Annotated in this window: 55 protein-coding genes and 1 tRNA gene (2 of these 56 only partly in view); 20 read left to right on the top strand and 36 right to left on the bottom strand. The window is 66.0% G+C overall.

Going from position 1 to position 55,507, the window contains the following annotated elements; translation table 11 throughout:
- Window positions 1-523 carry the final stretch of a PhoX family protein gene (locus DF286_RS01920; protein ID WP_109269901.1) on the top strand. It extends 1,925 nt beyond the left edge of the window, so 523 of the gene's 2,448 nt are visible here — the last part of the coding sequence; its start codon lies beyond the left edge, outside the window; its stop codon occupies window positions 521-523.
- 75 nt (window positions 524-598) lie between these two features.
- On the top strand, window positions 599-997 hold the full coding sequence (locus tag DF286_RS01915) for a GFA family protein (RefSeq protein ID WP_109269900.1): 399 nt from the start codon (window positions 599-601) through the stop codon (window positions 995-997).
- A gap of 5 nt (window positions 998-1,002) precedes the next feature.
- Here DF286_RS01915 and DF286_RS01910 read toward each other — a convergent pair whose 3' ends face one another.
- Window positions 1,003-2,334 carry a DEAD/DEAH box helicase gene (locus DF286_RS01910; RefSeq protein WP_109269899.1) on the bottom strand — a complete coding sequence of 444 codons (1,332 nt, stop codon included), beginning with the start codon at window positions 2,332-2,334 and terminating at the stop codon, window positions 1,003-1,005.
- A gap of 81 nt (window positions 2,335-2,415) precedes the next feature.
- On the bottom strand, window positions 2,416-2,862 hold the full coding sequence (locus tag DF286_RS01905) for a hypothetical protein (RefSeq protein WP_109269898.1): 447 nt from the start codon (window positions 2,860-2,862) through the stop codon (window positions 2,416-2,418).
- Between the two features lie 101 nt (window positions 2,863-2,963).
- On the opposite strand from DF286_RS01905, the gene DF286_RS01900 reads away from it, so the two are divergent.
- Together DF286_RS01900 and DF286_RS01895 are read left to right on the top strand one after the other, a co-directional pair.
- Entirely contained in the window at window positions 2,964-4,436 is a 1,473-nt protein-coding gene (locus tag DF286_RS01900; protein ID WP_109269897.1) for an FAD-binding oxidoreductase, read from the top strand.
- 61 nt (window positions 4,437-4,497) lie between these two features.
- Entirely contained in the window at window positions 4,498-5,298 is an 801-nt protein-coding gene (locus DF286_RS01895; protein WP_109269896.1) for a SapC family protein, read from the top strand.
- 209 nt (window positions 5,299-5,507) lie between these two features.
- Here the strand turns inward: DF286_RS01895 and DF286_RS01890 are convergent, their stop codons facing one another.
- Complete coding sequence (locus tag DF286_RS01890) at window positions 5,508-6,368, bottom strand: N-formylglutamate amidohydrolase (RefSeq protein ID WP_109269895.1); 861 nt, start codon at window positions 6,366-6,368, stop codon at window positions 5,508-5,510.
- Between the two features lie 155 nt (window positions 6,369-6,523).
- Between DF286_RS01890 and cpdR the strand changes: the two genes are divergently transcribed.
- Window positions 6,524-6,901, top strand: a complete 378-nt coding sequence (cpdR, locus tag DF286_RS01885) for a cell cycle two-component system response regulator CpdR (protein WP_109269894.1) — start codon at window positions 6,524-6,526, stop codon at window positions 6,899-6,901.
- A gap of 74 nt (window positions 6,902-6,975) precedes the next feature.
- Here the strand turns inward: cpdR and DF286_RS15035 are convergent, their stop codons facing one another.
- Both DF286_RS15035 and katG read right to left on the bottom strand, forming a co-directional pair.
- Window positions 6,976-7,146 carry a hypothetical protein gene (locus DF286_RS15035; RefSeq protein ID WP_158274594.1) on the bottom strand — a complete coding sequence of 57 codons (171 nt, stop codon included), beginning with the start codon at window positions 7,144-7,146 and terminating at the stop codon, window positions 6,976-6,978.
- Window positions 7,147-7,327: 181 nt separating this feature from the next.
- Window positions 7,328-9,583 carry a catalase/peroxidase HPI gene (gene katG, locus DF286_RS01875; protein ID WP_109269892.1) on the bottom strand — a complete coding sequence of 752 codons (2,256 nt, stop codon included), beginning with the start codon at window positions 9,581-9,583 and terminating at the stop codon, window positions 7,328-7,330.
- A 258-nt stretch (window positions 9,584-9,841) separates the two neighbouring features.
- Here katG and DF286_RS01870 point away from each other — a divergent pair.
- Window positions 9,842-9,916 (top strand) — tRNA-Val (locus tag DF286_RS01870).
- 242 nt (window positions 9,917-10,158) lie between these two features.
- Here the strand turns inward: DF286_RS01870 and DF286_RS15535 are convergent.
- Window positions 10,159-11,142, bottom strand: coding sequence for an MBL fold metallo-hydrolase RNA specificity domain-containing protein (locus DF286_RS15535; protein ID WP_341533225.1), 984 nt, complete (start codon window positions 11,140-11,142; stop codon window positions 10,159-10,161).
- The gene (locus DF286_RS15530; protein ID WP_341533224.1) at window positions 11,052-11,768 is read right to left on the bottom strand and encodes an MBL fold metallo-hydrolase; all 717 of its coding nucleotides are present in this window, start codon (window positions 11,766-11,768) and stop codon (window positions 11,052-11,054) included. The genes DF286_RS15535 and DF286_RS15530 overlap by 91 nt, the downstream gene beginning before the upstream one ends.
- Window positions 11,769-11,887: 119 nt before the next feature.
- Between DF286_RS15530 and DF286_RS01860 the strand changes: the two genes are divergently transcribed.
- A complete protein-coding gene (locus tag DF286_RS01860; RefSeq protein WP_341533223.1) occupies window positions 11,888-12,856 on the top strand; it encodes a L,D-transpeptidase in 969 nt (322 codons plus the stop codon).
- 45 nt (window positions 12,857-12,901) lie between these two features.
- On the opposite strand, the gene DF286_RS01855 is transcribed toward DF286_RS01860, so the two are convergent.
- Both DF286_RS01855 and DF286_RS01850 read right to left on the bottom strand, forming a co-directional pair.
- Complete coding sequence (locus DF286_RS01855) at window positions 12,902-13,837, bottom strand: universal stress protein (protein WP_158274593.1); 936 nt, start codon at window positions 13,835-13,837, stop codon at window positions 12,902-12,904.
- Between the two features lie 65 nt (window positions 13,838-13,902).
- Window positions 13,903-16,119 (bottom strand): adenosylcobalamin-dependent ribonucleoside-diphosphate reductase, encoded by a 2,217-nt coding sequence (locus tag DF286_RS01850; protein ID WP_109269890.1) that lies wholly within the window; start codon window positions 16,117-16,119, stop codon window positions 13,903-13,905.
- Window positions 16,120-16,311: 192 nt separating this feature from the next.
- Here DF286_RS01850 and DF286_RS01845 point away from each other — a divergent pair, with 192 nt between their 5' ends.
- Entirely contained in the window at window positions 16,312-16,764 is a 453-nt protein-coding gene (locus DF286_RS01845) for a pseudoazurin (RefSeq protein WP_109269889.1), read from the top strand.
- Between the two features lie 447 nt (window positions 16,765-17,211).
- On the opposite strand, the gene nirK is transcribed toward DF286_RS01845, so the two are convergent.
- Window positions 17,212-18,243: a copper-containing nitrite reductase gene (gene nirK / locus DF286_RS01840; protein ID WP_109269888.1), complete on the bottom strand. Its 1,032-nt coding sequence runs from the start codon at window positions 18,241-18,243 to the stop codon at window positions 17,212-17,214.
- An 87-nt stretch (window positions 18,244-18,330) separates the two neighbouring features.
- A complete protein-coding gene (locus DF286_RS01835; RefSeq protein WP_109269887.1) occupies window positions 18,331-19,056 on the bottom strand; it encodes a cyclic nucleotide-binding domain-containing protein in 726 nt (241 codons plus the stop codon).
- Window positions 19,057-19,071: 15 nt separating this feature from the next.
- Here DF286_RS01835 and DF286_RS01830 point away from each other — a divergent pair, with 15 nt between their 5' ends.
- From DF286_RS01830 to DF286_RS01815, 4 genes are read left to right on the top strand one after another with little or no spacing between them, the layout of a single operon-like run.
- Window positions 19,072-19,692: a hypothetical protein gene (locus DF286_RS01830; protein WP_146193545.1), complete on the top strand. Its 621-nt coding sequence runs from the start codon at window positions 19,072-19,074 to the stop codon at window positions 19,690-19,692.
- An 8-nt stretch (window positions 19,693-19,700) separates the two neighbouring features.
- Window positions 19,701-20,939: a 5-aminolevulinate synthase gene (gene hemA / locus DF286_RS01825; RefSeq protein WP_109269885.1), complete on the top strand. Its 1,239-nt coding sequence runs from the start codon at window positions 19,701-19,703 to the stop codon at window positions 20,937-20,939.
- A gap of 19 nt (window positions 20,940-20,958) precedes the next feature.
- Window positions 20,959-21,636, top strand: coding sequence for an NnrU family protein (locus DF286_RS01820; RefSeq protein WP_109269884.1), 678 nt, complete (start codon window positions 20,959-20,961; stop codon window positions 21,634-21,636).
- A 43-nt stretch (window positions 21,637-21,679) separates the two neighbouring features.
- Window positions 21,680-22,018, top strand: a complete 339-nt coding sequence (locus DF286_RS01815; RefSeq protein ID WP_109269883.1) for a cupin domain-containing protein — start codon at window positions 21,680-21,682, stop codon at window positions 22,016-22,018.
- 10 nt (window positions 22,019-22,028) lie between these two features.
- Here DF286_RS01815 and DF286_RS01810 read toward each other — a convergent pair whose 3' ends face one another.
- Both DF286_RS01810 and DF286_RS01805 read right to left on the bottom strand, forming a co-directional pair.
- On the bottom strand, window positions 22,029-23,234 hold the full coding sequence (locus DF286_RS01810) for an NnrS family protein (protein ID WP_207789987.1): 1,206 nt from the start codon (window positions 23,232-23,234) through the stop codon (window positions 22,029-22,031).
- A gap of 75 nt (window positions 23,235-23,309) precedes the next feature.
- Window positions 23,310-25,583, bottom strand: coding sequence for a nitric-oxide reductase large subunit (locus DF286_RS01805; protein ID WP_109269882.1), 2,274 nt, complete (start codon window positions 25,581-25,583; stop codon window positions 23,310-23,312).
- A gap of 518 nt (window positions 25,584-26,101) precedes the next feature.
- Between DF286_RS01805 and DF286_RS01800 the strand changes: the two genes are divergently transcribed.
- Genes DF286_RS01800 through DF286_RS01780 form a run of 5 tightly spaced genes read left to right on the top strand, consistent with a single transcriptional unit; the run spans window position 26,102 to window position 29,074 of the window.
- Window positions 26,102-26,413 (top strand): MoaD/ThiS family protein, encoded by a 312-nt coding sequence (locus DF286_RS01800; protein ID WP_109269881.1) that lies wholly within the window; start codon window positions 26,102-26,104, stop codon window positions 26,411-26,413.
- Window position 26,414: 1 nt separating this feature from the next.
- The gene (locus tag DF286_RS01795) at window positions 26,415-26,888 is read left to right on the top strand and encodes a molybdenum cofactor biosynthesis protein MoaE (protein WP_109269880.1); all 474 of its coding nucleotides are present in this window, start codon (window positions 26,415-26,417) and stop codon (window positions 26,886-26,888) included.
- Window positions 26,872-27,408, top strand: coding sequence for a molybdenum cofactor biosynthesis protein B (gene moaB, locus DF286_RS01790; protein WP_109269879.1), 537 nt, complete (start codon window positions 26,872-26,874; stop codon window positions 27,406-27,408). Before DF286_RS01795 ends, moaB begins: the two co-directional genes overlap by 17 nt.
- Entirely contained in the window at window positions 27,405-27,893 is a 489-nt protein-coding gene (moaC, locus tag DF286_RS01785; protein WP_109269878.1) for a cyclic pyranopterin monophosphate synthase MoaC, read from the top strand. Before moaB ends, moaC begins: the two co-directional genes overlap by 4 nt.
- Window positions 27,890-29,074 carry a molybdopterin molybdotransferase MoeA gene (locus tag DF286_RS01780; protein WP_109269877.1) on the top strand — a complete coding sequence of 395 codons (1,185 nt, stop codon included), beginning with the start codon at window positions 27,890-27,892 and terminating at the stop codon, window positions 29,072-29,074. The genes moaC and DF286_RS01780 overlap by 4 nt, the downstream gene beginning before the upstream one ends.
- On the opposite strand, the gene mobA is transcribed toward DF286_RS01780, so the two are convergent.
- From mobA to DF286_RS01765, 3 genes are read right to left on the bottom strand one after another with little or no spacing between them, the layout of a single operon-like run.
- Window positions 29,061-29,648, bottom strand: a complete 588-nt coding sequence (gene mobA, locus DF286_RS01775; protein WP_109269876.1) for a molybdenum cofactor guanylyltransferase — start codon at window positions 29,646-29,648, stop codon at window positions 29,061-29,063. The genes DF286_RS01780 and mobA overlap by 14 nt on opposite strands.
- Window positions 29,645-30,385, bottom strand: coding sequence for a sulfite exporter TauE/SafE family protein (locus DF286_RS01770; RefSeq protein ID WP_109269875.1), 741 nt, complete (start codon window positions 30,383-30,385; stop codon window positions 29,645-29,647). The genes mobA and DF286_RS01770 overlap by 4 nt, the downstream gene beginning before the upstream one ends.
- A 7-nt stretch (window positions 30,386-30,392) precedes the next feature.
- Window positions 30,393-31,583: an NnrS family protein gene (locus tag DF286_RS01765; protein ID WP_109269874.1), complete on the bottom strand. Its 1,191-nt coding sequence runs from the start codon at window positions 31,581-31,583 to the stop codon at window positions 30,393-30,395.
- A 146-nt stretch (window positions 31,584-31,729) separates the two neighbouring features.
- Here DF286_RS01765 and moaA point away from each other — a divergent pair, with 146 nt between their 5' ends.
- Window positions 31,730-32,728, top strand: a complete 999-nt coding sequence (gene moaA / locus DF286_RS01760; protein ID WP_170303916.1) for a GTP 3',8-cyclase MoaA — start codon at window positions 31,730-31,732, stop codon at window positions 32,726-32,728.
- Between the two features lie 9 nt (window positions 32,729-32,737).
- Here moaA and DF286_RS01755 read toward each other — a convergent pair whose 3' ends face one another.
- From DF286_RS01755 to DF286_RS01715, 10 genes are all read right to left on the bottom strand, one after another.
- The gene (locus tag DF286_RS01755; protein WP_109269872.1) at window positions 32,738-32,944 is read right to left on the bottom strand and encodes a hypothetical protein; all 207 of its coding nucleotides are present in this window, start codon (window positions 32,942-32,944) and stop codon (window positions 32,738-32,740) included.
- Entirely contained in the window at window positions 32,922-33,278 is a 357-nt protein-coding gene (locus DF286_RS14920) for a hypothetical protein (protein ID WP_146193544.1), read from the bottom strand. The genes DF286_RS01755 and DF286_RS14920 overlap by 23 nt, the downstream gene beginning before the upstream one ends.
- Window positions 33,278-34,192: a peptidylprolyl isomerase gene (locus DF286_RS01750; RefSeq protein WP_109269871.1), complete on the bottom strand. Its 915-nt coding sequence runs from the start codon at window positions 34,190-34,192 to the stop codon at window positions 33,278-33,280. Before DF286_RS01750 ends, DF286_RS14920 begins: the two co-directional genes overlap by 1 nt.
- Window positions 34,189-34,983 carry a respiratory nitrate reductase subunit gamma gene (gene narI, locus DF286_RS01745; RefSeq protein WP_109269870.1) on the bottom strand — a complete coding sequence of 265 codons (795 nt, stop codon included), beginning with the start codon at window positions 34,981-34,983 and terminating at the stop codon, window positions 34,189-34,191. Before narI ends, DF286_RS01750 begins: the two co-directional genes overlap by 4 nt.
- The gene (narJ, locus tag DF286_RS01740; RefSeq protein WP_109269869.1) at window positions 34,980-35,678 is read right to left on the bottom strand and encodes a nitrate reductase molybdenum cofactor assembly chaperone; all 699 of its coding nucleotides are present in this window, start codon (window positions 35,676-35,678) and stop codon (window positions 34,980-34,982) included. Before narJ ends, narI begins: the two co-directional genes overlap by 4 nt.
- Window positions 35,675-37,204, bottom strand: a complete 1,530-nt coding sequence (narH, locus tag DF286_RS01735) for a nitrate reductase subunit beta (protein ID WP_109269868.1) — start codon at window positions 37,202-37,204, stop codon at window positions 35,675-35,677. Before narH ends, narJ begins: the two co-directional genes overlap by 4 nt.
- Entirely contained in the window at window positions 37,201-40,995 is a 3,795-nt protein-coding gene (locus DF286_RS01730) for a nitrate reductase subunit alpha (RefSeq protein WP_109269867.1), read from the bottom strand. Before DF286_RS01730 ends, narH begins: the two co-directional genes overlap by 4 nt.
- Window positions 40,992-43,742 carry a nitrate/nitrite transporter gene (locus DF286_RS01725; RefSeq protein ID WP_109269866.1) on the bottom strand — a complete coding sequence of 917 codons (2,751 nt, stop codon included), beginning with the start codon at window positions 43,740-43,742 and terminating at the stop codon, window positions 40,992-40,994. Before DF286_RS01725 ends, DF286_RS01730 begins: the two co-directional genes overlap by 4 nt.
- Window positions 43,743-43,908: 166 nt before the next feature.
- Window positions 43,909-44,307: a response regulator transcription factor gene (locus DF286_RS01720; protein ID WP_109269865.1), complete on the bottom strand. Its 399-nt coding sequence runs from the start codon at window positions 44,305-44,307 to the stop codon at window positions 43,909-43,911.
- Window positions 44,308-44,362: 55 nt separating this feature from the next.
- Window positions 44,363-45,052: an alternative oxidase gene (locus DF286_RS01715; RefSeq protein ID WP_109269864.1), complete on the bottom strand. Its 690-nt coding sequence runs from the start codon at window positions 45,050-45,052 to the stop codon at window positions 44,363-44,365.
- A gap of 154 nt (window positions 45,053-45,206) precedes the next feature.
- Here DF286_RS01715 and DF286_RS01710 point away from each other — a divergent pair, with 154 nt between their 5' ends.
- Window positions 45,207-46,709, top strand: coding sequence for a sensor histidine kinase (locus tag DF286_RS01710; protein WP_341533222.1), 1,503 nt, complete (start codon window positions 45,207-45,209; stop codon window positions 46,707-46,709).
- Entirely contained in the window at window positions 46,699-47,313 is a 615-nt protein-coding gene (gene fixJ, locus DF286_RS01705) for a response regulator FixJ (RefSeq protein WP_109269862.1), read from the top strand. Before DF286_RS01710 ends, fixJ begins: the two co-directional genes overlap by 11 nt.
- Window positions 47,314-47,317: 4 nt before the next feature.
- Here the strand turns inward: fixJ and DF286_RS01700 are convergent, their stop codons facing one another.
- The 10 genes from DF286_RS01700 to ccoN all read right to left on the bottom strand — a co-directional run.
- Window positions 47,318-47,953, bottom strand: a complete 636-nt coding sequence (locus tag DF286_RS01700; RefSeq protein WP_109269861.1) for a NifU family protein — start codon at window positions 47,951-47,953, stop codon at window positions 47,318-47,320.
- A gap of 19 nt (window positions 47,954-47,972) precedes the next feature.
- A complete protein-coding gene (locus tag DF286_RS01695) occupies window positions 47,973-48,461 on the bottom strand; it encodes a hypothetical protein (protein ID WP_109269860.1) in 489 nt (162 codons plus the stop codon).
- Window positions 48,462-48,559: 98 nt separating this feature from the next.
- The gene (gene ccoS / locus DF286_RS01690; protein WP_109269859.1) at window positions 48,560-48,757 is read right to left on the bottom strand and encodes a cbb3-type cytochrome oxidase assembly protein CcoS; all 198 of its coding nucleotides are present in this window, start codon (window positions 48,755-48,757) and stop codon (window positions 48,560-48,562) included.
- The gene (locus tag DF286_RS01685) at window positions 48,754-50,868 is read right to left on the bottom strand and encodes a heavy metal translocating P-type ATPase (RefSeq protein ID WP_109269858.1); all 2,115 of its coding nucleotides are present in this window, start codon (window positions 50,866-50,868) and stop codon (window positions 48,754-48,756) included. Before DF286_RS01685 ends, ccoS begins: the two co-directional genes overlap by 4 nt.
- A complete protein-coding gene (locus tag DF286_RS01680; protein ID WP_109269857.1) occupies window positions 50,865-51,320 on the bottom strand; it encodes a FixH family protein in 456 nt (151 codons plus the stop codon). Before DF286_RS01680 ends, DF286_RS01685 begins: the two co-directional genes overlap by 4 nt.
- Window positions 51,317-52,780, bottom strand: coding sequence for a cytochrome c oxidase accessory protein CcoG (gene ccoG / locus DF286_RS01675; RefSeq protein WP_109269856.1), 1,464 nt, complete (start codon window positions 52,778-52,780; stop codon window positions 51,317-51,319). The genes DF286_RS01680 and ccoG overlap by 4 nt, the downstream gene beginning before the upstream one ends.
- Entirely contained in the window at window positions 52,767-53,687 is a 921-nt protein-coding gene (ccoP, locus tag DF286_RS01670; protein ID WP_109269855.1) for a cytochrome-c oxidase, cbb3-type subunit III, read from the bottom strand. Before ccoP ends, ccoG begins: the two co-directional genes overlap by 14 nt.
- Entirely contained in the window at window positions 53,680-53,841 is a 162-nt protein-coding gene (locus tag DF286_RS01665; protein ID WP_109269854.1) for a cbb3-type cytochrome c oxidase subunit 3, read from the bottom strand. The genes ccoP and DF286_RS01665 overlap by 8 nt, the downstream gene beginning before the upstream one ends.
- Window positions 53,838-54,572, bottom strand: a complete 735-nt coding sequence (gene ccoO / locus DF286_RS01660; RefSeq protein WP_109269853.1) for a cytochrome-c oxidase, cbb3-type subunit II — start codon at window positions 54,570-54,572, stop codon at window positions 53,838-53,840. The genes DF286_RS01665 and ccoO overlap by 4 nt, the downstream gene beginning before the upstream one ends.
- A gap of 10 nt (window positions 54,573-54,582) precedes the next feature.
- Window positions 54,583-55,507, bottom strand: the 3' portion of a protein-coding gene (gene ccoN, locus DF286_RS01655; protein ID WP_109269852.1) for a cytochrome-c oxidase, cbb3-type subunit I. The gene runs 788 nt beyond the window's last position; only the last 925 of its 1,713 coding nucleotides appear in the window; its start codon lies off the right edge, out of view — the gene reads right to left on this strand; its stop codon occupies window positions 54,583-54,585.

Below are 55,507 nucleotides of genomic sequence, written 5' to 3'. Positions count from 1 at the left end.
CTACGCCTTCGGCGCGGGGGCCGATCTCGACTCCGGCAACGTCAACCTTTCGGCGCTGGACGCCAGCAACGACTTCTCCAGCCCGGACGGCCTCTGGTTCTCGCGCGCGACCAACGCCGCGGGAAAGGTCAATCCGCTGCTGTGGATCCAGACCGACGACGGCGCCTATACCGACGTCTCCAACTGCATGATGCTGGCCGCCCAGCCGGGCAGGCTAGGCGATGGCGGGCCGGTCACCATCACCAATGTCGGCGCCGACGGGGCCATGGCCGCGCAGTCGACGATCGTCGGCGCGGCGCCCGGGACCAATCTGCGCCGCTTCCTGGTCGGGCCGAAAGGCTGTGAGATCACCGGCATCGATTCGACGCCCGACGGCCGCGCGCTGTTCGTCAACATCCAGCATCCGGGCGACGACGGAAACGGCCACTGGCCGGCCACCCAGACCGACAGCGGTGCCACCTCTCGCCCGCGCTCGGCGACGATCGTCATTACCAAGGACGACGACGGAGTCGTCGGCCTGTAGCTATGCTCCGCCTCCACTTTCGTCCGCGTCCGAATCCTGCTTAGATCGGCGCCCGGCGGAAGTGGAGGCGAGACGATGACGACCCGAGTAGCACGATGCGCCTGCGGCGCCCTGAGCGCGACCTGCACCGGAGAGCCGGTTCGCCGCTCGGTCTGCCATTGCCTGGATTGCCAGCGGCGGACCGGCGCTCCCTTCGCCTTCAACGCGACGTTCCGCGAGGATCAGGTTCGTATCGACGGGGAGAGCGCCGTCTTCACCCGCACCTCCGAGGAAGGTTTTTGGGGGCGGTTTCATTTCTGCCCGCGGTGCGGCTCCAACGTCCATTATGAGATCGAGCGGCGGCCAGGCATGGTGAGCATTCCGGTTGGCGCCTTCGCCGATCCGTCCTTTCCCGAGCCGACGGTGTCAGTCTACGACGAGCGGCGGCATCCGTGGCTGCGGATCGAGACCGATCCGCCGATCCGGCAGGAATAGGGCGTTCAGCCTCCGAGGCCCTGGGCGAGGAAGCTCGGCACCGGGCCATTCCAGCCCTCGTCGGCCGGTTCCGGTTCCTTGTCGCGCCGGGCCGTGTCGCGAGCTTCGGACTCGCGCTTCGGCTTGCGCTCTTCGGGCCGACCCCTGGGCTCGGCCGCTTTCTTGGCGCGCGGCTTGCGGGCGGGCTTATCTTCGGCCGGTTCGGTCGCCTCGGCCGGTTCACGCGCGCCCTCAATCGGGGGAATGGGCGCGCCGATCAGCTTCTCGATCGAGGCGATCGCGTCGCCATCTTCCTTGGTGGCGAGGGTGATGGCCACCCCAGTCTTGCCGGCGCGGCCGGTGCGGCCGATGCGGTGGACATAATCGTCGGGCTGCCACGGCACGTCGAAGTTGAAGACGTGGCTGACGTCCTTGATGTCGAGCCCGCGCGCGGCGACGTCGGACGCGACGAGGATGTTGATCTCGCCCGCCTTGAACCGGTCGAGCTCCTTGATCCGCTCCGCCTGCTCCATGTCGCCGTGGATTGGTCCGGCGGCGAAGCGCCGGCGCTTGAGGCTGGTGGTGAGCTCGCGCACCATCGACTTGCGATTGCAGAAGATGATCGCGGTCTTGACGTCCTCGCCGCGGAGCAGCTCGACCAGCGCCTCCTTCTTCCTGCGGGGATCGACGCGCACCAGCCGCTGGTCGATCGAGGCATTGGCCGTGGCCGGGCGGGCGACCTCGATGGTCTTCGGGTGGGTGAGGAACTTGTCGGCCAGCTTCTTGATCGGCGCCGGCATGGTCGCCGAGAAGAGCAGGGTCTGCCGCTTGGCGGGCAGCTTGGTGCAGATATCCTCGATGTCGGGAATGAAACCCATGTCGAGCATGCGGTCCGCCTCGTCGATGACGAGGAGGTCGCAGCCGGTCAAAAGGATGTTGCCGCGCTGGAACAGGTCCATGAGCCGCCCCGGCGTCGCGATCAGCACGTCGACGCCCTTTTCCAGCGCTTTCACCTGGTCGCCCATGGAGACCCCACCGATCAGGAGCGCCATCGAAAGCTTGTGGTGCTTGCCGTACTTTTCGAAATTCTCGGCGACCTGGGCGGCGAGCTCGCGGGTCGGCTCCAGGATCAGCGAGCGCGGCATGCGCGCGCGGCTGCGGCCCTGGGCCAGGATGTCGATCATCGGCAGGACGAAGCTCGCCGTCTTGCCCGTGCCGGTCTGAGCGATGCCGATGATGTCTTTCCCCATCAGCACGGACGGGATGGCGCCGCGCTGGATCGGAGTCGGCTCGTCATAGCCCGCTTCGCTGACGGCGCGTAGCAATTCGTCTGAAAGGCCGAGATCGGCGAAAGTCATGCGGGTTCCGGAAATGGCGCTTAGTTGGAAGCTGCGTAGGGTGCGGCTTGTGCGAAGCGGCGGGCAAATGTCAAGCGAACGTCAGTCCCGCGGCGCCGGACGGAGTCGCTTGAAGCTCTCGATCTCGCACTGGCCGCCCATGCGCGACCGGATCACGTCACGGTCGGCGCAGATCCGACCGTCGGGATGGGGGTTGATGTAAAAGCCGTAATAATAGTCCAGCGCCGGGCAGGCGTTTTCAAGCTTCGCCCGGACCCGGCTGCTGTCGCGCAACAGCAGGTCGACGCTGCTCTGGCCGAGCAGCGCGGCGCCGGCGATGGACTTGGCGGACACGCAGTCGGGACCGCGGCTTTCATGCCACTCCACGTCGGGCGGATCCGGGGCTTCGTCTCGGACGCGCACGGGGACGCGGACGATGATCTGCCGGCGGATGGACAGCTGGGCAAAGCGAATCGGTTCCTGCGCGCCGGCGGCATGGCCGCCGGCCACGTGCAGCAGCAGCAGCGCCGCGGTGCCGAGGTCGATCACTGCAGGGGCTCCATTGCTGCCGGCCATCCCCTCCTGCGCTTGAACATGCGATTAATTCTGCTCGCCCCCCCAAAGCTCCTTCACTATCGTGGCGGACCGTCATGTCCAATCCTCCCTCGCAATCGCTGCTGACAGAATTGAAGGATCGACTGGGGCTGAAGGGCTTTACCGCCGATCCTTCCGACCTCGCCCCTTGGCTGCAGGATTGGCGCGGCCGCTATCAGGGCGCGGCCGCCGCCATGCTCTCGCCGGCCACGACACAGCAAGTGTCCGACATCGTCCGCCTCTGCGCGGCCGAGGGCGTCCCGCTTGTCCCGCAGGGCGGCAATACGTCGATGGCGGGCGGCGCGACGCCGAGCGAGGCCGGCGATGCCCTGCTTCTTTCGACCCGGCGGATGAACCGGCTGAGGTCCATCTCCGCCGAGGCCAATGTGGCGGTCGCCGAAGCCGGCGTCATACTCGCGGACCTGCACGAGGCGGCGGCGGCGGTCGGGCGCCGTTTTCCCTTGTCGCTCGGCGCCAAGGGCTCGGCCACTATCGGAGGGCTTGTTTCGACGAATGCCGGCGGCACGCAGGTGCTGCGCTTCGGCACTATGCGCGCGCTCGTCGAGGGCATAGAGGCGGTGTTGCCGGACGGCTCGATCTTCGACAGCCTCGCGCCGCTCAAGAAGGACAATCGGGGCTACGACCTTCGCCAGCTGCTGATCGGCGCCGAAGGAACACTCGGAATCGTCACCGCCGCCAGCCTGAAGCTGGTGCCGGCGGTGGGCTCGCGTTCCGTCGCCTGGTGCGGGCTGGAATCGCCCGACAAGGCGCTGGCGCTGCTCCGCCTGCTCGACAATGCGGTGGGCGATGCCGTCGAAAGCTTCGAGCTGGTGCCGCGGCAGGCCCTCGATCTGGTCCTCCGCCATGTTGCCGGAACGCGTGCTCCGCTGGGAGGCAGCCATGGCTGGCATGTGCTGATCGAAGCGGTGGCACCGATGGTCGCTCCAAGTCCCGAGAAGGAGCTCGGACGGGCGCTCGGCGCGGCGCTGGAGATCGGCGTGATCGAGGATGCGATTATCGCTCAAAACGAAGCCCAGGCGGAGGCCCTGTGGCGCATTCGCGACAGCATCTCGGAAGCGGAGAAGAAGGACGGCCCGGCCGCCAAGCACGACGTTTCGGTCGAGGTTTCGGCCATGCCCGCCTTCATGATCGAGGCAACGGCGGCGGTGGAGCAACGCTTTCCCGGTACCCGGGTCATCGCCTTCGGGCACCTCGGTGACGGCAACGTCCATTTCAACGTGCGTGCGCCTGAAGGCGCCGACCAGGCCTGGGCTGTCGGCGAGGGTTCGGCGGTCACGGCGTTCGTCCACGATCTGGTCACCGCCGCCGGCGGCTCGATCTCCGCCGAGCATGGCATTGGCCAGATGCGCCTGGCCGAGCTCGCGCGGCTCGGAGACCCGACCCGGCTCGCCGCCATGCGCGCGATCAAGAAGGCGCTTGATCCCAAGGGCATAATGAATCCCGGAAAGCTCGTCCCGCCCATTGCGCGGGCTCAAGCAAGCCTTGCGCAATCGCCCCATCGCCAATAGACGGTGGCGGACACTGGCGGCCTGAAGCGGCTGCTTTCATCATCTCTCTCGGAGACCCGCTATGGCGAGCGCCGCGCCGACGAACCAATTGCCGCTCTTCTACAAGCAGCTCGAGCCGCTTTCGAGCAACCTGCATGCGACATTCAAGACCCACACCGCCGACAGCGCGCCGTTCCTCGCCAACGCGCACGCCATCCCGATCACCGTCGACGAGTTCGTGGCCTGCCAGCGCTATTATCCGATCGTCTTCTCCACGGGCGAGAATCCGGTGCCCCTGGCGCTGATGGGATTGAACGAAGGGGTTAATGTGTTCGTCGACGAGCAGGGCAAGCTGCTCAACGATGTCTATGTGCCGGCCTATATCCGCCGCTACCCGTTCATGCTGGCCCGCACTCGCCCGGATTCGGACGAGCTGTCGCTCTGCTTCGACGGCGAGAGCGGTCTCGTCCGCGAAGCCGAGGAGGGCAACGCGCTGTTCGAGGACGGCAAGCCGACCGCGACGACCAATGCGATCCTCAAATTCTGCGAGGATTTCGAGACCTCGGCGCATCGCACCAATGCCTTCGTCGCCGACATCAAGAAGGAAGGCCTGCTGATCGACGGCGAGGTTTCGATCTCGTCGAGCACCGGCCAAGCGACGCCCTTCATCTACCGGGGCTTCCAAATGGTCTCGGAGGAGAAGGTCCGCGACCTGCGCGGCGACGAGCTGCGCCGGATGAATCAGAGCGGGCTGCTGCCCCTCGTCATGGCCCATCTTTTCTCGCTGCCTCTCCTGCGCGAAATCTTCGCGCGGCAGGTTCAGCAGGGCAAGGGCCCGCAGGTCCCCGAAGGCACACTCGCGCCTGCACCGGCGAACGCCTGATCCTTTCAGGCGGATCGCGGGGCGTTCGCCACCGCATCAGAGCGTCCGTTCGTCGCGCGGCGACGGACGCTCTTGAAAGCTGCTAACCCCTTCCTATCTCTGGAAAGATGCGTCGCGGTATCCCCCCTTTGCCGCGGCGTGTTAGCGCCCAATCTGGGCGTTCCTCCCTGAACCTTGGCCACCTCGCCTCCCCCGGCGAGGTGGCTTTTTTATTCGGCAGCGATGCTTTGCGGCGCCTCTTGCGCCCGCGCCGAAAGCGCGGCGGCGACGGCCGCGATCATCCGCGCCGTCCGCTCGAAACCGGGGCCTGGGGAGCGTAGATCGGCCCCCAAATAGGTCGACCGGTCGATTTCCAGCTGCAGAGCATGGATGCCCCGGTCCGGCCGGCCATGACGGGCAGTGATGTATCCGCCCGCATAAGGGGCGTTGCGGACCGCGCTGAACCCTTCCGCTTCGGCCGCGGCGATCGCCGCCTCGAGCAAATCGAGCGCGATGCTGGCGCCGTGTCGGTCGCCGAACACCAGCTCGGCACTGCCTCTCGTGCGGTCCCGCGGCGGCATCGAATGGCAATCGAGCAGGATGGCGACGCCGAAGCGGTCGCGGGCATCCTCCAGAAGCTGCGCGAGCGCCTCATGATAGGGGCGGTGCACCGTGTCGATGCGCCGCGTCAGCTCGGCTCCGGTCATGCGCCCCAGCCAGATCGCGCCCGCCCCGCTGATCCGCGACGGGACAAGGCCAAGGCCGCCCCGCGTCCGTGCGGTGGCGAGAAGGGCACGCGGCGGCGGCGACACCATCGCGGCGTCCACTTCCCGTTCGTCGCGATTGAGGTCGATCTCGGCGCGCGGTACCTGCGCGACCAGCGCCGTCGAACCCTCGGCCACCGCCCGCCAGATCAGGCGGTCGACCAGCCGGTCCTCGAGCGTCTCCAATCTGTCGACGGGAAGGCGGGAGGCGCGGATTAGGTCCGGGGAATAGGCCCGCCCGGCATGGGGCACCGAAAGCACCACCGGTGAGGCAAGGATGCCGGGGCCGACGCGCAGGAACGGTGGCTCGTTGGGGGACTCGGCCATGACAACCGCTCATGGTAGCAGTGTCCCGGCGCGGCGCAATCGCCGAACGTCGGCAGGATAGACCCTCGCGATGGCTGGAAAATCTTAAGGCCTTCGGGCATAATCGAAAGATGCGGCGGCAATGGCGCGCGCCGCCAGCGAGCTGCGGAACACGGATGATCAGGATTCTTCTGGCCGAAGACGACGAGTCGATGCGCCTCTATCTGGCGCGGGCGCTCGAGAAGGTCGGCTATGAGGTCAAGGCGGTCGACCGTGGCACTGCCGCGCTGCCGCTGCTGGAGGCGGAAAGCTTCGACCTGCTTCTCACCGACATCGTCATGCCCGAGATGGACGGCATCGAGCTCGCCCAGCGCGCCGCGATCATCGCCCCCGACATGCGTGTCATGTTCATCACCGGCTTCGCCGCCGTGGCCCTGAAGGCCGGCAGCACGGCGCCGACGGCCAAGGTCCTCTCCAAGCCCTTCCACCTCAAGGATCTCGTCGCCGAGGTGGACCGCCTGTTCCAGACAGAAGACCAGCACGGGCGGCTGTAGCGTCTCGCCTCCGTTCGACGCCATTCCATAGACAGTTCAACCGCAGCCCGCCTTCGCGCGGCCCGCGCACGCATTCAGTCCAGGCCCAGGAGCCACCGGTCGAGGGCGACCGCCTGGATCCTGGCCCCGGGCAGCGTCCGGTTGAGGTTCGGGCGGTGGAGCATGATCCAATTGAGGCAGCTCAGCCGGCTGTCAAAAGGGCTGAACTCGTCACGGCTGACCCGTAGGGATTTGGTATCCACCATGAAGCGCGCGCCTCTCCGGCAGCCCGGGGCACCCGCCCAGTTGGGGGCAGGGGAAACGACCGCCGGCACCCAGTAGGTCCGGGTCGGATCCAGTCGATCGACTTCGCACCGGCGCATCGGTCATTCCTCTCCCGCGACGCGATCGGGCGTCGCGGCGCCGAAGCGGCGCGACGGGCGCATATTAGCTCATGGCGGGTTGCCGCGCCATCGGAGCCAGGTCGAAGCGGTCGGCGTTCATGACCTTGCACCAGGCCTTGATGAAGTCGTCCACGAACGTCTCCTCCGCGTCTTCGGCCGCATAGACTTCCGAAAGCGCCCTCAGCTGCGAATTGGAGCCGAAGACGAGATCGGTGCGCGTCGCCGTCCATTTCGGCTCGTCCGTCCGCCGGCAGGTGCCGACGAAGACCTCGTCGCCGCTCTCGTCCACATTCTTCCAGGCCGTTCCCATATCGAGCAGGTTCACGAAGAAGTCCCGGGTGAGCTGGCCCGGCCGGTCGGTGAGGACGCCATGCTCTGAGCCGCCATGATTGGCGCCGAGAACCCTGAGGCCGCCGACGAGCACGGTCATCTCCGGCGCGCTGAGGCCGAGAAGCTGGGCACGATCCACTATCAGTTCCTCGGTCGGGACGGTGAACCGGACCTGGAGATAGTTGCGGAAGCCGTCCACCTTCGGTTCCAGTGGCTTGAAACTCTCTGCATCGGTCTGCTCGGCCGTGGCATCCGTGCGTCCCGGTGCGAAAGGCACCTCGACGTCGCGCCCCGCTGCCCGGGCGGCCTTTTCGATCGCCGCCGAGCCGCCGAGCACGATGAGGTCGGCGAGGCTCACCATCTTGCCGCCATCGGCCGATCGGTCGAAGTCCGCCTTGATGCCTTCCAAGACGCCGATAACGCGGGCGAGCTGCTCGGGCTGGTTGACGTCCCAGTCCTTCTGCGGGGCGAGACGGATGCGCGCGCCGTTGGCGCCGCCTCTCTTGTCCGAGCCGCGGAAGGTCGCGGCCGAGGCCCAGGCCGTCTGCACCAGTTCGGAAACCGTCAGGCCCGAGTCCAATATCCTCCGCTTGAGCTCGGCGATGTCCGCTTGCTCGACGAGCGGGTGATCGACGGGCGGGACCGGGTCCTGCCAGATGAGGTCCTCGTCCGGCACTTCCGGGCCGAGGTAGCGGACCTTCGGCCCCATGTCGCGGTGGGTGAGCTTGAACCAGGCGCGGGCGAAGGCATCGGCGAACGCTTCCGGGTTGTCGCGGAAGCGCTCCGCGATCTTCCGGTATTCCGGGTCCATCTTGAACGCCATGTCGGCGGTCGTCATCATCGTCGGCACGCGCCGGTCTGGGCTGTGCGCCCCCGGCGCCAAGTCATCCGGGGCGGCGTCCCTGGGCTGCCATTGCCAGGCGCCGGCCGGGCTCTTCACCAACTCATAGTCATAATCGAGGAGCATGTGGAAAAAGCTCATGTCCCAGCGGGTGGGCGTGGGCGTCCAGGCACCTTCGAGGCCGCTGGTGATCGTGTCGTCGGCCATGCCGCAGCCGTGGGTGCAGGTCCAGCCGAGGCCCTGCTGGGCGATGTCGGCCCCCTCCGGTTCGGCGCCGACCTTGTTGGCGTCACCCGCACCGTGGCACTTGCCGAAGGTGTGGCCGCCGGCCGTCAGGGCGAGCGTCTCCTCGTCGTTCATAGCCATCCGAGCGAAGGTCTCGCGGATGTCGCGGGCCGACTGCAGCGGATCGGGATTGCCGCCCGGCCCCTCCGGGTTGACGTAGATGAGGCCCATCTGGATCGCGGCGAGCGGCTCCTCCAGCGCCATCTGCTTTTCCGGCTGGATGCGGGTCTCGTTACCTTCATGGCCGACCCAATATTCCTCGGTGCCCCAATAGATGTCCTTCAGCGGTTCCCAGACGTCCTCGCGGCCGCCGCCGAAGCCGAAGATCGGCCCGCCCATCGATTCGATGGCGACGTTGCCGGCCATGATCATCAGATCGGCCCAGCTCAGTTTCCGCCCATATTTCTGCTTGATCGGCCAAAGCAGGCGGCGCGCCTTGTCGAGATTGGCATTGTCCGGCCAACTGTTGAGCGGGGCGAACCTTTGCCCGCCGGAGGAGGCGCCGCCGCGGCCGTCGCCGATGCGGTAGGTGCCGGCGCTGTGCCAGGCCATGCGGATGAAGAAGGGGCCGTAATGGCCATAGTCCGCCGGCCACCAGGGCTGGCTCTCGGTCATAAGCGCCTGGAGGTCGCGCTTGACCGCATCATAGTCGAGCGACTTGAATGCCTCGGCATAGTTGAAGGCTTCGCCCATCGGGTTCGGCGAGCCGGCGCCGTTCTGATGGAGGATATCCAGCGAAAGCTGGTTTGGCCACCAGTCGCGATTGGTTCGTCCCAGCAGGGACCTCAATGCGATCGGTTCCTTCGACGGATCGCTTATCGGGCTGCTCGTCTTTGCATCCATTTCCTGATCCTCTCCTCGTCGATGTTTTTGAGGAAAAATTAAGCCTCCCGCGGCGGCGACGGAAACGAGTTAAGTTCGTCAGGGAGAACTGGAAAATCGATCAGCCGCCGCGTCCTGATCTTCGCCTGCCGCACCCGATAGACGGGCAGCGGGAGCCGGCCGGCCAATCCCTGGTCCGGCGCGTGCAAACAGACTTATGGACAACGCATCAAGCGGGCTTGCACCGCGGCGAAGGCGTCGCTACATGCCGCCCGCAGTGGGCGTGTAGCTCAGTGGTAGAGCACTGTGTTGACATCGCAGGGGTCGCAAGTTCAATCCTTGCCACGCCCACCATTCAAAGCCCCAGAAATCTTCGGATTTCAGGGGCTTTTGTTTTGCCGGACGTGGCGGCTTTCCGCAAAGTCCGGTGAAATCCGGTGAAGCAGTTTTCGCGGATCCGAACGGACACGGAACAGCTAGTCTCAATCGATTGCCGAAACCCCAGCGAGCCGGAGGAACCGGTGTCTCCGGGGAAAATGGCGCGCCGCTCGCTATCTAAATCATGGACAAGCTCCCGCCCCGGCAGGGAGCGGGCGTCACCCTTGCCGGACAGGGCTTGATCGGCGCTTCTCCTTATGCGCCCGAAAGCCGTCCAGCACCTCGCGCATGCGCTCGATCGCCTCGCGCCGGGCGCGCTTGTCCTCGATGGCCTGCAACTCGCGTTTCAGGTTGACTGCGAAGCGGGCATAGTCGTTCTGCCAGTCGTCACTGAGCGCTTCATGCAGGTCGACCCGGCCGGTTTGCGTTCGCTTCGCCGCCTCTCCGGCGGGCAGCGCATAGCGTTCCCCAATCTCGGGTGCCACGATCCTGGCGGGCGAGCCTCGCGACTGCAGCTCCCGCCGCAGGGTCTCTATCGCCTGGCTTTCGCCATGGGTGAGGAAGATCGTTCCCGCAATGGGTTCCCGGGCGGCAAGCCAGGCCAATATGTCGTCGCGATCCCCATGGGCGGAGTAGCTGTCGATCCGGCGCACCTGCGCCCGTACTGCGACATCGTGGCCGGAAATCCGGACTCGGCTGGCACCGTCGAGAATGGCGCGGCCGAGCGTCCCCGCGGCCTGGAAGCCGACGAAAAGCACTGTGGATTCACGGCGTGGAAGATTGTGGCGCAGATGATGGCGGATGCGCCCCGCCTCACACATTCCGGACGCGGCCATGATGATCGCGCCGGACAGGCTGTTGAGCCGCATCGAGTGGGCGGCGTCCTCGACATAATGAAAGCCGGGGCGGCGGAAGACCTCGCCGGATCCCAGATCCTCCAGCTCCTTCTGGTGCTTGGCGAAAACTTCGGTCGCGCGAATGGCCAGCGGCGAGTCGATGAAGACTTGGCTATGCTTGAGGCGACCGCTGTTGATGAGGGTCGCGATGTCGAGCAGCAGCTCCTGCGTTCGCTCGAGCGCGAAGACCGGAATGACCAGGTTGCCGCCTCGCGTCAGGGCCGCCTTGATCTCCGACTCAAGGATGGAGCGGCGCTCCTCGATGCTGACCTCGTCGCGAAACGGTCGCCATAGGTGCTCTCGCACACGACATGGTCAATTCCCGAGGGGCCCTCCGGGTCCGGGTGGAAGGCCTTGTGCTCGGGGCCGATGTCTCCGGAGAAGAACAGACGCGTGCCCGCGACCTCCAGCTCGACCGAGGCGGAGCCGAGGATGTGGCCGGCATTCCACAGGCGGGCCTTGAGGGCTGGCGCCGGCTCGAACGATGTGTCGAGCGGAGCACTCCGGCACTGGCGCCAGGCGGCGAGAGCGTCCGCTTCCGTATAGATCGGTTCGACCGGCTCTTCGTCCGCCCGATCGGCGCGTCGGTTCCGGCGCTCCGCCTCGCTTTCCTGGATCCTGCCCGCATCGGGTAGCATGTGTCCCAAAAGATCCTTGGTGGGGCCCGTGCACCAAATAGGCCCCCGGTAGCCGTCCCGGACAAGCTTCGGCAGCAGGCCGGAATGATCGATATGAGCGTGGGTCAGGATGACGGCGTCTAGGGAGCGCGCATCGAACGGGAACGGTTCACGATTGAGTGTCTCGAGCGTTCGCGATCCCTGGAAAAGCCCGCAGTCGATGAGAAGGCGGCGTTGGCCGGAAATCACCTCCATGCACGAGCCGGTGACAGTACGCGCGGCGCCATGGAAGGCGAGGGTCGGCAGGTGATCCACAATGCTCCTCCGGTCTCTCGACATGCCAGCCGCTTCTTCTGTCTGCATCCGTAGCTTTCCCGAGTGGTGGGAGAACAGGGCCGATGCTAGCCGCCCCTGATCGGGAGGAATAGGAAACAATGAAGATGCGTCCCCTTCTCGCAATATCGCTTTTGGCGGTGACCGTTGCGCCAGGCTGGGCAGGAGCCGCTGCGGCAGAGCCTGGACGAAGCTCCGGAGCCATCATGGCAACGGTGGAAAGGCTGAAGCCGGGAGAGTTCCTGTGGCTCCCCCAAGTCGCTCCCGAGGGGCCCGTCCTCGTAATGGTAAGCCTCGCGACCCAGAGAGCCGTCGTTTACCGCAACGGCGTTCCCATCGGCGTGTCCACCATTTCCAGCGGGAAGGATGGGCACGAGACACCGACGGGCATATTCACCATCCTCCAGCGCAAGGTGGACCATAAGTCCAACCTCTATAACGATGCGCCAATGCCCTACATGCAGCGGCTTACCTGGGACGGCATCGCCCTTCATGCCGGAACCCTGCCGGGATACCCCGCGTCACATGGATGCATTCGTCTCCCGCTGGAGTTCGCCAAGCGGCTGTACGGCGTGACGAAGCTCGGGCTCACCGTCGTGGTGACCGATGAGCCCTCATTGCCGCGGGTGACTCCCACTCCGGATATCCTGGCGAGTGACGAAGGCGCGCTCCGGAAGGCGGCGGCCGGGCAAATCGTCTGGGAGCCAGAGGCTTCGCCGTCGGGACCGGTCTCGATTATCGTCAGCGCCGCCGATCGTCTGGTGATCGTCCTGCGCAACGGCAAGGAGATCGGCTCTGCGCCTGTCGAAATACGTGCCGCCATTCGAGGCACCTCCGCTTACAGCCTACAGCAGCCTGGAGCGGCCGACGCTCGTTGGCTGCGCCTCGCCTTGCCCGGCGCGCCTGCCGCGCCGGACGGGGAGCGGCTGCCAGGCAAAATCGTGGTCGACGAGGGTTTCAAGCAGGCGGTGCTGTCAGTGGTGCGCCCTGGCACGACCGTCGTCGTGACGGCCGACTCGCTTCACCGTGGCGAAGGCATCGAACTGGAGCTGGCGGAGCCGCACTCCTGAGACGCTGCGTGGAAGTGAGGGCGCCTCGAGGCGGGCGAGGCCTCCCTATAGCGCATCCTTCGGCACCAGCATGACGTCGCACGACAGCGATTCCAGCAGCACCTTGGCGTTGTTGCCGATGGTCGCCGCGACAAATCCGCTTTTGCCATGAGCGCCGATCACCGCGAGATCCGCTTCCACCGATCGAGCAAGGCCGCTGATCACCGGTGCCGTCTCGCCATAATCCAGGTGGAAGTCGATGCGGTCGCGCACATCCGCCGGCACGTGCAGAAAGTGCAAGAAATCGTCCAGCTCCTCGGCGATCCTGGCCTGGAGCGCCGGTGCCTGGGCTTCTCTTCCCAGCACGGGCTCGAAGGGAACATGATAGGCATGGGCCAGGTTCAAGGCCGCCTCAGGGAAGAACTGGACAGCCAGCTCGAGGGCCGTGGCAGAGCCGTTCGAGAAATCCGTTGCGATGAGGAGGCTACGGTAGTCGGACCGGGGCTTCTCCTTGACGACGAGCACCGGCACATGGCTGCGGCGCACCAGCCTGTCGACAGTCGTGCCCAGGATGAAGTCGCCAAGCTCGTCGTAACGGGCGACGCCTGTTACGATCAGGCCAGCCTCCACCTCCTCGGCGACCTTGGCTATTGTCGCTGCGACCCGCCCGCGCGTGATCCTGGTTTCAACATTTACCCCTGAGCCGTCGGCTTGGGTGCGCAGCTTGTTCGTGATCCGGGCTTCCTCGACTTCTCGCTCCTCGTCGGTGAGATCCGTGTGGGGAGGCTCGAGGACGTGTAGGAGGACGAGTTTCGATCGCCAGTGGCGGGCTAGGCCCAGCGCCCTTTCGAGGGGACGGTCGCAGCGACCGCTGAAGTCGGTCGCGAAGAGAATGGGATTGGGAAAACCAGTCATGCCTTTCTTGATCCAACCTAGCTGCCGGCTTGCACGATGCGTGGGAGCGGGGGCGTCCTGACGCACGCCGCGGTCCCGCACGATCATGCCATCATGGCCCGGGAGTGCATAGCGTTGCTCGCACTCCCTCGCGCGGAGCCGCGCCCGAGCCTTCACCCGCATTTCGAATAGCCGCAGTCGAGGCAATTGTTGCAGCCTTCGACCTTGATCAGCGACGCCGCGCCGCATTGCGGGCAAGGCTGGGTGCCGATCGCCATCGCCTGCGGCCGCGCCTCGGGCATCAGCGAGGGCTCCGAGTCCAGCCCGGCCATGTGGCGTTCGATGATCCCGCCGATCGCCGCTAGCAGCGACGGCACGTAACGCCCCTGCATCCAGGCGCCGCCGCGCGGATCGAACACCGCCTTCAGCTCCTCGGGCACGAAGGAGACGTCGCCGCCGCGCCGGAATACCGCCGATATCATTCGGGTGAGACCGAGCGTCCAGGCATAATGCTCCATATTCTTGGAGTTGACGAAGACCTCGAACGGTCGTCGCTGACCGCCGTCGATCGCATCATTGATGGTGACGTAGACGGCGTGCGCACTGTCCGGCCATTTGAGTTTGTAGGTCGTGCCGTGCAGCACCTCCTCGCGAGGCTGGAGCACGATCTCGCTGCGGACGGGAAGGGGCTTTTCCGGTGCGGTACTCAGCACCGATCCCGTCACGGGGTTCGGGCGGTAGGTGGTGAGACCCTTGCAGCCCAGATGATAGCCCTCGACATAGACATCGGCGAAGGCTTCGAAGCTGATGTCCTCCGGGCAGTTGACGGTCTTGGAGATGGAGCTGTCGACCAGCGCCTGCGCCGCCGCCTGCATGGTGAGATGGTCGGACGGCGTCAGAGTCTGGGCGCTGACGAAGAGATCCGCGGGCGGCGCTTCGTCGCCCCGCAGGCGACGCCAGACCTGCATCGCATAATCCTCGACCGCTTCCTCGCGGGTCGAGCCGTCGGGCTGGCGGATTCGCCGCGTATAGGAATAGGCGAAGACCGGCTCGACGCCCGATGAGACGTTGCCGGCAATGAGCGACGTCGTCCCGGTCGGCGCGATCGAGGTGAGGCAGCCGTTGCGAAGGCCATGCTCGGCGATCAGCTCGCGCGTCTCCTCGTCGAGGTCGACAAGGTTGGGCTGATCGAGAATCGCAGAGTCGTAGAGAGGGAAAGGCCCTTTTTCCGCGGCCAATTCTGCCGAGGCGCGATAGGCCTCGCAGCGAATGATCTCGAGCCAGCGCCGGGTGAGCGCGACGGCCTGGCCGGTGCCGTAGGCGACGCCGCAAAAGAGGAGTGCATCGGCGAGCCCGGTGATGCCGAGGCCGAGACGTCGCTTCGCCTTCGCTTCCGCCTCCTGCTGGTGAAGCGGATAGCCCGAGATATCGATGACGTTGTCGAGCATCCGAATGGCGGTGCGGGTGAGGGTGCCGAGCAGCTCCTCGTCCAGCACGGCATGGTCCCCGAAGGGATCGTTGACCAGCCGCGCGAGGTTGATCGAGCCCAAGAGGCAGGCGCCGTACGGCGGCAGCATCTGTTCGCCGCACGGATTGCTGGCGCTGATCGTCTCGCAATAACCGAGATTGTTCATTCGGTTGACGCGATCGACGAAGATCACGCCCGGCTCGGCCGTGTCGTAGGTCGAGCGCATCAGCTTGTCCCACAGCCCTCTCGCGCGGACGCTCCGGCGGGTCCCGCCTTCGAAGACTAGCGGCCAGTCGCCGTCGGCGGCGAGGGTTTTCATGAAATCGTCGGTGACGAGGACCGACAGGTTGAAGTTACGGAAGCGGGCGGGATCGCGCTTGGCCTCGATGAAGGCCTCGATGTCGGGATGGTCGATGCGCAGGCATCCCATCATGGCCCCGCGCCGTTGACCGGCCGACTGAACGGTGCGGCACATTGCGTCCCAGCAGTCCATAAAGGTAAGCGGCCCTGAAGCATCCGCGCCGACTCCCTTCACTAGACTTCCAGAAGGCCGGATGGTCGAGAAATCCATGCCGACGCCGCCGCCCTGCTGCATGGTGAGAGCGGCTTCGCTGAGGTGGGCGAATATCCCCTCGAGGCTGTCGGGGATCGTCCCCATCACGAAGCAGTTGAACAGCGTCACCTTGCGGTCGGTCCCGGCCCCGGCGAGGATGCGGCCGGCGGGGATGAAGCGGAAATCCGAAAGGGCGTCGGCGAAGCGCTCCCGCCACAAGGCGCGGACCTCGGGCGCCTCTGCCTCCGCCACGGCGGCGGCGACTCTCGCGATCGTCGCGGCATAATCTTCGTCGCCGGTGCCGTCGTTTGTCCTGAACCGGTATTTCGCCGCCCAGATTTCCTCCGCCAGCGCATTTTCGAAGCCCATGAGCCTGCCTCCCCTAAACTAGATGTTGTAGGAAGCTTGGGTATTCGGCCACGAAGGGTGGGGATTTGATCTGCCTCAAATCTACCATCGACTTGGCCGGATTGATCCAGCGCAAGGGTGTCGCCGCGAGGCTGCCCTAACAGATTCCCATCCGGGCGGCGGTTCCCGCCCAAGTTGGATGGAGACTTCGAAATGCGTATTCCCAGCCTTCTCGTCGGCGCAGTGGCCGCGGTCGCGATGGCAAGCCCCGCCATGGCGGCCGATCACGTCGTCAAGATGCTCAACAAGGGCAAGGCCGGCATGATGGTGTTCGAGCCGGCGCTGGTGAAGGTCGCCCCCGGCGACACCGTCACCTTCGTGCCGACTGATAAGAGCCACAATGCCGAGAGCATTGCCGGCATGATCCCGGCGGGCGCGCAGCCCTTCAAGGGCAAGATGAACCAGCCGATCAAAGTCACCTTCAGCAAGCCCGGCGTCTATGGCTATAAATGCCTGCCGCACTACGGGATGGGGATGGTCGGGGTTGTGGTGGTCGGCGATGCCGGCAACCTCCCGGCCGCCCAGAAGGTGAGCCACCCCGGCAAGGCCAAGCAGGTCTTCACCGGCCTTCTCAACAAGACCAAGGTTCAGACCGCGGCCCGATAATCCTGGCTCCCGCCGTGGTCCAAGGGCGCCGACACTCCCAGGTCGGCGCCCTTTCTTATGTCAGCAGCTGGTCCGTGTCCCCCGGATGCGCCGTTTCGCGCCACCACGCTTGAGTGGCGCCGACCCGAAGTTCCAGAATGAGAGCTGGAGGAACTGGAACGGCCTTCCTCAAGGGAAACGGGCCGGACCGCTGAACGGCGGGCGCCAAGGTGCCGCGACCCCAGGGCAACATCGTGCATTCGCGAAGAGTGGTGTTCGGCAGGCGCTTTGTGGGCGGCAACCCCGGCAAGCGTTTCCGGTGGATATTGCGAACATCGCCGTCCCGGCATCGGGTACCTGCGCGTCGATCCGACCCTACGACTCGAGCGGCTCAGCCAAGCTGGGGTGGTCGAACGGACAAGGGCGGCGAGGATAGTCTCCTCGCCGCCCTTGTCTGCCGTTACGGGATCAATGCCCCATCTCTTCCCCGGAAGGATCGTCTTCCTGGTGGGACTTGAAGAGATCGGCGCGCTCGTCGCCATCGACGACCAGCAGCGCCTTCAGGCCCCGCTCCATGCGGGACAGCGCATGGTCGACCAGGACGAAGCGGCCGGGCACGTCCAGCTTGAACTCCGTCACCGCAGCGCCGCCGGGCGGGACGGTGATGGTCTGCACGTCCGTCATTGGCGCGGAGGTGATCGACGCCAAGGGGTAGGCGCGGTCGAATATCTCACCGATCACGTGAAAGCTCGACGTCTTGTTGGGACCGCCGACGCCGAAGAAGACGCGAACCGTCTCGCCCACCTTCGCCTGGAGCGGCTTCTTGATGAGCCCGTCGGCCGCTCCGTTGAAAACGTAATATTCAGGCTGCTCCGCAAGCAGCTTGTCGATGCTTTCGGTGAGCGCGCCTTCGCTGCCATGCGCCTCTTCGGTATAGATTTCGCCCTGCATGACGTAGAATTCGCGGTCGACGGCAGGGAGGCCCTCCTCGGGCTCGACCAGGATCATGCCGTACATGCCGTTGGCGATGTGCTGCGCCACCATCGGCGCCGCGCAATGATAGACATAGAGGCCGGGCGCGAGCGCCTTGAAGGTGAAGCCCTTGCTTTCCCCGGGCGCGGCCATGGTCGCGGCCGCGCCGCCGCCGGGACCGGTGACGGCGTGGAAGTCGACATTGTGCATGATCGCGCTGTCGTCGGCATTCTTCATCCGCACCTCGACGGTGTCGCCGACGCGCACGCGGACGAAGGGCCCCGGCACCTTCCCGTTGAAGGTCCAGTAGTGATAAGTGGAGCCGTCCGCGAGCTGGCCGGTGACTTCGACCGTCTCCAGGTCGACCTTGACGGTCTGGGGCCCGCGCCGAGTCAGCGGCCCGGGTAGATCGCTTGCCTCTCGAACGATGTCGGCTACGGCGGCGGGCGCGTGATCGTGGGCTTTGTCAGCCCATGCGGGGCCCGCTAACAGGGCGGCGCCGGCGAGGAACAGGGGTAAGCGTTTCATCGCAACATCTCTTTCCTACGTGAAGGATAACAGTGATTTAGAGCCGAGTTTTTCAACTGGAATTGAGCAGGATCAATTCGCGCCGGCTTAGCCTTCGGCCAGTGCCTCCAGCCGCGCCTTTTCGAGCAGCCGTACCGAATGGGTGCCGGTCAGCTGGATGAGGCGCGCCGCCTTGAGCGCGCTGAGCTCCCGGCTCACCGTCTCGATCCTGAGGCCTAGATAATCGGCGATGTCGGAACGGCTCATGGGAAGGTGCACCTCGTCGGCCAGGCCTCCGTCCATGCGGCATCGGCTGCCAAGCATCAGCAGGAACGACACGACCCGTTCGGTGGCGGTCTTGCGCCCAAGCAGCACCAGCTGCTGCCGCGTCGCGGCCAGCTCGTGGGCGACGAGGGCGTAAAGGCGCCGCTCCATCAGGGGATGCTCATCGAGATAGGTCTCGAATTTCGGCCGCGAAAAGCGGCATAGCTCCGAGGCGGTGATCGCCTCGGCGGTGAAGGCGTGCTCGTCCTCCATCGTGATCCCGAGGAAATTGCCGGGAAAGATGAAACCGGCGATCTGGCGTCGCCCGTCCGGCAACAGCTTCGACAGCCTTAGCGTCCCGGAGGTGAGGGTGTAGACGCTGTCGGCCGGATCTCCCTCGAAGAAGATGGTGGCGCCGGCGTCATAGCGGACCGTCGCTCCCGTCTGCTTATACGCCCGCAGCTCCTCGTTATCGAGAATGCCGCACAGGGATATCTCACGCACGGTGCAGCCGAAACAGGGGTGCCCCGTGTCGAGGTCGGGTTTCAGGTCCAGGGTTGCGGTGGCCATGGCTCGCTCTTGCTTGTGAGGCAGATCAAGGATCGATCCGCCGTTTACGTCCACAAGAGCGACTACAGCTTTTCAAATGTGCGGACGATGCAGGAATATACCTTAGCGGAACATACCGTAGTTGACATCGAAGAGGACGGGCTCGGGCCGGTCTATCCACTGGTGCGGGCGGCGATGCCGGACGTGTCGCTGGAGCAGTGGCTTGCCTATGGAAGCGGCCTAGGCGGCTCCGGCGGCGTGCTCGGCCTCAGCGGGCCGGATGGATCCCTCTTCGGCTTCGCCACCTATGAGGTGAGGATCGCTCTGAAGCATGGCCGAATACTCCATGTCGATCATTTCGTCATTTTCGAGTTGAGCGGCGCCGGGGCGGCGCGGCGCGCTCTACAGAATGCTTTGGAGGCGCTGGCACGCGCACGCGGGTGCGGATCGATCGAGCTGCGGACGAGCCGTCGAGCCTATGTCGATAATGGAAGGGCAGGGGTCTGGACCGGCCTCGGTTACGCGCTGGACGGCGCCTTCTTCGTGAAGACTCTTGCCGCCGCCGTAGCCCTCGACAAAGGGCGACCTGCCGGCAAGCGAGGAGCGGGCACCTCCGTAAAAGCCCGGAGTGGCGCCGTTCCGGCAATTGCGGTCTAGCGGAGGGCATGTTTGCACTTGAGACCGCCTCACCCGACTACGACCGCATCTTCGCGCAGGCCATCGATCGGCTGCATGCCGAGGGCCGGTATCGCGTATTCATCGACATATTGCGCAACCGCGGCTCCTTTCCGGACGCGCGCTGCTTTGCCGGGCATAACGGGCCGAAGCCGATCACGGTGTGGTGCTCGAACGACTATCTGGCCATGGGCCAGCATCCTTCTGTGATCGCGGCGATGGAGGAGGCGCTGCACGATGTCGGCGCCGGCGCCGGCGGCACCCGCAACATCTCGGGCAACACCCATTATCATGTCGAGCTGGAGGCCGAGCTTGCCGACCTGCACGGCAAGGAAGCCGGGCTCATCTTCACCTCGGGCTACATCTCGAACGAGGCGACGCTGTCGACCATCGGCAAGCTGCTCCCCGGCTGCGTCATCTTCTCCGACGAACTCAACCACGCCTCGATGATCGCCGGCATCCGCAACTCGGGCTGCGAGAAGCGGGTGTTCCGCCACAACGACGTCGCTCACCTAGAGGAACTGCTCGCCGCCACGCCGGCGGAGCTGCCCAAGCTCATCGCGTTCGAGAGCGTCTATTCGATGGACGGCGACATCGGCCCGATCGAGGCGATCTGCGACCTCGCCGACAAATACAACGCCATCACCTATCTCGACGAGGTCCACGCCGTCGGCATGTACGGCGCGCGGGGCGGCGGCATCTCGGAGCGCGACGGCCTCGCCCACCGCCTCACCATCATCGAGGGCACCTTGGGCAAGGCGTTCGGCGTGATGGGCGGCTATATCACGGCCGACAAGAACATCGTCGACGTGGTCAGGAGCTATGCGCCCGGCTTCATCTTCACCACCTCGCTGTCGCCGGTGCTGGTCGCGGGCGCGCTCGCCAGCGTCAAGCACTTGAAGCAGTCCTCGGCGGAGCGCGAGGGCCAGCAGGCCGCCGCCGCCAGGCTCAAGGCGATCTTCGCCGAGGCGCACCTGCCGGTGATGAACTCGACCACCCACATCGTGCCGCTGATGGTCGGCGATCCCGTCAAGGCCAAGCGGATCAGCGACATCCTGCTCGCCGAATATGGCGTCTACGTCCAGCCGATCAATTTCCCCACCGTCCCGCGCGGCACCGAGCGCCTGAGGTTCACGCCCGGCCCGGCCCACACCGAAGCGATGATGAGCGACCTCGCCAGCGCGCTGGTCGAAATCTGGGACCGGATCGAATTGAAACTGGCGGCCTGACCCGACATGATTGCTGGGCATGGTTGAATTCTTCCTGGCCCTGGCGCTGTTCCTACTCAGCCACTCCATTCCCGCGCGCCCCGAGATCCGCGGCCGCCTCACTGGAGCATTTGGCGAACGGACCTATGTCATCTTGTATTCCCTGCTCTCGCTGGGGCTGCTCGCCTGGCTGATCAGCGCGGCGACGCGCTCGCCCTACGTTCCGGTCTGGAATCTCGCCATCGGGCAATATTATGTGCCCGTCATCCTGATGCTGCCGACCTTCATGCTGTTCGCCGGCGGCGCCGTCTCCCCGAACCCGTTTTCGATCAGCTTCAGCCGCCGCCCCTACGATCCCGCGAGACCCGGGATCGTCGCCGTCACGCGCCACCCGATCTTGGGGGGCTTCGCGCTGTGGGCCTTCGCCCATGTCGTCCCCAACGGCGACCTGGTCTCGCTGATCATGTTCGGGGGGTTCGGGCTGTTCGCCCTCGCTGCGATGCCGCTCACCGACCGCCGCAAACGACGGCAGCTCGGCGCCGACTGGGAAAGGCTGGCAGCGGGCACGTCGATCCTGCCATTTGCCGGGGATGCGCCCTGGCGCTGGCCGCGCGGCACTCTCGCGGCGACGCTGATCGGGGGCGCCGGGCTCTACCTGCTCCTGCTCTGGCTCCACCCATGGCTGTTCGGGCCGGATCCCCGTATCGTCTTTTCGTAAGCGGCCCCGCCGGCGCCACCTAGCAACTACAAGAGGGGTGAACATGGCACTGAAGCACGCAAATCCGGGAGAAGTCGTCGACCTCCGCCCGCTCGGGTCCGGGCTCAAGGACGCCAAGACATCCGCCCTCGTCAAATCCGACCGTTTCGAGGCCGTGCGGCTGATCGTTCCTGCGGGAACGACGATCCCACCGCACAAAGTGGAAGGGTTCCTTACCTTGCACTGCCTCGAGGGCCGCGTCGTCCTCGGCATCGGGAAGGACATCGAGCTACAAGCCGGGGACTGGATCTACCTCGAGCGAGGTGCCGCCCATTCGGTGAGAGGGCTGGAGGATTCGTCCTTGCTCCTGACGATCCTGTTCGATGGTCGCCAGCATCGTTGACGGCAGCGGTTCAGGGCTGCCCGTCCCTTCGCGGGCCGATCAGTTTCGGTCCGTAAGCGAGCACGAAGACCAGGAACGCGCCGCCCCACAAAGTCCCCGCCAATTCGATGACGCGCATATAATCGAAGGGGATAAGCGGCGAACCGACCCTCACCGCTGCGCCGAACGTCACGAGCGAGTAGATCAGTACGGTCCAGCGATCCGCCGTCAACGGATAGCCGGTGTGGCCGCGGGTGGCGCGGGTCATCACCGCCAGCGTCATCGACGCCATCGCGCCTGCGGCGAGCGCATGGAGCGCTGAGGTTGCCGGCACGGCGGGCGAAAGGATGCTGGCGCCAAGCAGCAGCAGGCCGATCGGCAGCCAAGCGTAGGCGATGTGGAGGATTAACACGAGCGGATCGCGCGCGGCGCTCAGGCCCGACCAGCGGCTCAGCCGAACCGCCTGGAGCAATCCGGCCCCGAGTAGCAGGATGGCGACCAGACGTGCGTCGGGCGCGAAGGTCCAGCCGCCAAGGGCGAGGGCGGTGAGGGCAAGGGAGCCGATATCGAACCGGCTCGGCTGGGCCGGAAGTCCGTGCTTGCGTCCCTGCTTCATCAGCCAGTTGCGGGTGAAGGCGGGGATGATCCGCCCGCCGATCAGGCCGATCAGCATCAGCACGAGAGCGAAACCGGCGCGCCAGCCTGCGCCCGTCGTTGATGCGAGCCCCAGTGTCTCGGTATGGTCGAGCGCGCTTGCCGCCGCGAACAGCAGGATGACGATGACGATCGGCACGTTGCGGTTCTTGGCGGCGACGATCTCCCGCCCCGCCACCGCCGCAAGGACGAGGAGGAAGCCGACGTCGAGGGCGAGGGCGATCGAGGACCCGATCGTTGCAGAAAAGAGAATGGCGAACCGCGCCGCCAGCCACAGGACGGCCAAGGCGGCCAGCGGGGCACCGGCGAGCGGCGGCCGCCCGGTCCAGTTGGGTATGGCGGTGAGCAGGAACCCGGCGATGACGGCGCCGAGATAGCCGAACAGCATCTCGTGCCGATGCCAGGCGAGGGGATCGAAGGCGGTCGGGAGGGTGACGGCGCCCGACAGCGCGCAGACCCAGAGCGCGACCACGACCAGCGCCCAGACCGCGCCGCCCAGGAAGAAGGGCCGAAACCCGCCCCGCAGCAGCGGCGGCAGGCCCATCAGCCGGTCGTGGCGGCTTCGTTCGACCTTCATGTCCATGGCGACCTCTTACAATGTGCGTCTGATAACAAACAGGGAAGCGCCCGGCCTCCTGATGGAGACCGGGCGCTCCTCTTACTCGGCCGGGACCAGCGCCGGCTCGGCGTCGATGGTTGCGCGGCGCTTGCCGGCGAGGAGCCTCAGCATGAACAGCGCCAGCGTCAGGACGCCAATGCTGAACACGATGTCCCCCGGCACTCGCAGCCACACCAGGGTCTCCATGACCGTCGAGTGGATGATCTCCGGCGAACGGGCATACCAGAAGCTGGTCGTGATGCTGTGCCAGGCCTGGTAGAGGCCGGCCGGCACCAGGCTCATGAACACCATCATCGCGAGACCTCCGTTCAGGGCCCAGAAGGTCGGCTTCAGGAGCCGGTCCGACCAGACACCGTCGCGGAAGGCGGTGCGCAGGCAGAACAGCATCAGGCCGATGCCGAGCATGCCATAGACCCCGAACAGCGCCGCATGGGCGTGGCTCGGCGTCATGTTGAGCCCTTGGATGTAGTAGAGCGAGATCGGTGGATTGATGGCGAAGCCGAGCACGCCGGCGCCGACCAGGTTCCAGAACGCGACCGCGACGAAGAACAGGATCGGCCATTTGTAGGTGTCGACCCACGGGGCGGCCCTGGTCATGCGGTAATTGTGGAACGCCTCCACGCCGAGCAGCGACAACGGCACCACCTCCAGCGCCGAGAACATGGCGCCCCAGGCGATGATCGGGGTCGTCGTGCCCGAGAAATAGAGGTGGTGGAGCGTGCCGAGGATGCCGCCCGTCAGGAACACCGCGGTCGAGAAGACGACCGCCGTGTTCGCCGCGCGGGCACGGACCAGGCCGAGCCCGGCGAAGATGAGCGCGATCACCGCCGTCGCGAAGACCTCGAAGAAGCCCTCGACCCAGAGATGGACCACCCACCAGCGGAAATATTCGATCATGGAGAGCGGGCTGTGCCGGCCCCAGGTGAGCGCGGCGCCGAAGAATAGGCCGATGCAGACCGTGGATACGAACACCATCCCGATCAGTCCGCGCGAGTCGCTCTTCGTCTTGAGCGCCGGCCAAAGCGCGCGCCCGACGAGCGTCAGCCAGATCATCAGCCCGACGAACAGCAGGATCGCCCAGAAGCGGCCGAGATCGACGAACTCATAGCCCATATGACCGAACCAGAAGTTGGCGCCATGGCCGAGCTTCTGCTGGATCGCCATCCATTCGCCGGCGAACGAGCCGACGACGACCACCAGCAGAGCGCCGAACAGCAGGTTGACGCCGAGCTTCTGATATTTGGGCTCATGCCCCGACAGCATCGGCGCGACGTAAAGGCCGGTCGCAAGCCAGGCGACCGCGATCCAGAAGATGCCGAGCTGCGTATGCCAGGTGCGGGTCAGCGCGTAAGGAATGAGCTCGGAGATGTTGTAGCCGTAGAATTCCTGGCCCTCGACCGCATAGTGGGCGGTGATGGCACCGAGCAGCACCTGGGCGAGAAACAGGCCCATGACGGTGACGAAATATTTTGTCGTCGCCTTCATCGAAGGCGTCGGCTTCATCGACAGCAGCGGATCGCGCGCCGGTGCGGCGGCATGCTCCTCTTCGCCCCGCCGCGCCTGATACCAGAGCAGCCAGCCGATGCCGGCGATAAGGAAAAGGACGCTGGCGATCGACCAGATGCCGAGCGCGGCCGACGGCGTGTTGCCGACGAGTGGCTCGTGCGGCCAGTTGTTGGTGTAGGTGATGGTGTCGCCCGGCCGTTCGGTGACGCTCGTCCAGGCGGTCCAGAAGAAGAAGGCGCCGAGCTGCTCGCGCTGCCGGGCCTGCGTGATCGACTTTTCGGGAATAGCATATTGGACGCGCAGTTCCTTCAGCGCGGGGTCGCTGCTGAACAGCGTGGCATAATGGTCGGCCACCGCCGCTATCGCCTCCGCGCGCGCCTCCGACACGGTGATCGTGCCGGTCGCCTCGTCATAGCTGTTGGTACGCAGCTCGCGCTTCAGCCGCTCCTTGAGGCCAGCTTGCGCCTCCGCGTCGAGCGAGGCGAAATCCTTCACCCCCTCGGCGCGTGCCCATATGTCGAGCAGGGCGATGGCCTCGCGATGAAGCCAGTCGGCCCCCCAATCCGGCGCGACGTAGCCGCCATGGCCCCAGACCGAGCCGAGCTGCATGCCGCCTAATGTCTGCCAGACTTCGCGCCCGGTCTGGATGTCCGCGCGCGTGTAGAGCGTCTCGCCGCTGGCCGTCGCCACCATTTCGGGGACAGGCGGCGCCTTGACGTAGATTTCACGGCCGATGAGGCCGAGCACGGCGAAGGAAAGAACGAAGATCCCCCCCAGCCAGAGCCACAATTTCTTTGAATATTCCATTTTGGCCCCCCTTTGGGCTGGTTATTTCACGGGTGGATAAGGAGTTTGGGAGCAACTCGGGATTCAGGAGTTCCCCCTACGTAACTTGCCGGAGGCTCAGGGGTGTGATCGCTCCGGTTGGGTCCTCGCTGGCCGCGACCCTGCTAGGGCGCCGCAGATGAGGATGGCCGATCCTGCAGGTAGGGCGATTTCGCTCCTGCGGAGGATGGGAGGGCGCGCTGATCCAGCTGCTCCTCGCCCTGATAGGCGGACCCTGGACTTGTACGTGTCGCAGCCAGTGAACGAAGGCCAGCGCCGTCAGGCCACCGCCTGAGCCAGCGCCTCACTGCCCGTCGCCGACCGAAGGCGCGCCATGTGAAGCGCGGAAAGCCGGAGATGTGCGGCTGAAACGGCTCGGCGGTCGCTCCGATAGGCGAGGTCGAGTTCCTCGCGTGCCCGTCGAACATGGTAGTCGTGGCTGGTTTCCATGGCTGTGCCCTCATCCTTGATAAGGATCGCTCTGCCGGGGCAGATCGCGCATGGCATTGATCTGGCTCAAAGCGTGGGCGATGGGTCGGGACGAAGCTGCCCAAGCAGGTGAGGCGATGAGGATCCTTTTCTTCGGACGATTGGGTGAACAGCTCGGGAGCGAGCTCGAAATCGATTCGCCAGGGGAGAGCTGGACCATCGCCGAGCTCCGGGAGAGTCTGTGCTCGCGAAGCGAGCTGTTTCGGGAGGCGCTGGGACGTCCCGGCGTTCGGGCCTGCGTGGATCAAGTCATCGTTCCCGACGACGTTCAGCTGAGACCCGGTCAGGAGGTCGCCTTCATTCCTCCTCTGTCGGGCGGTTGAGATGGAAGCGCGCCTAAAGCCTAGCCGGCTTCGGCCGGAGCGAGAATTGGAGGCGTTCATACGGCGCCTGTCGGGTGATGGAGCGGTGGTCAGCTTCGTCGGCATTGCACGACCGACGGGCCGGGATGGGGAGCCCGTGATCGGGCTTCACCTGGATCATTATCCCGGCATGACGGAAGCATCGCTCGCCGAGATCGCGGCCGATGCCCTGAAACGCTTCGAGGTCAGCGACGTCGCGGTGGTCCACCGCTGCGGGCATGTATCGCCCGGCGATCCGATCGTGTTCGCCGCGGCCGCCGCACCGCATCGCCGCTCCGCCTTCCTCGCCGCCGACTATCTGATGGACAGGCTGAAGACCGACGCCGTGTTCTGGAAGCGGGAGGACGGGGTTGACGGCTCGCGCTGGATAGAGCCAACCGAGGGAGATCACACCGATCGCGACCGCTGGAGAGAGCCGAGTGCCGGGGATCGATGAGAACCTGACCTTCTACCCGCTGAATATCGCGGTGCTGACCGTTTCGGACACGAGGGACGAGGCAAGCGACCGCTCCGGCGCGCTGTTGGCCGAGCGACTGACCGCGGCCGGGCACAAGCTTGCCGCCAGGGCGATCGTCACCGACGAGGTCGAGGCGATACGAATCCAGGTGCAGGCCTGGGTGCAAGATCCCGCGGTGGACGTGGTCCTGACGACCGGCGGCACCGGCTTTGCGCCGCGCGATGTGACGCCTGAAGCGGTGAAGCCCTTGTTCCGCCGCGAGATGGACGGCTTTTCCGTCGTCTTCCATCAGGCGAGCCTCGACACGGTCGGCGTCTCGACGCTTCAGTCGCGGGCCTTCGCGGGCCAGGCGGACGACACGTTCGTTTTCTGCCTGCCGGGATCGACCGGCGCCTGCCGCGACGGCTGGGACCTTGTGCTCGCGCTGGAACTGGACAGCCGCTACCGGCCATGCTCGCTGGCCGGGCAGATACCGCGCCTCCGGGACGTCTGCGCATGAGCCGGCTCAGCCATCTCGACGAGAGCGGCCGCGCGCGCATGGTCGACGTGACCGACAAGCCGACCACCGCGCGGCGGGCTGCGGCCGAGGGGCGGTTACGCTGTCGAGCCGAAACGCTCGCGCTGGTGAAGGAAGGCCGCGCGCCGAAGGGATCCGTCGTGCAGACGGCGGAGTTGGCGGGCGTGATGGCGGCAAAGCGCACCGGCGATCTCATTCCGCTCTGCCACCCGCTCGCGCTGACCGGCATCGACGTGACGATCGCTCCAAACGACGCGTTGCCCGGCTTTGAGGTGCGCGCGGAGGTACGGACCAGCGGGCCTACAGGAGTCGAGATGGAGGCGCTGACGGCGGTGAGCGTCGCCTGCCTCACCCTATTCGATATGCTGAAGGCTGTGGATCGGGAGATGGCGATCGAGGGGATACGCGTCACCGCCAAGTCCGGAGGGCGGTCGGGAGACTGGGGCGCCGGCGGCGGGGCTTCATGATCGATTTTGACGAGGCGTTCGCCCTGGTTGTGCGGGCGGCGCGGCCGCTGGGAACCGAGACGATCGCGCTGGCGGATGCGCGGGGCCGCCTCCTCGCCGCTCCCGTTGTCGCGATGATGGATGCGCCGCCCGCCGACGTGTCGGCGATGGACGGCTACGCGGTGCGCGAGAGAGACCTGAAGGCGGGCGGATCGCTTCGGCTGGTCGGGAGCTCCTGGCCTGGCTCCGGATTTGGCGGCGCGATCGGCACCGGCGAGTGCGCCCGGATCTTCACCGGAGCGCCCTTGCCCGCGGGTGCGGACAGAGTGGTGATCCAGGAGATCGTGGACCGCGCGGACGATCAGGTCCGGGTGCGAGGGCCAGTCGGTTCAGGACGTCATGTGCGGCCGCGCGGCTCCGATTTCCGGACCGGCGACCGGCTGCTGGAGCCGGGGCTGCGGCTCGACCACCGCAGCCTTGTCGCCGCGGCGGGGGCCGACGTCGCAGAGGTGCAGGTATGGCGGCGGCCGCGCGTCGCCATCCTCGGTACCGGCGACGAGTTGGAAGAGCCCGGGCAAGCCCGTCATACGCCGGGACGCATCCCGGAAAGCGTCTCGCTCGGCGTCGCGGCGCTGGCCGAACAATGGGGTGCGGCCGTCATGGGCCGGCGCCGGCTGCGCGACGAGCCCGACGCGATGAAGGAGGCGGCGGAGACGGCACTCTCCGAGGCTGACCTCGTCGTGATGACCGGCGGCGCCTCGGTCGGCGAGAAGGATTTTGCCAAACCAGTGTTCGCCTCCCTGGGGATGGAGATCATCTTCTCCAAGGTTGCGATCAAGCCGGGGAAGCCGGTCTGGCTCGGCCGCGTCGGCGATCGCCTCGTGATGGGCCTGCCGGGCAATCCGACATCGGCACTGGTCACGGCCCGCCTGCTGCTGGTGCCGCTGGTCGCGGGTCTCGGCGGACGGGAGGACGAGAGCGCGCTGCATTGGCGGGCCGCGCCATTGACCGATGCACTGCCCGCCTGCGGCGACCGGGAAACCTTCGTCCGGGCGCGCTGGACGGGCGAGCGAGTGCAACCTCTCTCCAATCAGGATTCGGGAGCGCAGCGGGCGCTCGCCGAGGCGGACCTCCTGATCCGCCGCCGGCCCGGCACCGCCGCTCTGGTGGCCGGGGACATGGTCGACGTTATCGATTTCTGAGCAGCCGCTCCGCCGTGGCCAGGTCATCCAGGTTGTTGACGTTGAAGAAGGGGTCGAACGGCTCGCACGGCCAGTCGGCGGTCGTGAAGCCCACATGGGCGGCAAAGCCCTTGAGCGACGATCGCCCGGTCGTGCGATAGCTCGGTAGGGCGTCGATGACGTTGCTCCTCCACAGCGCGCAGGCAGGATGCAGCATCCCGCCGCTCGTCGCCAATACAGCACCGACGCCTCCGCCCAATTTGTCGCAGAGCCTGTGAGGAAGGTCGCGGGGCACGAACGGCGTGTCGCAGGGAATGGTGAGCGTCGCCTGGAGACCCTTCTGGCGTGCGAAGCGGAGCGCCGGCTGAAGGCCCGCCAGCGGCCCCGCGCCCTCTTCGTCGATGAGGGCGGTCACGTCGTCAGGAAGCGGGAACTGACCCGGCTCGCGAAGGGACACAGCCACGTCGCCGGTCCAGGTTCGTGCGAACGCGAGGGCGCGGTCGAGCAGCGTCTGTCCACCCATTAGGGCCAGGGGCTTGTTCCCGCCGATGCGACGGCCTTCGCCGCCCGCCAGGATGACGGCGGCCAACCTCATGTGAAGATCAGCTTCGCGCCGGCCACGGCCAGGACGAGCCCCAGCAGCTGAAGCAGCGCCGACTGCGGCAGCCGCCGAACGCCGAGCCAGACGCCGAGCAGCGCTCCGGCGGCGACGGCGGCGAGGAGCAGCGGCATCTCGGTGGGAACATGGCCGAGGCTCGCGACATTGCCGGCAAGCCCGGAGGCGGAGTTGGCAAGGATGAAGGCGGCGGCGACACCGGAGGTGGCGCGCGGCTTCTCCCAGCCGAGGAGCAGGATGAGCGGGCTGAGGAAAATGCCGCCACCCGTGCCGGTGAGGCCGGCGAGCAAGCCCAGCACCGCGCCCGCCGGCAGGCTGATCCAGAGCGGCGGCGCATGGACGGGCCGCTCGGCCATGGCTTTCGGTTTCCACAGCAGGCGCAAGGCGGCGCACCACAGGACGATGCCCACCAGGGGTCGGTAGATGTGCGGCGGAACATCGATCGTCCCGCCAATATAGGCCAAGGGCATGGCCGTTATCGCAAAGGCGAGGAACAGGCGCAGGTTGAACTGCCCGGCGCGGGCGTAGCGCACTGTGCCAAAGCCGGCGACGAGCAGATTGAGGGCGAGCGCCGTCGGCCGCATCGTCGCGACGGGCAGGGCGAACAGCGCCATGATCGCCAGATAGGCCGACGCCCCGCCATGCCCCACCGCGGAGTAGAGCGCGGCGGCGAGCGCCATCAGCAGGGCGATGGAGACGAGGGTGACGGAATCCATCCGTAGGTCAGGTCCGGCGGCGCCAGGGGCGGGTGAGCATCGGGCCGTAGCTCAGGGCGAACAGGGCGAAGGCAAGCGACCAGCAGGCGGAGGAGAGGCCCAGAAGCTCCAGATGGATCGGGATGAGGAAGGGCGCGAGCACCCGCATGACGGCGGCGGCATTGACCAGGGCATAGATGACGAGGGTGATCTCGTCGGCGCGGCGCTCGCGGCCGGTATGGCTGCGGCTAGTGCGGGTCATCATCGCCAGGGTCATCACCCCGATCGCTCCGGCGGTCAGCGCGTGAACGGCGGCGGTGACGGGAACATCGGCCGGCGCCAGGATCGAGGCGCCGAGCAGGACGAGGCCGAGCACGCACCAGAAATAGCCGAGGTGGAGAATGAGGACCATGCCGTCGCGCCCGGCGACCCATCCCCGCCATCGCAGCAGGCGAACGAAAAGGCCGGTCCCGGCTACGACCAGTGTTGCGCCCGTCAACGGGCTCGAAGGCAGGAGCAGCCATAGGAGGATCGCCGCGCCCGTCACGCCGACGGTCGCCTGATCGAAGCGGCCGGGGGGAGGGGGGACGGGCTTGATCTTCTGCTGCATCATCCAATTGCTGGTGAAGCTCGGCACCAGGCGCCCGCCCATCAGGGTGATGAGGAAGGTGACGAGGCCGAGCGCCATCCGCTCGGATGCCGGCCCGAGCTCCGGCACGATCGCGCGCGCATGGAAGCCGATGTCGGCGATCGCGATGAGGCTGATGACGATGCAGGGGCCGAGGCTGCGCCAGTTGCTGGCGGCGAGTTGCTCCCGCCACATGGCCAGCGCGAACAGGACGAGGAAGGCGGCGTCGATAACCGCGGCGGCGGGGCCGAGAGCGGAAATCGCCAGCATGGCCGCACGCCCGGCGATCCAAAGCGCGGCCAGCAGGACGACGGGCCGGCCCGCCACCGGATAATGTCCGGTCCAGTTCGCGCCGGCGACGATCATGTAGCCGACGATGACGGCGCCGGTGTAGCCGAACAGCATCTCGTGCACGTGCCAGTCGCGGGTGAAGATCGCGGCCATGTCCTCGCCCGCGCCGAACAGGGCCAGCATCCACAACGGCACCGCCAGCGCCGCCCAGACGGAGGCAAGAAGAAAGAAAGGGCGGAAGCCGAAGCTGAACAGGGCGGGGCCGCGATAGTCGCGAAGGATCTGGGCCGTCGTCTTCATCGATCGTGACTTGCCTCCAAGGAGCCGGAATAGCCGAGCCATGCCATCGTCGATAGGACGGCTGCGTGACATGGATCAATGTCGCCTCGCCTCTGTTATAGGAGGTGGGCTGTAGGTCGGGGCAGGAGCGGATGGACGGGCACTCCATGTCGGGCACGATACCGGGATTGGTCGATGGCTTCGGTCGCCGGATCACCTACGTCCGTCTATCGGTGACCGACCGCTGCGATCTTCGCTGCCGCTACTGCATGTCGGAACGAATGCAGTTCCTACCGAAGTCCGAGCTGATGACATTGGAGGAACTGGCCGAGCTTGCCGCTATCCTCGTCGATCGCGGCGTGCGGCGTATCCGCCTCACCGGCGGCGAGCCCCTGGTCCGCCGCAACATCCTGTGGCTCGTCGAGACGATCGGGCACCGCCTTGGTGACGGCCTCGACGAAATCACCATGACGACGAACGCTACCCAGCTCGCCCCGATTGCCCAGCGCCTCCGCGAATGCGGCGTTCGGCGAATCAACATCAGCCTCGACAGCCTGAACGAGGATCGATTTCGCGCCATTACCCGGCGCGGCGACCTGCGCCAGGTGCTCGGCGGGATCGCGGCCGCCCGCCGCGCCGGCCTCGCGGTCAAGATCAACATGGTCGCCCTCAAGGACATCAACGAGGATGAGATCGAGGCCATGGTCGCCTGGTGCGGCGAGCAGGGCTTCGGGCTTACCCTGATCGAGACCATGCCGCTCGGAGACGTCGAGGGGGACCGGACCGACCAGTATCTGCCGCTCGATGCGGTGAAGCGTCGGCTGCAGGAGCGCTATAGCCTCATCCCGTCTTTGCATCGCACGGGCGGGCCGGCGCGCTATTTCGACGTCGTCGAGACCGGCGGGCGGATCGGCTTCATCACGCCCATGACCAACAATTTCTGCGACGGCTGCAACCGCATCCGTATCACGGCGACCGGCACGATCTACGGGTGTCTGGGGCACGACCAGAGAGTGGAATTGAGGGATGCGATGCGGAGCGGGGCGCGCGACGCGGTGCACCGGGCGCTCGATGCCGTGATGGCCGCAAAGCCCCGCCGCCACGATTTCCGTATCGACGCCGCACGACCCGCGGTTGCCCGCCATATGAGCGTCACCGGCGGTTGAGCGGCCGGGTCAGAAAATGAAGTAAAGGGTGAGCGCCACGCAGATCGCCAGCACGACGAGCCAGACGATGGGCCATCCTTCTCCCTCATTCTCTTTCGCCGACGTCGTGTCGACGGGGGCAGGCGAAGAGCTTGTGTCATAGATTCTTTCGGTCGTGCTCTTCAGCGCCGGGTTGAGCGGCGCGTCTTCGGGCTTAGGCTGTCCGGAATCGCTCATGGGACGTTCCTTCACCAACGTGATCATGTGGAGAATGAGAATGGGCGTCGCAGCCGGATACGGTCAAGCGCCAGTGCACCATGGCGAGAAGACAAAGGGTGCCTGGATCGTCGCTGTCCCTGAGGCTCGATATGAGCGTTGCCCAGTCTTCCTCCGAAGCCAGACGCGAGAAATCGGCGACCGCCATTCGGGCATAGCCGCTTGGGGTCATGCCTAGAGCCGCGGCGGCCGCGGTGATCCGCGCTGCAAGCTCCGGGTCCGATGCCTTCAACCATGCCTGAAAAGACCCAGCCGAGTTGCGGGCTGCGGCAAGGATATCGCCGAGCATCGGCATCAGGCGCTTGCCCCTTCGATCAGCACCCCCTCGACTTGGCCGCGTCTTGCAAGTTCGGCCACGTAGCGGGCCGCTTCCACCGACCAGCTGCGTGCCTCGAGCATGTCGGCAATCTTGGCCTGTGCCACTTCGAAGGGGATGGTGCGTCCCGGGATGCGTCGCTGGAGGCGGAGCACATGCCATCCGAAGCGGGAACGCACCGGCTCCCGCCCCGTCTCGCCGTCCTGCAGCGCCTCCAGGCCCGCTTGAACGGCGGGAACGAGCTCACCGCGCCTGATCTGTCCCAGCGACCCGTCCTGCTGGGCCGACGCGCAGCCCGAGAAGGTTCGGGCGGCGGCGGCGAATTTGGTGGGATCGTCGCCGACATCAGCCGCGACGGCGCGCGCGCGCGCTTGTGCCGCAGCCCAGCCGCTGTCGTCCATTCCTTCGGGCTCGATCAGAATATGCGATGCCTCGAACAGGTCGGGAGTGCGGAAACGCTCGACCTTCGCCTCATAATATCGGCGGCACTCCTCTTCACCTGCTCGCGCGGGCTGGACCTCCTGTTCAAGCAGCTCTCTAATGAGCGCATCATCTTCCGCTTCTCTGCGGCCGGCGTCGTCAGCCTCGGGATCCGGATCGAGGCCGAGCCGACGGGCCTCCTGCAGGAGGAGCTCACGGACGGCGAGCGCCCGCGCCGCCTCAATCCATGCCGTCTCGGCGTCGGGAGCCGGGTGGTGCTGGATCTCCTCGGCGATGGCCTCTGGGGCAATTTCGACACCATTGACGATCACGTCGCCGAAGCTCGGCGGCGGCGGGATCCGCGGCTCCGGACCGCCGCCGCAGCCGCCCACTTCGCAGGCGCTTGGCATCACCGGCGCTGGGCGGCCCTGTTCCGGATCACCAAGATTGATGACGTCGAGCCGCCTCGTCATGCGCCTGCCTGCCCTTCCTCGGAATGTTGCCGCATCATGGTCGTCCCGCCGTAGCTCGGTGCTACACCGACTGGTCCCCGCGTGCGGGAATAATCCGGCTTTCCCGATCGCCGCGACCGGACGATCTGATAGCCGGGCCGCAGCAGGAACCAGATCGGCGCGCTCCAGATGTGCACCAGCCGCGTGAACGGCGTGATCAGGAACAAAGTCAGGCCTAGAATGATGTGGAGTTTGTAGACGAGCGCCACCTCCTTGATCGCTGTCGGTGCGTTCGGATCGAAGGTGAGCACGCCCTGCGCCCAACTCATGAAACGCAGCATCTCGCTGCCGTCGAGATGCTGGATGGTCCAATATGTGGTGAGGATGCCGAGTACGAGCTGGGACCAGATGAGGACGAGGACCGCAATGTCCCCGATCGACGAGCTTCGCCGGATGCGCGGGTCGAACAAACGCCTGTGGAGCAGCAGCGAGCAGCCGACGAAGGCTGCGACACCGGCGATGCCGCCCACCACCAGCGCCATGAGCTGCTTGACGTCATGGCCGATGCCGAGCCGGTCGATGACGGTGACGGGCGTCAGGAGGCCAACGAAGTGGCCGACGAGCAGGATCAGCACGCCCATGTGGAAGAGGTTGGAACCGATGACCATCTGCTTGCGGCGTAGGAACTGGCTCGACTGCGAGCGCCAGCTATATTGGTCGGCATCGAAGCGGAGAATGCTGCCGACCACCAGCACGGTGACGGCGAGATAGGGATACCAGCCGAACGCGAGCTGATTGATAAAGTCGTTCATCGTCTGCTCTCCCTGTTGATCGGCCGGTTGGCCGCCCTGATCTTGGCGACGAAACCGGTGGGCCCGCCCATTTCATGCACCGCGCCTGAGCTGAAGGAGACGGGCGCTTCCTCCCACTCCTCGTCGATCTTCGCTGGATCCTCCTCCGGCGCGCGCTCCTGCAGCTCGGCCAGCGCCTCGGCGTCGGGCCGCACCCCGACCAGCGCGACGAGGCCGTGGAAGATCGCCGCGTAAAGCGAACCCCTCTTGTCCAACCGCTCGGCAAGCGCGGCGAACACATGCGCCGGTTGCCCGACCATCTCTGAGGCCTCGGCAGGTGGCAGGCAGGAGGCGAACTCCAGGAATACGGGCACGAAGTCTGGCAGCTCGGTCGAATCCAAGAAGAACCCCGCCTCCAGATATTGCTGGCCGAGATCTATCATCGCCTGTCCGCGTTCACGGCTGTCGCCATGAACATGCTCGAACAGATGGAGCGACAGCGAACGCGAACGGTCGAACAGCTCGCTATAGTCGGACTGAACATCGAGCAGGTCCGCGGTCTCGAGCCGGTTCAGCAGCGGCTCCAGACGGCGGGTCTCAGCAGTCGGCAGCGAACGCTCGGCGGCGATCGCCTCCCGCACCGCCCGGATGTTCGCCTGGAGCTCGGCAGACGGGTAGCCGAGCAGGGCCGCCAAGGCACGTAGCGTGATCTTCATGTTGGGACGTCCGTCATATATTTGTGGCGGGGTGTGCGCTTGGCGCCGCCGAAAAGGTTGACCTTGCTGGCGCCGTTCGTCCCTTCGCGAAAGCCGAAGCCGGTGGCACCGCGCAGCACGTAGGCATCCTCCTCGAGCTCACGCCGAGCGGTCGGGATGACGTAGCGATCCTCATAGGCGGCCAGCGCCATGATCTTGTACATCTCCTCGATGCGGGCGCGGGTGAGGCCGACGCGCTCGGGGATCGACTCGTCGATCCGTCCTTCGACGCTCTTGGCGCGCATATAGGCGCGCATCGCCAGCATCCGCTCCAGCGCCGCGGCGATCGGCTCCTCGTCGCCGGCTGTCAGCAGATTGGCGAGGTAGCGCAGGGGTATGCGGAGGGATCGCACGTCCGGCATGCCGTCCTGGACCGACATCTTGCCGGCCTCGGCCGCCGACTGGATCGGCGACAGCGGCGGCACGTACCAGACCATCGGCAAGGTGCGATATTCCGGGTGGAGCGGGAAGGCGATCTTCCACTCCATCGCCATCTTGTAGACGGGCGAGCGGGTCGCCGCTTCGAGCCATTGTTCGGGAATGCCTTCGCGCCGAGCGGCTTCCTGAATAGAGACGTCGTTCGGATCGAGGAATAAGCCGAGTTGCGCCGGGTAGAGATCCTTCGGATTTTCGACCGAGGCGGCCGCCTCGATGCGGTCGGCGTCGTACAGCACGACTCCCAGGTAGCGGATACGGCCGACGCAGGTCTCGGAGCAGACGGTTGGCTGGCCCGTCTCGATGCGCGGATAGCAGAAGATGCACTTCTCCGACTTTCCCGTCGACCAATTGTAGTAGATCTTCTTGTACGGGCAGCCCGACACGCACATCCGCCAGCCGCGGCACTTCTCCTGGTCGATGAGGACGATCCCGTCCTCCGCCCTCTTGTAGATCGCGCCTGACGGACAGGAGGCGAGGCAGGAGGGGTTGAGGCAGTGCTCGCACAGCCTCGGCAGATACATCATGAAGGTCTTCTCGAACTGGCCGTAAATCTCCTTCTGGACGCCGTCGAAATTATAGTCGCAGGACCGCTTCTCGAACTCGCCGCCGAGCATGTCCTCCCAATTGCCGCTCCACTCGATCTTGTTGAGCAGTTCCCCCGTCACCAGCGAACGGGGCCGGGCAGTGGGCTGCGCCTGGAGCTCGGGCGCGGCCTGCAGCCACTCATATTCGAACGTATAGGGCTCGTAGAAATCGTCAATTTCCGGGAGGTGCGGGTTGGCGAAGATCTTGGAGAGGATCCGCCACTTGGCACCCTGGCGGGGAACGATCTTGCCGTTCTTCTTCCTTACCCAACCGCCCTTCCAACGCTCCTGGTTCTCCCAATCCTTGGGATAGCCGATGCCCGGTTTGGTTTCGACATTGTTGAACCAGACATATTCGACGCCTTCGCGGTTGGTCCAAACGTTCTTGCAGGTGATCGAGCAGGTGTGACAGCCGATGCACTTGTCGAGGTTCAGGACCATCGCGATCTGAGCACGAACCTTCATTCCGCCGCCTCCCGGGCGTTCGCGCCCCTTGTCCCCGTGCCCCAGTCCGCGGTGCCTCCGGCCACGTTCGCCGTGTCGTCCGCCGATTTGTCGAACCAGTTCACCTCGCTCATCTTTCTCACGATCACCCACTCGTCGCGGTTGGCGCCGACCGTGCCGTAATAGTTGAAGCCGTAGGCGAGCTGGACGTAGCCGCCGATCATGTGCGTCGGCTTCATGTTGATGCGCGTGACGCTGTTGTGGATGCCGCCGCGCTGTCCGGTGATCTCGGAGCCGACGGTGTTCACCAGCTTCTCCTGCGCGTGGTACATGATCGCCGAGCCCGGCCGGATGCGCTGCGAGACGATCGCCCGCGCTGTCAGGGCCCCATTGACGTTGAATGCCTCGATCCAGTCATTGTCGACGATGCCGGCGGCCTTGGCGTCGTCCTCGCTGATCCAGAACATCGGCCCGCCGCGGTTGAGGCTCAGCATGATGAGGTTCTCGGCATAGGTCGAGTGGATGCCCCACTTCTGGTGCGGCGTCAGGAAGTTCAGCATGATCTCCTGGTTGCCGTTGGGCAGCTTGCCGAGCACCTGCATCACGGTCTTGGTGTCGATCGGCGGTCGCCAGGTGACGAACCCCTCGCCGAACGCCCGCATCCAGTGATGATCCTGGTATAGCTGCTGCCGACCCGTCAGCGTCCGCCATGGGATCAGCTCGTGGACGTTGGTGTAGCCGGCATTGTAGCAGACATGCTCGCTTTCCAGCCCGGACCAGGTCGGCGAGGAGATGATCTTCCTCGGCTGTGCGGCGACGTCACGGAAACGGATCTTCTCCTCCTCCTTGCCCTCGGCGAGATGGCTATGGTCGCGCCCGGTCGCCTTCGACAGGGCGGCCCATGCCTTGACGGCGACCTCGCCGTTCGTCTCCGGCGCCAGCATCAGGATCGTCTCGCAGGCGTCGATATCGGTGTCGATCTTGGGCCGGCCGGCGGTCGGGCCCTCCAGCACGCGACCGTTCAGGTCGCCAAGCAGCTCGATCTCGCGCTTCGTGTCCCAGCCGATCCCCTTGCCGCCATTGCCGAGCTTCTCCAGCAGCGGCCCCATTGAGGTGAAACGGGCAAAGGTCTCCGGATAGTTGCGCTCGACCAGATGCACGTTCGGCATGGTCTTGCCCGGGATGGGGTCGCATTCGCCCTTGAGCCAGTCCTTGGGCTCGTAAGGCTGCGCCAGCTCGCCCGGAGTGTCGTGCAGGATCGGCTGGGTGACGAGGTCATGCTCGATCCCCAGCACCTCGGGAGCGACGTCGGAGAATTTCTTCGCGATGGCGCGGAAGATATTCCAGTCGCTCTTGGTCTCCCAGGCCGGGTCCACCGCTGCTGAGAGCGGGTGGATGAAGGGGTGCATGTCGGACGTGTTGAGATCGTGCTTCTCGTACCAGGTGGCGGTCGGCAGCACGACGTCGGCATAGATGCTGGTCGTCGACATGCGGAAATCGATGTTGACCATCAGGTCGAGCTTTCCGACCGGTGCCTCTTCGTGCCAGACGACGTCCTTCGGCCGATCGATCCGCTCCAGATCCTCGTCGGTGCCGACGACGCCGTGCATCGAGCCGACCAGGTGCTTCAGGAAATATTCGTGGCCCTTGCCCGACGCGCCAAGCACGTTCGATCGCCAGAAGAACATGTTGCGCGGCCAGTTGACCGGATTGTCGGGATCGAGACTGGAAGGCTTGATGTCGCCCGCCTTCATCGCATCGGCAACGACGGTCGCCGGATCGGCTCCGGCTTCGTGGATTCGATTGCCCCATTCGATCGGATTGGCGTCGAACTGCGGTGCCGACGGCAGCCAACCCATGCGCTCGGCCTTGGCATTATAGTCGAGCATGCTGCCGGACCAGTCGCCCTCCGGCGCCAGCGGCGACAATATCTCCGACATCTTCAGCGTCTCGTAGCGCCACTGGTCGGTGTGCGTGTAGAAGAAGCTGGTGCCGTTCATCTGCCGCGGCGGGCGCGTCCAATCGAGGGCGAAGGCCATCGGCAGCCATCCGGTCTGCGGGCGAAGCTTCTCCTGGCCGACATAGTGGGACCAGCCGCCGCCGGACTGGCCGATGCAGCCGCACATGACGAGCAACGCGATGATGCCGCGATAGCTCATGTCCATGTGGTACCAGTGATTGAGCCCGGCACCGAGGATCACCATCGAGCGGCCCTTGGTCGTCTCGGCATTGGCGGCGAACTCGCGCGCGACCTGGATGATCGCCTGGCGCGGCACGCCGGTCACCTTCTCCGCCCAGGCGGGGGTGAAGGGCACGTCGTCGTCATAGCTGGTGGCGACATTGTCGCCGCCGAAGCCGCGGTCGACACCATAATTGGCGCAGAACAGATCGAAGACCGTCGCGACATAGCCCTTCGTGCCGTCCGCGAACGAAAGCGCCTTCACGGGCACGTTGCGCATCAGCACTTCATCATGCGCGGTGGCGACGAAGTCATGGGGCGCGACGGCGCCGAAATAGGGGAAGGCCACGGCAAGGATTTCATCATGATGACCGGCCAGCGTCATGCGGAGCCGCACGGCGCGGCCGGCGCCCGCCTTCTCCTCCAAATTCCATTTGCCGGGATCGCCCCAGCGGTGACCCGCCGAGCCGGTCGGAACGACGAGATCACCGCTCAGTTCGTCATAGGCGACGGTCTTCCAGTCGGGATTGTTCGCTTCGCCAACGGCACCCTCGATGTCGGCGGCGCGGACGAAGCGGTCAGCGACCAGCTTGCCATCCCGCTCAACGAGCTTCACCAGCAGCGGGAAGTCCGAATATTTGCGGGTATAGTCGGCGAAATATTCGCACCTTCGGTCGACGTAGAACTCCTTAAGCACGACGTGGCCGAGCGCCAGTGCGAGCGCCGCATCGGTTCCCTGTTTCGGGTGCAGCCACATGTCCGAGAACTTGGCCGCCTCGTTGAAGTCGGGAGCGATGACCACGCTCTTTGCGCCGCGGTAGCGGACCTCGGAATAGAAATGCGCGTCGGGTGCGCGCGTCATCGGGATGTTCGAACCCCAGACGAGCAGGAATCCGGCATTGTACCAGTCGGCGCTCTCGGGGACGTCGGTCTGCTCGCCCCAGGTCTGCGGGCTGGACGGCGGCAGGTCGCAATACCAGTCGTAAAAGGAAAGGAGATTGCCGCCGATCAGGGACAGATAGCGGCTGCCGGCCGCGTAGGAGATCATCGACATGGCCGGGATCGGCGAGAAGCCGGCGATCCGATCGGGTCCATATTCCTTGATCGTGTAGGCGTTGGCGGCGGCGATCAGTTCGGTCACCTCGTCCCAGCCGGCGCGCACGAATCCGCCGCGGCCGCGCTTCGCGACCCAGTCGCGCCGCTTGTCTGGATCCTGGACGATCGACTTCCACGCGGCGACGGGTGCCATCGACTTACGCGCCTCGCGCCAATGGCGGATCAGGCGGGCGCGCACGAGCGGATATTTGATGCGGGTGCCGGAATAGAGATACCAGCTGTAGCTCGCTCCGCGTGGGCAGCCGCGGGGCTCATGGTTCGGAAGGTCGGGGCGGGTGCGTGGATAGTCGGTCTGCTGCGTCTCCCACGTGACGATGCCGCCCTTGACGTAGATTTTCCACGAACAGGAGCCGGTGCAGTTCACGCCGTGGGTCGAGCGGACGATCTTGTCGGCTGCCCAGCGCTTGCGATAGGCGTCCTCCCATTCGCGGGGCTCGTCGGTCGTGATGCCGTGTCCGTCCGAGAATTTCTCCCGCTGCCTCCGAAAATAGGTCAAGCGATCCAGGAAATGGCTCATCGATGGCTCCCTTTGGTGGCATGGGCAAGCGCCGGCTCCTTGTTGCGGATCCCGCGCTCGAGGCTTCGCAGCATCCCCTTGGGTCCCGAATAGACCAGCCAGGTCAGCGCCGCGCAGCTCAGGTAGAAGAGGAGGAAGCCCCACAGCGCTGCCTCGGGCGCGCCGGTCAGTTCGATCGAGGAGCCGTAGGCCTTGGGGATATAGAAGGCGCCATAGGCGGCGATGGCCGAGATGAAGCCGATGATGGCGGCGGACTCGCGCTCCGCCCGCAGCCTGCGATCCGCTTCGGAGACACCCGAGGCGGTGCGGTCGATCTCCTGGCGCATGATGCCGGGCACCATCTGGAAGGTGGAGGCGTTGCCGATGCCGCTGGCGAGGAACAGCAGCAGAACCATCGCGAAGAATCCCCAAAAGCTTCGGGCATCAAGGAACCAGATCATCCCCATCACCGCTCCGATCATGATGACGAAAACCCAGAAGGTAACGCGGGCGCCGCCCAGGCGATCGGCAATCCAGCCGCTCCCGGCGCGCGAGAGGGCACCGACCAGCGGGCCCATGAAGGCGTAGCTGAGTGCATTCACCTCAGGGAAGACGAGGCCGGCGAGAAGCGGGAATCCGGCCGACATGCCGATGAAGGTGCCGAATGTGCCGGTGTAGAGCCAGCACATCAGCCAGGTATGGCTCCGGCGGAAGATCGCCGCCTGATCGGAAAAGGAGGATTTCGCGCTCAATATGTCGTTCATGCCGAACCAGGCGGCGAGCGCACCAACGATGATCAGCGGGACCCAGATGAAACCGGCGTTCTGCATCCAGACCTGGGTTCCGTCGCTCGCCACCTGACTCTGCCCGCCGAGCGCACCGAAGAGGCTCATGGTGACGACGATCGGCACGAGGAATTGCATCAGGCTGACGCCAAGATTGCCGAGGCCGGAGTTGATCGCCAGGGCGCTGCCCTTCTCGGACTTGGGGAAGAAGAAGCTGATATTGGCGACGGACGACGCGAAATTGCCGCCACCCAGGCCGCACAGAAGGGAGAGAACCAGGAAGATCAGATAGGGCGTGTCGGCATTTCGCACCGCATAGCCGATGCCGAAGGCGGGGATGAGGAGCGATGCCGTCGCCAAGGTCGTCCAAAGGCGGCCGCCGAAGATCGGCACCAGGAAGGCGTAGAAGATGCGCAAGGTGGCTCCCGACAAGCCCGGCAGCGCGGCCAGCCAGAAAAGCTGGTCGGTCGTGAAGTCGAAGCCGATCGCGGGCAGCCGCGCGACGACGACGCTCCACACCATCCACACGGCAAAGGAGAGGAGCAGGCAATAGGTCGAGATCCAGAGGTTGCGCCGCGCGATGGGCCGCCCCGTCGTGCGCCAGAACTCCGGATCCTCCGGCCGCCAGTCAGCGATGGGGCCGGGGCCTCGGGGCGGCACGACCACGCCGGGCTCGCCGAGTCCCTGCATCTCCGGAAGCTCGGGCAGGGGCTCCTCCCGGCCCTGGCGCATGGCGACGCGCTCCATGTGGCGGATCGCCCCGTGCATCCAGACGAGCGCGATGGAAACGAGCAGGAACAGCAGGGCGAAGCAGCTTGTCCAGATGCCGGTGAGGTCGCTGAGGGCGCCGAAAGAGAGCGGCAGCATGAAGCCGCCGAGGCCGCCGACCATGCCGACCAGCCCGCCGACGGCGCCGACATGGTTGGGATAGTAGACCGGAATATGCTTGAACACCGCCGCCTTGCCGAGGCTCATGAAGAAGCCGAGGACGAGGACGGTGAGCAGGAAGGGGATGAGCCCCATCGACGTGCGGAAGGTGATTGGTCCGCGGACGCCCTCAATGATGTACGTGGTTGGCGGGTAGGACAGCAAGAAGGTGCACAGCACCGACATGCCGAAGGTGACATATAGAACCGACCGCGCGCCGTAGCGGTCCGAAAGGCGTCCGCCGTAGATGCGGAACAGGCTGGCCGCGACCGAGAAGAGGGCGGCGAGCACGCCCGCCGTCTCGACGTCGAGACCGTAGACTCCCATCAAATAACGCGGCAGCCACAACGCCAGCGCCACGAACGCCCCGAAAACGAAGAAATAATAGAGCGCGAAGCGCCAGACCTGGATGTTCCTGAGGACGGAGAGCTGCTCGGCCATCGAACCGGCGAGCTTGCCGCCGCCGCGGCGCGCGATCTGGCCGGGATCCTCGCGGGTCAGCAGCAGGAAGGCGACGGCCATGAGGGCAAGCGCTGCCGCCCATAGCTGCGCCACCGCCTGCCAACCCATGGCGATCATCACGAAGGGCGCAAGGAACTTGGTAACGGCCGCTCCGACATTGCCGGCGCCGAAAATGCCGAGGGCGGTTCCTTGGCGCTCCCGTGGAAAGAATTTGGAGACGTAGGTGACGCCGACGGAGAAGCCACCGCCGGCGATGCCGACTCCGAGGGCGGCGATCAGCAGCTCGGCATAGCTGTCGGCATAGGAGGTGAGGAATGTCGCCCCGGCAGCGAGCAGCATCACGGCAGCGAGAACCCGTCGCCCGCCGAGCTGATCCGCCCAGATGCCGAGGAAGACGCGGCTGAGAGAGCCGGTGAGGATGGGCGTCCCGACGAGGAGACCGAACTCTGTTTCGGAAAGCCCCAGCTCATCCTTGATGCCGAGGCCGATGATCGAGAAGATCGTCCAGATCGCGAAGCAGGCAGTGAACGCAGCCGTGCTGGCCCACAAGGCGTTGGAGGCGCCCGGCGTGGGAGGCGGCTGCCCCGGCGTCACGGCGCTTGGAACCCCGATCCGCTTTCGCGGAGCCCTGTCGATCGAAAATGCAAAAGGTCGCCCCCCTGATTTTCAGCAGCCGTAGACTAGACGCTCCCCAACACACTCGGTTCCAGCCGATGTCGTAACCGACCGCACCCCTCCTGCCTTTGATCGGCAAAGGCTGTCATTGAGTCAAATCAACGGGCAACGACATCTCTGTGGACGAGATCAAGGATCGTATGGCCGCCGTAAGAGCGTCGCAAAGGAGGGGTTTCTCGATCAGCACTGCTTTCGCATCCGCCACCGCTTGGCGAACCTGGCGAGTAGGATTGCTGGTTATCACCACGGCGGGAAGGGTGACTCCCTGCATCCGGAGCAAGGCCAGTAGCGCCAGGCCGTTCATGCCAGGGAGCCGGTAATCGATCACCAGGCAGCCCCCACCCAAGGATGGTGCATGCTCAGCGATGGTTTCGGCGTCGGCAAATTCCACCACCTCGAATCCTTCAAGCTCGAACGAGAATTTGAGCGAGGCGCGGATGGCCGGATCGTCGTCGACTAGAAAGACCTTCTGAGCGACCTTCATTCTGCTCTCTCCAAGGCGGATCGGGGAAATGGTTTCCCCGATCCGTTACCGATGGTCAGGCCGCCTGCTTCCAGATCGGTTCCAGTGCCTCGTGCGGCGGGCAGGGAGCCACCTTGCCCTGCGGGAGCCCGGCGAGCTCGTTGGCGAAGCCGTGGTTGACGTCGCGGTGATGGGCTTCGTCGGCGCGCACGACCAGCACCACGTCGCGGAGAGTGGCGCTGTCGGGCAGGCCCCAATAGCGCTTGGCGATCTCGGGCGCGGGCACATTCTCGGAGCGGCCTTCGTCGATCTCGGCGAGATAGTGGGTGTAGCTGATCACCGCCTCCTCCTCGAAATAGCCGACGACGCGGTGAGCGGTCTTCGAGCTGACGAGATAGAGGGCGAAGAAGAACAGGTAGAAGACCCACTGCACGCCGATGATCACCGCCCGCTCGAACCACGTGGGCTTGGAGATCTCGATGAAGGTCATCAGGTGCATGCGCTCATTTTCGGCTTCGTCCATGAGCGTCTTGATCCAACCCTTGTCGTCGCACATGCGGCGAAGGCAGGCGAGGTGGTTGATGGTGGCGCCGACCATACCCGGAACGGCGGCGACCGTCTCCAGCACGACCGCACGATGGCCGTAGCGCTCGGCGAAGAAAGTGTCGGCGCACCAGCGAAGCGCCTTGGTGAAGCCATAGGCGACCCGGTCCGACAGCCCCTTGGGCTGATGATGGACGGCAAGATCGATGAACGGCGCGGTCATTGTGGTCTCCTCTGAATGGGCGAGCCAAAGCCCGCCTTCACTCTCGGAGCCGATCTAGTCGCCGACCGAACTGGCCAAAACTTGGGTCTTGACCCTAAGTAGAAACACGGAGGTCGCACGCAGTGGCACATCCCCCTATGGAGGCGGCATGGAGTTGAACGGTTTGCGTCAGGACGAGCTCGCCGCCTTCCTATCCCGGATCGGGGCCGGGGCGGCGTGCGTCCTGGCGGTACTGGCGGTGACGGCGGGCATGTCCGCCCGCTGGGCGGTGGATCCGTTCATCGGGCAGCGCGACACCTTCATCTTCTTCGTCCCGGCGGTGGTGCTCGCCGCCGCCGTGGGAGGAGTTTGGCCGGGCCTTCTGGCGGTGACGCTCGGCGCCGGTGCCGGTCTTGCCGTCGACGCGATGACGGGGGGCATTGCGACCGGAAACCTGATCGGAGCGGGCGCCTATATGCTCGTCGGGGCGGTCGTCGCGGTCGGCGGCGAATGGTTCCAGCGCGCCTGGAGACGCGCCGAGGAGGTCCATAAGGGGCTCGTGCAGCGCGAGGGGCACCTTCGCTCCATCCTGGAAACGATCCCCGATGCCATGGTCGTGATCGATGAGGACGGGCTGATCCGGGATTTCAGCCATGCCGCCGAGAGGCTGTTTGGCTGGAAAGCCGAGGAGGCAGCGGGGCGGAACGTCAAGATGCTGATGCCCTCGCCCTACCGGGAAGAGCATGACGGCTATCTGGAGCGCTATTACCGGACCGGCGAGCGGCGCATCATCGGCGTGGGCCGGGTCGTCGTTGGCGAGCGCCGGGACGGATCGACCTTTCCGATGGAACTGGCCGTGGGCGAGATGCGCGGCGAGGAGGGCCGCTTCTTCACCGGCTTCGTCCGCGATCTCACCGAGCGTCAGCAGACCGAGACCAGGCTCCAGGAGCTCCAGAGCGAACTCGTTCACGTCTCGCGCCTGACCGCGCTGGGCGAGATGGCTTCCGCGCTAGCCCATGAACTGAACCAGCCGCTTTCGGCCATCGCCAATTATCTCAAGGGGAGCAAGATGCTGCTGGCCCAGGAGGAGATTCCGCGCGACCGCGTCGGCGACGCCATGGACCGGGCCGCCGACGAGGCGCTTCGCGCCGGCCAGATCATCCGGCGCCTCAGGGACTTCGTAGCGAGAGGCGAGACGGAGCGCAGCGTCGAGAGCCTGCCCAAGCTGATCGAGGAGGCGAGCGCCCTCGCCCTCGTCGGGGCCAAGCAGTACGGCCTGCGCGTGCGCTTCGATCTGAATCGTGAGGTGGACCTCGTGCTGGCCGACAAGGTGCAGATCCAGCAGGTCGTCCTGAACCTCATCCGCAATGCCGTCGATGCCATGATCGAATGCGAGCGCCGCGACCTCAAGGTGACCGTTGTTCCGACGGAGAATGACATGGCGCTGATCAGCGTCGCCGATACCGGCCCGGGGATCAGTCCGGAAATCGCCAGCCAGCTTTTCCAGCCGTTCATCACGACCAAGCTAACGGGTATGGGCGTCGGTCTGTCCATATCGCGCACGATCATCGAAGCGCATGGCGGGCGCATCTGGGTCGAAGAGAATGAAGGTGGCGGGGCCATTTTCCGATTCACGCTTCAGAGAATTGGCAAGGAGGAATTATTCGATGGCGACTGAGCCCATGGTGCATGTGATCGACGACGATGATTCCGCCCGTCATTCTCTGGAATTCCTGATCGACTGCGCCGGCCTCAAGGTTCGTTCCTACGAATCGGCGATCGACTTCCTGAAGTCGGTGCCGGACATCGATCAGGGGTGCATCGTCACCGACGTCCGCATGCCGGAAATGAACGGGATCGAGCTGGTGGGTCGGCTGAAGAGCCTGGGCGTCACCGATCCGGTCATCGTCATCACCGGCCATGCCGACGTGCCCATGGCCATCCAGGCGATGAAACAGGGTGTCGCCGATTTCATCGAAAAGCCGTTCAGCGACGAAGCGATCCTCGGCGCCATCCGGTCGGCGCTGGCACGGGCAAGCGACCGCAATGAGAAGGACGCCCAGAGGGACGAGATCCGCGCCCGCATGGAGACGTTGTCGCAGCGGGAGCGAGAGGTATTGGGAGGCCTGGTCGAGGGTCACGCCAACAAGGTGATTGCGTTCGACCTCGATATCAGCGCCCGGACGGTCGAGGTCTATCGCGCCAATGTGATGGCGAAGATGCAGGCGCGAAGCCTTTCCGAGCTGGTGCGGATGGCCACCATCGCGGAGATGGCCGAATAGGCCCTCAGTCCCGCCCCCATCGCGAGGAGACCCAGGCTCTGAAGCGGGCTTTCGGATCGGCGATGATGGGCGCGGCTTCGGTGCTCTCGACGCGCCTCACTTCCGGCACATAGCGCTTGATGGTCTGCTCGATGCCGCCCTTGAGGGTGGTCCGGCCGGAGGGACAACCGCCGCAGGCGCCGCCCATCCGGACATGAGCCACGCCCGTTTCCGGGTCGAAGCTTTCCAGCGTCGCCTCGCCGCCGTCGCGGGCGAGCAGGGGCCTGACGAAGCGTTCGATGACCTCATGGATCTGGGCGCTCACGCGATCGTCGCCAAAATCCGGCGCGTCGCTACGGCTTTGGACGACGACGGCTGGTCGGTCCGACAAGAGGAAGTCGGCGATAACCGCGAGAAGGAATGGCTTGAGCGACGCCCAGTCCCGCTCGGGCGAGGAACGCAAGACGGTGACGAAGTCCGGCGCGAGCATGACGCTCTTGACGCCTTCGATCTCGAGGAGTTCCTCCGCGAGAGGGGCTCCCCTGCAGTCGTCGCCGAGCCGGAACTCGAGCGGCGCGCCGGCCATGAGCTGCCGGCCCGGAAGGATGCGCAGCGCCTCCGGATTGGGCGTGCGTTCGATCTGGATCAGAGGCGCCGTCACGACCTTCCCCCCGGCCGCCCTAGAAGATCAGGGCGGCGGCTATGCCCATGGCGACCACGCCGAGGGTGAGGAACACGGGGACGATCAGCATCTGGACCAGCGCCGCGCCGCCGGCGCTGTGACCGGTGAAGGTCTGCATCCCCTCGCTCATGAAGCGGGAGAAGCTCTGGCGGACGCCGTGATCGGCCTCATATTTGAAGAAGAGCCGCGGCACGGCGAAGAACATGAAGAGGAAGAAGCCGGCGACGACGATCATGAAGATCGATTCGCGCGAGGCGACGGTGGCGACGGCGAAGGTCGCGATCAGCGACACATAGGCGGCCACGATCAGGCCGCCGACGGCCACCGGAACGTCGGGCGCGGCGGGCGCCCCGTAAACGGGCGCGCGCTCGGCCGCGGGCTCGATCTCGGGGATCGGGAGGGGGGCGACCTGCGCGCTGGTCGGCCATACGGCCGCCACATCGACCATGTCGAAGCTGTCGCGTTCTTTCAGGACTTCGTGTCGCATCGGAGCTGCTCCTGTATCCGGCCCACCGGCCGCTTTGACAGGAGCGAAACTAGGTAATCGGCGCCCGGTCCTGAATTCGGATATTCTCCCTAAGGAGGTTACCGGAGGTGATCGGCAGGGGCGTGTGCACTGCCCTCGGGACGTCCATTCTCAAGATCGCCTTCCTCGACGAATATCCTGAGCGCCGCGCCGTCCATGTCGTCGAACTGCCCCGACCGAAGCGCCCAGAAGAAGGCCGCCAAGCCGAGCAGCCCGAAGGACAAGGCGATCGGAATGAGGATGGCGAGGCCGTTCATTTGGCCGCGCCCCTCAGGCGAAGGGCGTTGCCGACGACGATGATCGAGGAGCCGGACATGGCGACGGCGGCGACGAGCGGGGTGACGAGACCCATCAGCGCCAGCGGGATCGCGATCATGTTGTAGCCGATGGCGATGACGAAGTTCTGGCGCACGACGCGCATCGTCCGGCGCGCCACCAGGATCGCCGTCGCGACGGGCGCGAGGCTGTCGCCCATGAAGACGGCGTCGGCCGCCATCTGGCCGACGTCGCTGGCCGAGCCGGGCGCCATCGAGACATGGCCGGCGGCAAGAGCGGGGCCGTCGTTGAGGCCGTCGCCGACCATCAGCACCTTCGCGCCGCCCGCCGAAAGCCGGGCAATGGCGTCGAGCTTGTCCTGCGGGCGCATGCTCGTCTGCGCGGTGAGACCCAGTTGCCCGGCGACCGGTGCCACCGATGCGGCGGTGTCGCCCGAGACGATGGACGATTCCAGCCCGAGTTCGGCCAGGCGGCCGAGGGCGGGCCTGACGTCGGGCCGTATTCCATCTTCAAAGCGGATGAGGGCCGGTTGGAGGTCGCCGATGGTGAAGGCTGTCGCTAGGCCCGGAGCGGCGGCATTGGGGCGGCCAAGTGATACGGGAAGGCCCAGATAGCGACCACGCATGCCGAAGCCGGGCTTCTCTACCAAGGCCTCGACCTGCTCGGCGACGATTCCCTCCCGCTCCAGCGCCTTTCGAAGCGCGCGGCTGAGCGGATGGCTGCTGGCTCGTGCCAGGGCGAGGATGACGGGCTTCATCGCAAGCCGATCCAGGTCCAGGGGCACCGGACGGCCGAGAGTGAGCGTGCCCGTCTTGTCGAACAAGGCGCGGTTCGCTTCCGCCAATCGCTCGAGCGCGGATCCGTCCTTGATGAGGACACCCGCCCGCATCAGGGCGCCGGCGGCGACGATCTGCGCGGCGGGAACGGCCAGGCCGAGCGCACAGGGGCAGGTGATGATGAGGACGGCGGCGGCGATGAGCAGCGAGTGGTGCCATCCTGCGCCCGACAGCATCCAGCCGACAAAGGCCAGGATCGCCAGCGTATGCACCGCCGGCGCGTAGAGTCGCGCGGCACGATCGGCGATACGGACGTAGCGGGACTTGGCTTGACCCGCCTGCTCCATCAAGCGCGCGATATCGGCTATCGCGGTGTCGGCGCCGGCGGCAGTGATGCGCACCGTCAGCGGTCCGTCGAGGTTCAGCGTGCCGGCGTGAACCGCATCGCCAACGTCCGCGCGCCGGGGTGCGCTTTCGCCGGTGAGGAGCGAGAGGTCGAGGCTGCTCGTCCCGGACTCGACGATGCCGTCGGCCGCGAGCCGCTCGCCTGCCGCGACGATCATCCGCATTCCCGGCGCCAGATCTTCCGCCGCGCGCCATTCCGTCTTTCCGTCGGCCCCGATCGTCAGGGCGCCGACGGCCCTTTGCTTCAGGAGCGCCGTCACGCCGTCGCGGGCGCGGTCGCGCATGACGCTGTCGAGCAGCCGCCCGACGAGCAGGAAGAAGAGCAGCATCACCGCGCCGTCGAAATAGGCGTGGGGGCCGCTGGTCAGCGTCTCGAACAGGCTGAGCGCGGTGACGAGTAGCACGCCGATCGAGATCGGCACGTCCATGTTGGTGCGGCCGTGGCGGACGGCATTCCAGGCCGAGCGGAAGAAGGGTCGGCCCGAATAGGCGACGGTGGGGATCGCGATCAGCGCGGAAAGGAGATGGAAGAGGTCGCGGGTGGCACCCTCCGCTCCCGACCAGACGGAGACCGAGAGCAGCATCACGTTCATCGACGCGAAGCCGGCGACGGCGGTCGCCCTGACCAGCGAGCGACTCTCGGACTTGTCGGCTGGCAAACCCCCGTCCCGGACCGGCTGCGCCTCGAAGCCGAGGCCGGCGATGGCGGACTGGAGGTCGGGGAGCTGGAGTTCGGGCGCGTGCTCGATCGCCACCTGCTTGGAGGTGAAGTTGACGCGCGCCGAGGCGATGCCGGGGAGGGGGGCGAGGCCGCCCTCCAGCTTGGAGATGCAGCCGGCGCAGCGCATGCCCGGCACGGCGAAGAGCGTGCGAGCGAGCGGCTCGGCCGGGGCAGTCGCGGCCGCGGTCATGACAGCGTCTCGATCAGGCGCGCGGTGTCGCCGCCCCGCCGCACCTCGACATGAACCAGCCAGCGGCCCGTCGGCAGCGGTTCCGTGGACCGGACGACGCCTTCGCCGGCCGCCTCGAAGCGGAGGGCGACGTCGGTCTCGCGTCCCAGCGGGTGGCGGGCGAGGGCGGAGACGGTGGCGCCGGCCAGCGGCTGTCCGTTGGTCCCAAGGGCGATCAGGACCCGGCGGGACTCGTCGAGGCGGACCTGCGTGTCCCAGCCGAGCGCCTCCTGCTCCCGGGCCGCAGCCAGCCAGTCGTTGAACTTCTGGCTGGCGACATAGCTGTTGTCGACGACGGTGCCGCCGAACGTGCGCGTGGCGAACATCGCCATGGTGAGGTTGACGGCGATGATCGTGCCGAAGAAGGCGACCATGATCGCCAGCATGTGACGGCCGGTGAATTTTCTGGTCATCGTCCTTCCTCCGGCCGCTCGAAGCGGCTCTCGACGGTGGCGGTGGCGCCTTCCATGTCCAGCGAGCGGACGGTGAAAACGAAATCGTCTTCCTGCGGTCCCGCTGCCGGGGCGGCGACGAACAGCTTCACCTTGGCGACGCTGTCGGCGGGCACGTTCACCGGCACCGTTCCTTCGGCCGCCTCGCGACTGCCCTCAATCGTCCAGGCGACGGCTTCGGGCAGGTCACTGATCCCCACCTCGACCTGGCGCGGGCGGGCCTCCATGTTGCGGATCTTGACAGTGTAGCTGTTGCGGATGTCGCCGTCGGACAGGCGGACGTAGATCGGGTTGCGCTCCTGCTGCGCGCTGATGTCGAGGCGCGTTCGCGCGCCGAGCGCGAACAGCATGGCAAGGCCGATCGCCGCCCACAAAGTGAAGTAGATGAGGGTGCGCGGCCGGAAGATCGTTTTCGCGAGCGGCTTCGGCGTGCCGCCGGCCGCCTCCGTCCTGCAGTCCTCCAGGGTCGCATAGTCGATCAGGCCGCGCGGACGGCCGATCTGGGTCATCACCCGGTCGCAGGCGTCGATGCAGAGCGCGCAGGTGATGCAGCCGACCTGCGGCCCGTTGCGGATATCGATGCCGGTCGGGCAGACGGCGACGCAGGCGTTGCAGTCGATGCAGTCGCCGCGATTGAGATCGACCAGCGTCGCCTTCTTCGTGCCGCGCGCCCGCGGCTCGCCGCGCCATTCCTTATAGGTGACGGTCAGCGACTTCTCGTCCATCATCGCCGTCTGGATGCGCGGCCACGGGCACATGTAGATGCAGACCTGCTCGCGCATGAAGCCGCCCAAGGTGAAGGTGGTGGCGGTCAGCACGCCGACGGTCGCGTATGCGACGAAGGGCGCGTCGCCGGCGATGAAGTCGCGGAGCAGGGTCGGCGCGTCGGCGAAATAGAAGATCCAGGCGCCGCCGGTCGCGATCGCAATGGCGAGGAAGGCGGCATATTTGAACAGCCGCCGCGCGAGTTTGGACGCCGTCCAGGGCGCCTTGGCTAGGCGGATCTGCGCGTTGCGATCGCCGTCGATCCAGCGCTCGACATGTTGGTAGACGTCGGTCCAGACGGTCTGCGGGCAGGCGTACCCGCACCAGGCGCGCCCCACCGCCGAGGTCGCCAGGAACAGGCCGATTCCGGCCATGATGAGCAGGCCCGCGACATAGTAGAATTCGTGGGGCCAGATCTCGATGCCGAACATGTAGAAGCGGCGATGGGCGAGATCGATCAGCACCGCCTGGTCGGGGGCATAGGGGCCCCGGTCCCAGCGCAGCCAGGGGGTGACGTAGTAGATGGTGAGCGTCACCGCCATGACGAGCCACTTGAGCCGGCGGAACCTGCCCGTCACCGCCTTGGGGTAGACGGGCTCCCGCTTCGCGTAGAGGCTCTTCTTCTTGAGACCGGTCAGGTCTTCAGGGCTGACCATCGGCCTTTGTCCCTTCCGCCTCGGCCATTTGAGACTTCGGCATCGCCTCGCCGCCACCCAGCGAGTGGACGTAGGCGGCGAGCATCTTGATCGTCACCGGATCGAGGCGACCCGACCAGCGCGGCATCACGCCGTAGCGGCTGTTGGCGATCGTCTGCCCGATCGTCTCGGCATCGCCGCCATAGAGCCAGATCGCGTCGGTGAGATTGGGCGCGCCGAGGCCGCGGTCGCCCTTCCCGCCGGGGCCGTGGCAGGCGGCGCAATTCTGCGCGAACAGCTCCGCGCCGCGCGCTGCCGCCACGTCCGCCTTCTGCTGGCCCGAAATGGTGCGGACATGCGCGGTGAGGTCGGCGATCTGGTCGGGCGAGAGCATGCCGCCGAACGCCGGCATCTGCGACATCCGGGTCTCGTCATGATCGGGCTGGCGAATGCCGTGCTCGATGGTGAAGTGGATGGAGGCGATGTCGCCGCCCCACAGCCAATCGTCGTCGTTGAGGTTGGGATAGCCCTTGGAGCCCGCCGCGCCCGAGCCGTGGCACTGGACGCAGGACACCTTGAAGGCGGAGCGGCCGCCCTCGATCGCCGCCTGCATCAGCCGCGGATCGTCGGCAAGGCGCTCGATCGGCGTCGCGGCGATGGCGCTGAGCAGCGGCGCCTTGCGCGCCTGCTCCTTCGCCAGCTCCTGCTCGAGCTGACCGGTGCTGGTCCAGCCGAGAGCGCCGGCGGTGGCGCGGTCGATGAGGGGCCAGGCGGGATAGAGGACGACATAGACGGCCGCCCAGGCGATCGAGGCGTAGAAGGCCCACAGCCACCAGCGCGGCAGCGGCGTGTTCAGCTCCTCGATGCCGTCCCACTCATGGCCCATCGTCTCGGTGCCGGTGGGCTCGTCGACCCGCTTCTCAGCCATCTTGATTGTCCTTGTCGAAGATCATCCGCGCGGCGGCGTCCGAGCGCTCGCGGTTGCGGGGCAGCAGCGCCCAGCCGACGAAGGCGAGGTAGCAAAGCGCCATGAAGAGGAGGCCCCAGCTGTCGGCGAAATGCCGGAAGGCGTCGTAGGTCATCGCGGCTCCTCCTGCGGAGCGGCGGCCTCGAAATCGACGAGCGTGCCGAGCATCTGGAGGTAGGCGACCAGCGCGTCCATCTCGGTGAGGCGCGATGGATTGCCGTCGAAGTCGCGGAACTGGACCTTCGGATAGCGGGACGCGAGGCCTTCGGTGTCGGCGTCGGGCGTCGCCTGCGCCCTCAGATCCTCGTTCGCCGCCTCGATCGCTTCCTTGCTGTAGGGCACGCCGACGCGTTTCTGCGCGATCAGATGCTCGCGCATGTCGCCCTGGTCGAGATCGCGATCGGCCAGGAAGGCATAGGCCGGCATCACCGATTCCGGCACGACCGCGCGCGGATCCTTCATGTGCTGGACGTGCCATTCGTCCGAATAGCGGCCGCCGACACGGGCGAGGTCCGGCCCGGTGCGCTTCGAGCCCCACTGGAAGGGGTGGTCGTACATGCTCTCGGCGGCGAGGCTGTAGTGGCCGTAGCGCTCCACCTCGTCGCGGAACGGGCGGATCATCTGGCTATGGCAGCTGTAGCAGCCCTCGCGGATGTAGATGTTGCGCCCGGCGAGCTCGAGCGGCGTGTAGGGCCGTACGCCCTCCACCTTCTCGACCGTGGAGTCGATCCAGAAGAGCGGGGCGATCTCGACGATGCCGCCGATCGCCACCGCGATGAAGGAGAGGACGGCGAGCACCGTGACATTGCGCTCAATCTTGCCGTGGTCGAGGAACTTGCTTGCCATTCGAAGGGTCCTATTCGGCCGCGACCTGGGCGGCGTCGGGATCGTTTGCGGGGAGAGCGTGCGCCGGTGTCCTGCGCCGCGGCGGGAGCGGGCGGTCGGCGTCCGGATTGTGCGCGGCGACGCTCAGCCCCTGTTCCTGGCGCTGCCTGCCCTTGATCGTCATCCAGACGTTCCAGACCATCAGCACGGCGCCGGCGAGGTAGAGGGCGCCGCCGGCGGCGCGGATCAGATACATCGGGAACATCGCCGCGACGACCTCGACGAAGGAATAGACGAGGTAGCCGTCCGCCCCATATTCGCGCCACATCAGACCCTGCATGACGCCCGCGACCCACATGGCGGCGGCGTAGAGGACGATGCCCAGGGTCGCGCACCAGAAGTGCCAGTTGACCATGCGCAGTGAATAGAGCCGCTCCCGGCCCCAGAGACGCGGCGCCAGGTAGTAGACGGCCGCGAAGCTGATCATGCCGTTCCAGCCCAAGGCGCCGGCGTGAACGTGGCCGATCGTCCAGTCGGTATAGTGCGAGAGCGAGTTCACCGCCTTGATCGACAGCATCGGGCCTTCGAAGGTCGCCATGCCGTAGAAGGCGAGCGCCATGACCATCATGCGGATGATGGGATCGGTGCGGATCTTGTCCCACGCGCCGTTCAAGGTCATGAGGCCGTTGATCATGCCGCCCCAGCTCGGCATCCACAGCATGATCGAGAAGACCATGCCCAGCGTCTGCGCCCAGTCGGGCAGCGCCGTGTAGTGGAGGTGGTGCGGCCCCGCCCAGATGTAGAGGAAGATCAGGGACCAGAAGTGGATGATCGAGAGCCGGTAGCTGTAGACCGGCCGCTCGGCCTCCTTCGGCACGAAATAATACATCATGGCGAGGAAGGGCACGGTCAGGAAGAAGGCGACCGCGTTATGCCCGTACCACCATTGGGTCAGC

It is taken from the genome of Sphingosinicella humi, from assembly GCF_003129465.1.
GTDB lineage: Bacteria > Pseudomonadota > Alphaproteobacteria > Sphingomonadales > Sphingomonadaceae > Allosphingosinicella > Allosphingosinicella humi.
The sequence above is the reverse complement of the archived record's forward strand: the minus strand, read 5'-3'. Positions and strand labels throughout refer to the sequence as shown.

Excerpts from the sequence above, each read along its gene's own strand:
- DF286_RS01915 (WP_109269900.1), top strand. The coding sequence starts at position 599 with ATGACGACCCGAGTAGCACGATGCGCCTGCGGCGCCCTGAGCGCGACC.
- DF286_RS01910 (WP_109269899.1), bottom strand. The coding sequence starts at position 2,334 with ATGACTTTCGCCGATCTCGGCCTTTCAGACGAATTGCTACGCGCCGTC.
- DF286_RS01900 (WP_109269897.1), top strand. The coding sequence starts at position 2,964 with ATGTCCAATCCTCCCTCGCAATCGCTGCTGACAGAATTGAAGGATCGA.
- DF286_RS01895 (WP_109269896.1), top strand. The coding sequence starts at position 4,498 with ATGGCGAGCGCCGCGCCGACGAACCAATTGCCGCTCTTCTACAAGCAG.
- DF286_RS01890 (WP_109269895.1), bottom strand. The coding sequence starts at position 6,368 with ATGGCCGAGTCCCCCAACGAGCCACCGTTCCTGCGCGTCGGCCCCGGC.
- cpdR (WP_109269894.1), top strand. The coding sequence starts at position 6,524 with ATGATCAGGATTCTTCTGGCCGAAGACGACGAGTCGATGCGCCTCTAT.
- DF286_RS15035 (WP_158274594.1), bottom strand. The coding sequence starts at position 7,146 with ATGGTGGATACCAAATCCCTACGGGTCAGCCGTGACGAGTTCAGCCCT.
- katG (WP_109269892.1), bottom strand. The coding sequence starts at position 9,583 with ATGGATGCAAAGACGAGCAGCCCGATAAGCGATCCGTCGAAGGAACCG.
- DF286_RS01860 (WP_341533223.1), top strand. The coding sequence starts at position 11,888 with ATGAAGATGCGTCCCCTTCTCGCAATATCGCTTTTGGCGGTGACCGTT.
- DF286_RS01855 (WP_158274593.1), bottom strand. The coding sequence starts at position 13,837 with ATGATCGTGCGGGACCGCGGCGTGCGTCAGGACGCCCCCGCTCCCACG.
- DF286_RS01850 (WP_109269890.1), bottom strand. The coding sequence starts at position 16,119 with ATGGGCTTCGAAAATGCGCTGGCGGAGGAAATCTGGGCGGCGAAATAC.
- DF286_RS01845 (WP_109269889.1), top strand. The coding sequence starts at position 16,312 with ATGCGTATTCCCAGCCTTCTCGTCGGCGCAGTGGCCGCGGTCGCGATG.
- nirK (WP_109269888.1), bottom strand. The coding sequence starts at position 18,243 with ATGAAACGCTTACCCCTGTTCCTCGCCGGCGCCGCCCTGTTAGCGGGC.
- DF286_RS01835 (WP_109269887.1), bottom strand. The coding sequence starts at position 19,056 with ATGGCCACCGCAACCCTGGACCTGAAACCCGACCTCGACACGGGGCAC.
- hemA (WP_109269885.1), top strand. The coding sequence starts at position 19,701 with ATGTTTGCACTTGAGACCGCCTCACCCGACTACGACCGCATCTTCGCG.
- DF286_RS01820 (WP_109269884.1), top strand. The coding sequence starts at position 20,959 with ATGGTTGAATTCTTCCTGGCCCTGGCGCTGTTCCTACTCAGCCACTCC.
- DF286_RS01815 (WP_109269883.1), top strand. The coding sequence starts at position 21,680 with ATGGCACTGAAGCACGCAAATCCGGGAGAAGTCGTCGACCTCCGCCCG.
- DF286_RS01810 (WP_207789987.1), bottom strand. The coding sequence starts at position 23,234 with ATGGACATGAAGGTCGAACGAAGCCGCCACGACCGGCTGATGGGCCTG.
- DF286_RS01805 (WP_109269882.1), bottom strand. The coding sequence starts at position 25,583 with ATGGAATATTCAAAGAAATTGTGGCTCTGGCTGGGGGGGATCTTCGTT.
- DF286_RS01800 (WP_109269881.1), top strand. The coding sequence starts at position 26,102 with ATGGCATTGATCTGGCTCAAAGCGTGGGCGATGGGTCGGGACGAAGCT.
- DF286_RS01795 (WP_109269880.1), top strand. The coding sequence starts at position 26,415 with ATGGAAGCGCGCCTAAAGCCTAGCCGGCTTCGGCCGGAGCGAGAATTG.
- moaC (WP_109269878.1), top strand. The coding sequence starts at position 27,405 with ATGAGCCGGCTCAGCCATCTCGACGAGAGCGGCCGCGCGCGCATGGTC.
- DF286_RS01780 (WP_109269877.1), top strand. The coding sequence starts at position 27,890 with ATGATCGATTTTGACGAGGCGTTCGCCCTGGTTGTGCGGGCGGCGCGG.
- mobA (WP_109269876.1), bottom strand. The coding sequence starts at position 29,648 with ATGAGGTTGGCCGCCGTCATCCTGGCGGGCGGCGAAGGCCGTCGCATC.
- DF286_RS01770 (WP_109269875.1), bottom strand. The coding sequence starts at position 30,385 with ATGGATTCCGTCACCCTCGTCTCCATCGCCCTGCTGATGGCGCTCGCC.
- DF286_RS01765 (WP_109269874.1), bottom strand. The coding sequence starts at position 31,583 with ATGAAGACGACGGCCCAGATCCTTCGCGACTATCGCGGCCCCGCCCTG.
- moaA (WP_170303916.1), top strand. The coding sequence starts at position 31,730 with ATGTCGGGCACGATACCGGGATTGGTCGATGGCTTCGGTCGCCGGATC.
- DF286_RS01755 (WP_109269872.1), bottom strand. The coding sequence starts at position 32,944 with ATGAGCGATTCCGGACAGCCTAAGCCCGAAGACGCGCCGCTCAACCCG.
- DF286_RS14920 (WP_146193544.1), bottom strand. The coding sequence starts at position 33,278 with ATGCCGATGCTCGGCGATATCCTTGCCGCAGCCCGCAACTCGGCTGGG.
- DF286_RS01750 (WP_109269871.1), bottom strand. The coding sequence starts at position 34,192 with ATGACGAGGCGGCTCGACGTCATCAATCTTGGTGATCCGGAACAGGGC.
- narI (WP_109269870.1), bottom strand. The coding sequence starts at position 34,983 with ATGAACGACTTTATCAATCAGCTCGCGTTCGGCTGGTATCCCTATCTC.
- narJ (WP_109269869.1), bottom strand. The coding sequence starts at position 35,678 with ATGAAGATCACGCTACGTGCCTTGGCGGCCCTGCTCGGCTACCCGTCT.
- narH (WP_109269868.1), bottom strand. The coding sequence starts at position 37,204 with ATGAAGGTTCGTGCTCAGATCGCGATGGTCCTGAACCTCGACAAGTGC.
- DF286_RS01730 (WP_109269867.1), bottom strand. The coding sequence starts at position 40,995 with ATGAGCCATTTCCTGGATCGCTTGACCTATTTTCGGAGGCAGCGGGAG.
- DF286_RS01720 (WP_109269865.1), bottom strand. The coding sequence starts at position 44,307 with ATGAAGGTCGCTCAGAAGGTCTTTCTAGTCGACGACGATCCGGCCATC.
- DF286_RS01715 (WP_109269864.1), bottom strand. The coding sequence starts at position 45,052 with ATGACCGCGCCGTTCATCGATCTTGCCGTCCATCATCAGCCCAAGGGG.
- fixJ (WP_109269862.1), top strand. The coding sequence starts at position 46,699 with ATGGCGACTGAGCCCATGGTGCATGTGATCGACGACGATGATTCCGCC.
- DF286_RS01695 (WP_109269860.1), bottom strand. The coding sequence starts at position 48,461 with ATGCGACACGAAGTCCTGAAAGAACGCGACAGCTTCGACATGGTCGAT.
- ccoS (WP_109269859.1), bottom strand. The coding sequence starts at position 48,757 with ATGAACGGCCTCGCCATCCTCATTCCGATCGCCTTGTCCTTCGGGCTG.
- DF286_RS01685 (WP_109269858.1), bottom strand. The coding sequence starts at position 50,868 with ATGACCGCGGCCGCGACTGCCCCGGCCGAGCCGCTCGCTCGCACGCTC.
- DF286_RS01680 (WP_109269857.1), bottom strand. The coding sequence starts at position 51,320 with ATGACCAGAAAATTCACCGGCCGTCACATGCTGGCGATCATGGTCGCC.
- ccoG (WP_109269856.1), bottom strand. The coding sequence starts at position 52,780 with ATGGTCAGCCCTGAAGACCTGACCGGTCTCAAGAAGAAGAGCCTCTAC.
- ccoP (WP_109269855.1), bottom strand. The coding sequence starts at position 53,687 with ATGGCTGAGAAGCGGGTCGACGAGCCCACCGGCACCGAGACGATGGGC.
- DF286_RS01665 (WP_109269854.1), bottom strand. The coding sequence starts at position 53,841 with ATGACCTACGACGCCTTCCGGCATTTCGCCGACAGCTGGGGCCTCCTC.
- ccoO (WP_109269853.1), bottom strand. The coding sequence starts at position 54,572 with ATGGCAAGCAAGTTCCTCGACCACGGCAAGATTGAGCGCAATGTCACG.